Source organism: Caloranaerobacter sp. TR13, from assembly GCF_001316435.1.
Classification (GTDB): domain Bacteria; phylum Bacillota; class Clostridia; order Tissierellales; family Thermohalobacteraceae; genus Caloranaerobacter.
Genome location: NZ_JXLL01000006.1, coordinates 57,672 through 106,107, shown reverse-complemented (window position 1 = coordinate 106,107; position 48,436 = coordinate 57,672). Strand labels below are relative to the sequence as shown.

General features: G+C 29.4%; 47 protein-coding genes and 1 other annotated feature. Of the genes, 35 read left to right on the top strand and 12 right to left on the bottom strand.

Annotated elements, in window-relative coordinates; all coding sequences use genetic code 11:
• Positions 1–64: 64 nt before the first annotated feature.
• Positions 65–1,051 carry an ATP-binding protein gene (locus TR13x_RS06590; protein WP_054871118.1) on the bottom strand — a complete coding sequence of 329 codons (987 nt, stop codon included), beginning with the start codon at positions 1,049–1,051 and terminating at the stop codon, positions 65–67.
• Positions 1,052–1,075: 24 nt separating this feature from the next.
• Positions 1,076–2,146, bottom strand: a complete 1,071-nt coding sequence (locus TR13x_RS06585; protein WP_054871117.1) for a DnaD domain-containing protein — start codon at positions 2,144–2,146, stop codon at positions 1,076–1,078.
• Positions 2,147–2,538: 392 nt separating this feature from the next.
• Here TR13x_RS06585 and TR13x_RS06580 point away from each other — a divergent pair, with 392 nt between their 5' ends.
• Entirely contained in the window at positions 2,539–4,029 is a 1,491-nt protein-coding gene (locus TR13x_RS06580) for a M1 family metallopeptidase (RefSeq protein WP_054871116.1), read from the top strand.
• Positions 4,030–4,171: 142 nt separating this feature from the next.
• Positions 4,172–5,608: a peptidoglycan DD-metalloendopeptidase family protein gene (locus tag TR13x_RS06575; protein ID WP_054871115.1), complete on the top strand. Its 1,437-nt coding sequence runs from the start codon at positions 4,172–4,174 to the stop codon at positions 5,606–5,608.
• A gap of 27 nt (positions 5,609–5,635) precedes the next feature.
• Here TR13x_RS06575 and TR13x_RS06570 read toward each other — a convergent pair whose 3' ends face one another.
• Positions 5,636–6,913: a S8 family peptidase gene (locus tag TR13x_RS06570; protein ID WP_082394818.1), complete on the bottom strand. Its 1,278-nt coding sequence runs from the start codon at positions 6,911–6,913 to the stop codon at positions 5,636–5,638.
• A 168-nt stretch (positions 6,914–7,081) separates the two neighbouring features.
• Between TR13x_RS06570 and TR13x_RS06565 the strand changes: the two genes are divergently transcribed.
• From TR13x_RS06565 to rlmH, 12 genes are all read left to right on the top strand, one after another.
• Positions 7,082–7,903, top strand: coding sequence for a peptidase MA family metallohydrolase (locus TR13x_RS06565; protein ID WP_054871114.1), 822 nt, complete (start codon positions 7,082–7,084; stop codon positions 7,901–7,903).
• Between the two features lie 308 nt (positions 7,904–8,211).
• Positions 8,212–8,904: a response regulator YycF gene (yycF, locus tag TR13x_RS06560; RefSeq protein ID WP_369813267.1), complete on the top strand. Its 693-nt coding sequence runs from the start codon at positions 8,212–8,214 to the stop codon at positions 8,902–8,904.
• 2 nt (positions 8,905–8,906) lie between these two features.
• Complete coding sequence (locus TR13x_RS06555) at positions 8,907–10,703, top strand: ATP-binding protein (protein ID WP_054871112.1); 1,797 nt, start codon at positions 8,907–8,909, stop codon at positions 10,701–10,703.
• A 90-nt stretch (positions 10,704–10,793) separates the two neighbouring features.
• Positions 10,794–11,399, top strand: a complete 606-nt coding sequence (locus TR13x_RS06550) for a hypothetical protein (protein ID WP_054871111.1) — start codon at positions 10,794–10,796, stop codon at positions 11,397–11,399.
• A 6-nt stretch (positions 11,400–11,405) separates the two neighbouring features.
• The gene (gene yycH, locus TR13x_RS06545; RefSeq protein WP_054871110.1) at positions 11,406–12,830 is read left to right on the top strand and encodes a two-component system activity regulator YycH; all 1,425 of its coding nucleotides are present in this window, start codon (positions 11,406–11,408) and stop codon (positions 12,828–12,830) included.
• A gap of 25 nt (positions 12,831–12,855) precedes the next feature.
• A complete protein-coding gene (gene yycI / locus TR13x_RS06540; protein ID WP_054871109.1) occupies positions 12,856–13,692 on the top strand; it encodes a two-component system regulatory protein YycI in 837 nt (278 codons plus the stop codon).
• 221 nt (positions 13,693–13,913) lie between these two features.
• The gene (locus tag TR13x_RS06535) at positions 13,914–15,170 is read left to right on the top strand and encodes a UDP-N-acetylglucosamine 1-carboxyvinyltransferase (RefSeq protein ID WP_054871108.1); all 1,257 of its coding nucleotides are present in this window, start codon (positions 13,914–13,916) and stop codon (positions 15,168–15,170) included.
• 78 nt (positions 15,171–15,248) lie between these two features.
• Positions 15,249–16,043 (top strand): MBL fold metallo-hydrolase, encoded by a 795-nt coding sequence (locus tag TR13x_RS06530; protein WP_082394817.1) that lies wholly within the window; start codon positions 15,249–15,251, stop codon positions 16,041–16,043.
• 17 nt (positions 16,044–16,060) lie between these two features.
• Complete coding sequence (locus tag TR13x_RS06525) at positions 16,061–17,308, top strand: S1C family serine protease (RefSeq protein ID WP_054871107.1); 1,248 nt, start codon at positions 16,061–16,063, stop codon at positions 17,306–17,308.
• A 146-nt stretch (positions 17,309–17,454) separates the two neighbouring features.
• Entirely contained in the window at positions 17,455–17,622 is a 168-nt protein-coding gene (locus TR13x_RS10955; RefSeq protein WP_069650722.1) for a CxxH/CxxC protein, read from the top strand.
• Between the two features lie 95 nt (positions 17,623–17,717).
• Entirely contained in the window at positions 17,718–18,143 is a 426-nt protein-coding gene (locus TR13x_RS06520) for an HNH endonuclease (RefSeq protein WP_054871106.1), read from the top strand.
• Positions 18,140–18,619, top strand: a complete 480-nt coding sequence (gene rlmH, locus TR13x_RS06515) for a 23S rRNA (pseudouridine(1915)-N(3))-methyltransferase RlmH (protein ID WP_054871105.1) — start codon at positions 18,140–18,142, stop codon at positions 18,617–18,619. Before TR13x_RS06520 ends, rlmH begins: the two co-directional genes overlap by 4 nt.
• 28 nt (positions 18,620–18,647) lie before the next feature.
• Here rlmH and TR13x_RS06510 read toward each other — a convergent pair whose 3' ends face one another.
• A complete protein-coding gene (locus tag TR13x_RS06510) occupies positions 18,648–19,382 on the bottom strand; it encodes a sulfite exporter TauE/SafE family protein (RefSeq protein ID WP_054871104.1) in 735 nt (244 codons plus the stop codon).
• A gap of 260 nt (positions 19,383–19,642) precedes the next feature.
• Positions 19,643–20,374 carry a hypothetical protein gene (locus tag TR13x_RS06505; RefSeq protein WP_054871103.1) on the bottom strand — a complete coding sequence of 244 codons (732 nt, stop codon included), beginning with the start codon at positions 20,372–20,374 and terminating at the stop codon, positions 19,643–19,645.
• A gap of 321 nt (positions 20,375–20,695) precedes the next feature.
• Here TR13x_RS06505 and TR13x_RS06500 point away from each other — a divergent pair, with 321 nt between their 5' ends.
• Together TR13x_RS06500 and TR13x_RS06495 are read left to right on the top strand one after the other, a co-directional pair.
• Entirely contained in the window at positions 20,696–21,163 is a 468-nt protein-coding gene (locus TR13x_RS06500) for a sigma-70 family RNA polymerase sigma factor (protein WP_054871102.1), read from the top strand.
• 29 nt (positions 21,164–21,192) lie between these two features.
• Positions 21,193–22,395, top strand: coding sequence for a hypothetical protein (locus tag TR13x_RS06495; protein ID WP_054871101.1), 1,203 nt, complete (start codon positions 21,193–21,195; stop codon positions 22,393–22,395).
• Here the strand turns inward: TR13x_RS06495 and TR13x_RS11165 are convergent.
• From TR13x_RS11165 to TR13x_RS06480, 5 genes are read right to left on the bottom strand one after another with little or no spacing between them, the layout of a single operon-like run.
• Entirely contained in the window at positions 22,390–22,527 is a 138-nt protein-coding gene (locus tag TR13x_RS11165) for a hypothetical protein (protein ID WP_161802935.1), read from the bottom strand. The two genes, TR13x_RS06495 and TR13x_RS11165, sit on opposite strands and share 6 nt — an antisense overlap.
• On the bottom strand, positions 22,524–22,706 hold the full coding sequence (locus tag TR13x_RS11425) for an aminotransferase class III-fold pyridoxal phosphate-dependent enzyme (RefSeq protein WP_152912129.1): 183 nt from the start codon (positions 22,704–22,706) through the stop codon (positions 22,524–22,526). The genes TR13x_RS11165 and TR13x_RS11425 overlap by 4 nt, the downstream gene beginning before the upstream one ends.
• Entirely contained in the window at positions 22,696–23,655 is a 960-nt protein-coding gene (locus TR13x_RS06490) for an ATP-binding cassette domain-containing protein (protein WP_054871100.1), read from the bottom strand. Before TR13x_RS06490 ends, TR13x_RS11425 begins: the two co-directional genes overlap by 11 nt.
• A 54-nt stretch (positions 23,656–23,709) precedes the next feature.
• The gene (locus tag TR13x_RS06485) at positions 23,710–24,486 is read right to left on the bottom strand and encodes an ABC transporter permease (protein WP_054871099.1); all 777 of its coding nucleotides are present in this window, start codon (positions 24,484–24,486) and stop codon (positions 23,710–23,712) included.
• A 1-nt stretch (position 24,487) separates the two neighbouring features.
• Positions 24,488–25,243, bottom strand: coding sequence for an ABC-2 family transporter protein (locus TR13x_RS06480; protein ID WP_054871098.1), 756 nt, complete (start codon positions 25,241–25,243; stop codon positions 24,488–24,490).
• A gap of 238 nt (positions 25,244–25,481) precedes the next feature.
• Between TR13x_RS06480 and TR13x_RS06475 the strand changes: the two genes are divergently transcribed.
• Positions 25,482–26,246 carry a transposase gene (locus tag TR13x_RS06475; RefSeq protein WP_054871097.1) on the top strand — a complete coding sequence of 255 codons (765 nt, stop codon included), beginning with the start codon at positions 25,482–25,484 and terminating at the stop codon, positions 26,244–26,246.
• A 102-nt stretch (positions 26,247–26,348) separates the two neighbouring features.
• Here the strand turns inward: TR13x_RS06475 and TR13x_RS11420 are convergent, their stop codons facing one another.
• Positions 26,349–26,483 carry a DUF1540 domain-containing protein gene (locus TR13x_RS11420; protein ID WP_242851736.1) on the bottom strand — a complete coding sequence of 45 codons (135 nt, stop codon included), beginning with the start codon at positions 26,481–26,483 and terminating at the stop codon, positions 26,349–26,351.
• A 325-nt stretch (positions 26,484–26,808) separates the two neighbouring features.
• Here TR13x_RS11420 and TR13x_RS06470 point away from each other — a divergent pair, with 325 nt between their 5' ends.
• Positions 26,809–28,038, top strand: coding sequence for an aminopeptidase (locus tag TR13x_RS06470; RefSeq protein ID WP_200905830.1), 1,230 nt, complete (start codon positions 26,809–26,811; stop codon positions 28,036–28,038).
• 30 nt (positions 28,039–28,068) lie between these two features.
• Positions 28,069–29,004: a 4Fe-4S binding protein gene (locus TR13x_RS06465; RefSeq protein ID WP_054871096.1), complete on the top strand. Its 936-nt coding sequence runs from the start codon at positions 28,069–28,071 to the stop codon at positions 29,002–29,004.
• A 123-nt stretch (positions 29,005–29,127) separates the two neighbouring features.
• Here the strand turns inward: TR13x_RS06465 and TR13x_RS11415 are convergent, their stop codons facing one another.
• A complete protein-coding gene (locus tag TR13x_RS11415; protein WP_082394813.1) occupies positions 29,128–29,331 on the bottom strand; it encodes a glutaredoxin family protein in 204 nt (67 codons plus the stop codon).
• Between the two features lie 371 nt (positions 29,332–29,702).
• Between TR13x_RS11415 and TR13x_RS06460 the strand changes: the two genes are divergently transcribed.
• The 16 genes from TR13x_RS06460 (at position 29,703) to TR13x_RS06385 (ending at position 48,341) form a co-directional block, all read left to right on the top strand.
• Positions 29,703–30,092: a DUF302 domain-containing protein gene (locus TR13x_RS06460; RefSeq protein WP_054871095.1), complete on the top strand. Its 390-nt coding sequence runs from the start codon at positions 29,703–29,705 to the stop codon at positions 30,090–30,092.
• Positions 30,093–30,294: 202 nt separating this feature from the next.
• Positions 30,295–31,188 carry an ATP-binding protein gene (locus TR13x_RS06455; RefSeq protein ID WP_054871094.1) on the top strand — a complete coding sequence of 298 codons (894 nt, stop codon included), beginning with the start codon at positions 30,295–30,297 and terminating at the stop codon, positions 31,186–31,188.
• A 20-nt stretch (positions 31,189–31,208) separates the two neighbouring features.
• Positions 31,209–32,606: an aspartate ammonia-lyase gene (locus tag TR13x_RS06450; RefSeq protein WP_054871093.1), complete on the top strand. Its 1,398-nt coding sequence runs from the start codon at positions 31,209–31,211 to the stop codon at positions 32,604–32,606.
• Positions 32,607–32,622: 16 nt separating this feature from the next.
• Positions 32,623–33,861, top strand: coding sequence for a [FeFe] hydrogenase H-cluster maturation GTPase HydF (hydF, locus tag TR13x_RS06445; protein ID WP_054871092.1), 1,239 nt, complete (start codon positions 32,623–32,625; stop codon positions 33,859–33,861).
• 83 nt (positions 33,862–33,944) lie between these two features.
• Positions 33,945–34,192 (top strand) — a binding site (T-box leader).
• A gap of 240 nt (positions 34,193–34,432) precedes the next feature.
• Positions 34,433–35,824: an asparagine--tRNA ligase gene (gene asnS / locus TR13x_RS06440; RefSeq protein ID WP_054871091.1), complete on the top strand. Its 1,392-nt coding sequence runs from the start codon at positions 34,433–34,435 to the stop codon at positions 35,822–35,824.
• Positions 35,825–36,025: 201 nt separating this feature from the next.
• Positions 36,026–36,841, top strand: a complete 816-nt coding sequence (gene speD / locus TR13x_RS06435; protein ID WP_152912128.1) for an adenosylmethionine decarboxylase — start codon at positions 36,026–36,028, stop codon at positions 36,839–36,841.
• 114 nt (positions 36,842–36,955) lie between these two features.
• Entirely contained in the window at positions 36,956–37,597 is a 642-nt protein-coding gene (locus tag TR13x_RS06430) for a lactate utilization protein (RefSeq protein WP_054871089.1), read from the top strand.
• Between the two features lie 125 nt (positions 37,598–37,722).
• Entirely contained in the window at positions 37,723–39,378 is a 1,656-nt protein-coding gene (locus TR13x_RS06425; RefSeq protein ID WP_054871088.1) for a glutamine--tRNA ligase/YqeY domain fusion protein, read from the top strand.
• Between the two features lie 325 nt (positions 39,379–39,703).
• Positions 39,704–41,605, top strand: coding sequence for an OPT family oligopeptide transporter (locus TR13x_RS06420; protein ID WP_054871087.1), 1,902 nt, complete (start codon positions 39,704–39,706; stop codon positions 41,603–41,605).
• 72 nt (positions 41,606–41,677) lie between these two features.
• Positions 41,678–42,031 (top strand): PqqD family protein, encoded by a 354-nt coding sequence (locus TR13x_RS06415; RefSeq protein WP_054871086.1) that lies wholly within the window; start codon positions 41,678–41,680, stop codon positions 42,029–42,031.
• 9 nt (positions 42,032–42,040) lie between these two features.
• Positions 42,041–42,385, top strand: a complete 345-nt coding sequence (locus tag TR13x_RS06410) for a hypothetical protein (RefSeq protein ID WP_152912126.1) — start codon at positions 42,041–42,043, stop codon at positions 42,383–42,385.
• Between the two features lie 14 nt (positions 42,386–42,399).
• The gene (locus TR13x_RS06405; RefSeq protein ID WP_054871084.1) at positions 42,400–43,857 is read left to right on the top strand and encodes an aminoacyl-histidine dipeptidase; all 1,458 of its coding nucleotides are present in this window, start codon (positions 42,400–42,402) and stop codon (positions 43,855–43,857) included.
• 326 nt (positions 43,858–44,183) lie between these two features.
• Positions 44,184–45,425 carry an arginine deiminase gene (gene arcA, locus TR13x_RS06400; RefSeq protein WP_054871083.1) on the top strand — a complete coding sequence of 414 codons (1,242 nt, stop codon included), beginning with the start codon at positions 44,184–44,186 and terminating at the stop codon, positions 45,423–45,425.
• 102 nt (positions 45,426–45,527) lie between these two features.
• Positions 45,528–46,523, top strand: a complete 996-nt coding sequence (gene argF / locus TR13x_RS06395) for an ornithine carbamoyltransferase (protein ID WP_054871082.1) — start codon at positions 45,528–45,530, stop codon at positions 46,521–46,523.
• 53 nt (positions 46,524–46,576) lie between these two features.
• Positions 46,577–47,518: a carbamate kinase gene (gene arcC, locus TR13x_RS06390; RefSeq protein ID WP_054871081.1), complete on the top strand. Its 942-nt coding sequence runs from the start codon at positions 46,577–46,579 to the stop codon at positions 47,516–47,518.
• A gap of 25 nt (positions 47,519–47,543) precedes the next feature.
• A complete protein-coding gene (locus TR13x_RS06385; protein ID WP_054871080.1) occupies positions 47,544–48,341 on the top strand; it encodes a TrmB family transcriptional regulator in 798 nt (265 codons plus the stop codon).
• Positions 48,342–48,436 lie beyond the last annotated feature (95 nt).

Here is a 48,436-nt window from a genome sequence, read left to right as displayed (position 1 = left end):
GGTTCGAGTCCCATCGCCAGCTCCATAAAAAAGAAGCTTAAGATATTCTCTTAAGCTTCTTTTTTTATACTTCCCACCTCAAATCAGGACCAAAAAACCTAATTGGAGTAAACTTGTTTAGAATTCTTGAAAAAATCCTATCTGTATAGGTATTAGATATCTCTATAGGTGAAAGGTTTGTAGATATTATAGTTTTATTGCCTTTTATCAATCTTGAATTTACTATGTTAAAAATTTCAGTATTAGTAAAGGTATTTACTAGTTCAGTACCTAAATCATCAATTATCAGCAAATCTGCATCAAATAGAAGTTCATAGTCTAATTTATATTCATCCTTATTTGAATTTCTTCTAAATCTATATTCTTCTATTATTTCAAGTATTTTGAAAGCTGTTTGATATATTACTATTTTTCCTTTATCTAATAGAGCTTTAGCAATACAATTACACATGAAAGTTTTGCCTAATCCAGTCGTTCCATAAAATAGTAGATTTTCTTCGTTATCTTCATCAAAATTAAATACAAATCCTTCACATATACTTAATATGTTTTGCATATTTTCTCTTGGTGTTACTTTTTCATTTTCAAAAGGTTTATTGCTGAAAATGTTAATATTAAAAGTTTGGAAGTTCTCTTTATAGAGAATATGTTCAAGATTAGACATTTTGTAAGCTCTATTGATAAGAGCTTGTTTAAAACAAGAACACTTACTTCCGTTTTTTAGAAACCCTGTGTCATTACATTTGTTACATTCATAATTAATATCCATATATTCTAGAGGGATATTATTTTCAGTAAGTAATATAGCTTTCTCTCGTTTTAATTCTTCTAGTTTGTTTTTTATTTCTTCTATTTTATCGTTATAATTCTGAGGATTGTTTATAATTGCTTTAGAAATCATTAGACCTGTTTTGGATATTAATTTATCTATTTCTTTTAATCTAGGAATTTTTGAATAAACTTCATTTTGTCTTAGTCTTTGTTCATATAATGCTTTATCTCTTTTCTTTTCGTACTCTCTTAAAATTTCATTAATCATACTATTATTCATGAATACCCTCCTCAAATAGGGAAATTAAGTATTTTTCTTATGAGTTTTTTCTTCGAAAATTTTTCTTACGATCTTGTCTAGTTCATCTGAAGTATATTTAGAAGTTCTCTGTTCAAAATTATGGAATTTAGTTTTAACTTTATTTTGATTTGCAGATTTTTGATTAGTTTTTGGCTTGTCCTTTTCTTCAATTTCATTAACATTTTTAATTCCTTTACTGTACCAAGATGAAAGTATGCCATCTATATAATTTATACTTGGATTTGATGTTTTTTTAGTATTTTCACATGCTTTTAATACAATATCTAAATCGAATTTCCATTCATCAAACCATTTGTCTATTACTTTTCTTTCTGCTTCGCTAGGTGGTCTAAAATTAAAGCCTAAAGCTTTCATGACTCTTTCGTAGATTTTGAATCTTTTATCTTTAGTTTCTAAATACTGTTCTAATGCTTTTAAATTAGTAATATTCATATCATACCAGTTTCTTATTATTCCTTCTACGTAATTAACATTTTTTTTGTTTCTTCTTTCTACGGAATAAAAGAAGGCTTTAACAACTATTTGAGGATCCATATTATAGTTATATATCCATTCAAGGATTTTTTTCTTTTCATTAGGTACCAGAGGGCGTCTGATTATTTGATTTATTGAATAGAACATATCTTGAATTGTAGTGTTTTTATTTGCTTCAATTAAATCGTCTACGGAACAAGAATAGTATGTGTTTTCAGTATGCTTAATAGTTTTAGATGTTATTGGTTTGTAGTTGTTATTAATATATAGCTGTTTTAAGTTTAAAAACTCAACAATATAGTTATATTGATCATCTTCTTTAGGATGTTTTTTAATTATACCTTTTTCTTCCCAAAAGTCCCAAGCTTTTAGCACATCTGATAAAGGAATATTCAGATGTTTTGCGATAGTTTCATTAGTAACTTCAATATTAGTGTCTTTATCATTAGCATATTTATATCCTAATAAATACACTTTGACATAGGTTCCATTAGCCATTGGCATAAAGTCGTTGATAAAAATATTTTCAATTGGGGTATCCCCTAAGTCTATATCAGTAATTTCTTTATAGAAAGACAATATACTCACCTACCAAAAAATTAGTTTTATAATCAATAGGAAAGAGTTTAAAGCTATTAGTTATTTACTATTTGATATTTGTCAAATTAAGTTACCAGTTGACAGATAACAGGGCACAGACAGTTTTAATCAATAGTCATTAGTCGTTAGTCTATTATTTTTAACTATTGGCTATTGACTATCAATCATCCGAAAATAAACATCGAGTATTTAGTGACTAGTACCAAATGCCCATTGAATTTATGTCCCATGTCGACTAAAAGACACAAAGTCGTATTTTTATACTATTATAACATAATGTTTATCTAAATTATATTAAGTTATATTTTCCAATTATCAATTAATATATTTTAGTAATAAGTTCAAAAATGAAAGGTGAGTGGGGGGATGAGATGCATAAATTATTATCAAAAATAATGTTTAAAGTTTTACTGCTTTTCATAATAACAATAACACCAATTATAACATATACATTTATTAGAGATGATGTCCAATTTACATTTAATATAAACCAAAATATGTTAAATAGATATTTTATTAAAGCAGAGTTTGATCCCGTAAATAAGATAATTTATATTGATGAAAAAGTAAGCTATATAAATAATACAGGAAAGAAATTAAAAAAAATATACTTTCACATATATCCAAATGCTTTTAGAAAGGCAAAAACAGTACCATATTTTAAAGAAGAAATTAATGAAGCTTATCCAAATGGATTTGATTCAGGATACATTGATATAAAGAAAGTAATGGTAGATGATAAAGAGCAAAAATATAAGATTATAGGACGAGATCATACAATACTTATGATTGAGCTTGAAAGATGGATTAGAGACGGTGCAGAAATGACTGTAGAAATACAAGGGAAAATAAAAATACCAAATTCTAGAGGAAGATTTGGATATGACAAATATACTTTTAATATAACGAATTGGTATCCTATTTTAGCTGTCTATGATGAAACAGGATGGAATTTAGACCCTTATTATAAATTAGGCGATCCATTTTATAGTGATGTTAGTAATTATAGAGTAGAGCTTGTTATACCATCAAATTATTTTCCAGTTAGTACTGGTGTGATTGTTGATAAAGAAGAATTGGATGATAAGGTGAAATATTATATTGAAGCTGATAATGTTAGAGATTTTGCTATTATTTTAAGTGATAAATTTAAGAAAGAAGAGGCTTGGGTTGATAATATCAAAGTAGTTTCTTATTGTTTTAATGATACGTATAAAAAAGAGGCTTTGCAATATGCGGTAGATTCAATAAAAATATTTAATGACTTATTTGGTAAATATCCTTATAAAGAATTTGAAGTTGTAGCGAGTGACTTTTATGTTGGAGGTATGGAATATCCGAATGTGGTTATGATAGATAATGATATATATTCATATAGACAACCAGATATATTAGAATATATTATTGCACATGAAACTGCTCATCAGTGGTGGTATGGTATTGTTGGAAATGATCAAGTTGATGAACCGTGGTTAGATGAGAGTTTAACTGAATATTCAACCATTTTATATTTTGAGAAAAAGTATGGTACCGAAGTTAAGGATAGAGTATTTAATAAAATGGTTATTGCCCGTTTTAGCAAGTATAAAGATTCTGATTTTATAAATCAGTCTATAAATAAGAGCCTGAGTAATTTTAATTCATGGCAAGAGTATTTAGGGTTGGTATATCAAAAAGGAGCAATTAGTTTAAATGAATTTAGGAGAAAAATTGGAGATGAGAAGTTCTTTAATATTTTAAAGCTTTATTTTGAAAGGAATAAGTTTAGAAATGCAAAAACAGAAGATTTTATTGAAATATGTAGAGAGGTTCTAGACTTAAAAAGGAATGATGCTATTATTAGAGAGCTATCGCTTAGATAGAATATATTTTAAATTAAAATAATAAACTAATTATAGACATGCATTAGATTATTCTTTGTAAATTTTGCGATATATGATATAATCTATTTTGAGTTTATATTACAATTGTGTTACAGAAAACTTTTTAGGAAGGAGCTTTAGAATGAATAGCTCGCGTTTAAAAAGAATTAGTGAACTTATCAAAAAATTAAATATAAAGAATAAAGGGAAAAAATTCAATAAAATAATCACGTTTGCTGTTATAATAGGAATTTTAGCAGGTGGTTTTGCATTTGCTGAATATAGAAAGAGTGTAAAACATGAGATATATACAAGGGCTTTTAGGGTTAATTATAATGGTAATTACATAGGTACGGTTAGGAATAAACAAATTGTTAATGATGTTGTAACTACGCTAAAAAAAGAACTAACTACTAATTATGGTATTGAAGTTACTATTGAAGATGAGTTTGAGTATCAAGATACTCATGCTGAAGACAACGAGTTAACAAAAAAAGAAGATATTAAGAATAATTTGAAAGATAATATTGAATTCAATGTATTTGCATATGCTATTGAAGCAGATGGAAAGGTATTAGGAGTTCTTAAGACAGAAGATTTAGCTAAAGAAATATTAGATAAGATTAAAGAACCTTATATAAACTCAGCAGAGCAAGAAAATTCTTCAATAGAAGATATAAAGTTTGTTGAAAACGTTAAAGTAGTAAAAAAAGAAGTACCTATATCTGCAGTACAAGATTTTGATAAGGTGTTAAATTATATTCAAAAAGGAACAGATGAAGTTAAAACTCATGTAGTAAAAAAGGGTGAGAATTTCTGGACTATAGCACATAAGTATAATTTGACTGTAAACGATTTGATTAAAGCTAATCCAGATGTAAATCCTAAACTTATTCATCCAGGAGATGAATTGAGTCTAATAGTGCCTAAGCCATATTTAACAGTAGTTACTTATGAAGAGAAAAAATATACTGAAAATATTGATTTTGATATAAAATATGAATATAGTTCTAAAATGTATAAGGATCAAGCCGTAATAAAAAGAAGAGGAGTATACGGTAAAAAAGAGGTTATAGCTAAAATAGAAAAACATAATGGAATTGAAGTTGCAAAGCAGATTTTAAAGGAAACTATTATTTCTAATCCAATATCTCAGATTATTATTAAAGGAACTAAGGAAATACCACCACTTAAAGCAACAGGTGTTTTTATAACACCTACGAGAGGTACTTTGACTTCAGGCTTCGGCAAGAGATGGGGCAGAATGCATGAGGGTATAGATTTAGCAGCAAGGACTGGAACACCTATTAAAGCAGCAGATGGTGGAGTGGTAACTTTTGCCGGATGGAGAGGTTCATATGGCTACATGGTTGAAATAGATCATGGAGGCGGATTTACAACTAGATATGCTCACTGCAGCAAAATCTATGTAAAAAAAGGTGAGAAAGTCTATAAAGGAAAAGTAATAGCTGCTGTTGGTAATACAGGAAGAAGTACAGGACCTCATGTGCATTTTGAAGTTCGCAAATACGGTAAACCAGTAAATCCATATAAATATTTAGGCAAAAAATATAGATAGCTCAGTCTTTTGACTGAGCTAATTTTTTTAAATTCTTTTACTTAAAAGCAAGAACAGCAATACAATAGCAATGAAATTGTCTCCAAATAAGTTTTCTGTATATGGTTTTTCTTCAGGGACATCTTCAATAGGTTTTTCTTTAAATAGTCTTTCTAGATTAATTACCCCACTGCCTTGATTATTATAGGTATCTTTTAAATCTACACAGGATTTCATAATCATTGCTTTAACTTGACTTGGACTAAGGTTGCCATGTTTGTTGTATAATAGGGCGCAGGCTCCTGATACCATAGGGGTAGCCATAGAGGTACCACTTAATGAAGTATAGCTACTAAGATTGCTACTTGATAGCGACATGATATCCACACCTGGAGCTACAACGTCTGGTTTTTTGAATCCTTCTTTTGTAGGTCCTCTACTTGAAAAAGGTGCAATGAAGTCATCACTTAATTCAGGAGTCTTATTATCGTCTACTGCTCCAACTGTAATTACTTTTTTAGAATTACCTGGAGACAATATTGTTTCTTTAGCTGGTCCACTATTGCCGGCAGCAACAACAACAGTTAAACCAGATTTAACAGCTTCTTCTACTGCTTTTACAAGAGGATCTTCATTGTATGGATTTGTAGGTGGGCTACCTAATGATAGATTTATTATTTTAGTATTGTATACGTTTTTAGTCTTTATTACCCATTCTATTGCTGCAACTATATCTGATGTACTACCGCTTCCTGAGCTGTCTAATGCTTTTACTCCTAAAATATTACATTCTGGTGCTACACCTGCATATTTACCTTTTGATGAATATCCATTTGAAGCTATTATACCTGAAACATGTGTGCCATGACCATTGTCATCATATGGTGAAGTTTTATCGTTTATGAAATCTTTAAAACCTATAATTCTGTTTCTAGGTTTGGTAAGGTCATTATGTGGTGCTACACCTGTATCAATTACAGCAACTGTTACTCCTTTGCCTGTATATCCTAATTCATGAGCGAAATTACTTTTTATAGAAGAAGTTGCGATATCTAATAGGGCAAAAACTTTAGAATCAAAACTTATATATTCGATATTTGGATCTTTTGCTAATTTACTTATAGCTTCAATATTTAAATTACAAGCTATTCCGCCTACTAGAGGAAGAGTACGTTTAACTTTACTTGACATACCTAATACGATATTGCTAAGCATATTGAAATTACCGTTTTTAGCTCTGATAATAACAGGAATTTCTTCTTTAGATTTCGAATTAAGCTTAGCACTTACTATCGGATCAATTTTATACTTTCTTTGCCTCCTCATATATCTCACCTTCCTATGATTTAATTTATGCACGAGGAGGCTAAAAGGTTATACTTTTAGGATTTACATATATACAAAAACAAAAATTACCAATGAAGTTTACATAATAACATGATATAATATGTACGTTCCCCATATACATATTTAAAAGAAAGGGGGAACAATAGAATGAAAAAACATATAAAAGATATTTTAAGATTGTTGATTGTTGTAATACTTGTTCTTATATTTATTTTCATTACTAATGTAAGGGTTGTTGGATATTTAAAGGGTTCTATCAATACTTTGTATAATAATATAGAAAAAAAGAGGATATTAGCAAATATAAAAGATTACGATATATTAGAAACTAAACATTTTATTATAAGATTTGATAAAGAAGATAAGGAAGTTGCATATCTAACAGGAGAAATAGCAGAAAAATATTATAATGTTGTTTGTAAGATGTTTGATTATTATAATAAAGAAAAGAACATTATTATAATATACGATGATGGAAATGAACTATTGAAAAATACACGTTTAAATAAACAAACATATCCAGTTGGTGTTTATTATGGTGGAATGATTAACATATTATCTCCTAAACTATGGATAAAAGATACTGAAAACTTCAATATGGTTTATGAAAAAGATGGTCCTATTGTTCATGAATTTACTCATCTTATAGTTGATAAGATTACTCATGGAAATTACCCAATGTGGCTTACAGAAGGAATAGCACTTTATGCAGAATATAAATTAACGGGTTTTGAGTGGGGAAAAGATATTCAATATTTAGATAAAGTAGATATAAAGAGTTTAGATAAAAATTTTTATCAGTTAGACCAATATATTGCATATAGAAAATCTTTTGAAGTTATAAAAAAGATTTCTGATATTTGGGGATTTGAGAAGTTAAAAGACATTTTAATAACCTTAGGAGAAGGTAATAATTTAAAAAGTTCAACTAAAGCAGTATTAAAGATTAATTTATACGAGTTAAAATAAATGAAGTCAACCGTTTGGTTGACTTCATTTATATAAAAATTATGGGGGATGGAGAATAAAATATTACCATATTTTATATTTTGCATATTTCAATATAAATTATATTATATAATTAGACAAAATTCTACAGGTCTTTTGACCTATTTACAAAAATAAGTCATATTATGTTGACAAAACATACAGATATTAGAAAAAATATTTGAAGGATAAATTAATCATAATATAGAATTATAATAAAGATGATGTGTAAATTCATATACTCTAGAGAATTGACTTTTTTTCACAAACTATAATATTTGAGGTGATAATTGATGAATAAGAAAATCCTAGTTGTAGATGACGAGAAACCTATTGCTGAAATATTGAAATTTAACATAGAGAAGGAAGGGTTTCAAGTTGAATTGGCATATGATGGTGAAGATGCTGTATTTAAAGCTTTTAGCTTAAAACCAGATTTGATTCTATTGGATGTAATGTTACCTAAAAAAGATGGGTTCCAAGTACTTAAAGAAATAAGACATAAACTTAAGACTCCTGTACTAATGTTAACAGCTAAGGAAGAAGAAGTGGACAAGGTATTAGGATTAGAACTTGGAGCTGATGATTACATAACAAAACCTTTTAGTATGAGAGAACTTATAGCTAGAGTTAAAGCTAATTTAAGAAGAGTAGATATGTCAAATGGGGATTCTAATGGAGAAATAATAGTTTGTGAAGATTTAGTTATAGATTTAAATAGATATGAAGTTAAAAAGAACAATAAGATTATAGAGTTGACATTAAGAGAATTTGAATTACTTAAGTTTTTAGCAACAAAATCTGGGCAAGTTTTTTCAAGAGAACAATTACTTGAGGAAGTTTGGGGCTATGAATATTATGGAGATATAAGAACAGTAGACGTTACTGTAAGAAGGTTAAGAGAAAAAGTGGAAGATGATTCTAGTAGTCCTAGGTATGTCCTCACTAAAAGAGGTGTTGGATATTACTTTAGGAGGGCGTAAGAATGTTCAATAGTGTCAGATGGAAATTTATAACTATTTACTTTCTATTAGTATTTATAGCGATGGTTATAGTAGGAGTATTTATTATAGAAAATTTAGAGAAACATCAACTTAATCAGGTTTCTGATGATATGGAGTATCGTATTGAGGAAATAATAAGATCTTCGGCAATACAACAAGATAATTGGGAAAGATCAAAGGAAAGTATACAATCTACTATTTCAAAATGGCCTTTAAAGACTACAGAAACTTTATATATATTAAGTAATTCACAAATACCAGAGATATTAGCAAGCAACAATAGAAAATTTCAGGGTAAAAAAGCTTTTGAGTGCAGATTACTTAATTCAGCTTTGATACTATCTGCTTTAGATGGAGAAAAAGTTGATGCTATCATATCCAATTCAGATAGATCAGATGTAAAAGAGAAACATTTAGCTTATCCTGTATTTAATAAAATTGGAGAAGTTAAGGGAATTATATATCTTATATCAGATTTAAAAGATGTATATGATACTATAGATGAATCTAAAATTATTTTGACCCAGGCAACACTATTAGCCTTATTTATTACAGTTTTTCTGGGTTTTTTTATTGCAAAAAGTATAACAGGACCGATAAATGATGTTACAGTAAAAGCTGAAAAAATGGCTAAAGGTGATTTTGACCAGTTTGTTGATGTTAAATCAGATGATGAAATTGGACAGTTAGCTAGCATGTTTAACTATTTAACTCAAAAACTTAAAGCAACAATATCTGAAGTATATAGTGAAAAGAGTAAAATGGATACCATCTTTACTTATATGGCTGATGGTGTGATAGCAGTGAATAAAGATGGAGAAATCATACATGCAAATCCGATTGTTTTAGATTTATTTGGACTGTCTTATGATGAGTTAAACAAAAAGAAATATGATGATTTAGTAAGATCATTAAATGAAAAGTTGACGTTAGAATATATTCAAAAGATTGATAAATGGGAAGGTAGCGAAGTTTTTGAATATAATTCAGTAATTTACAGAGCTAGATTTGCACCATTTAAAAATGAAAATGGTGACTACGGTGGTCTTATAGTAGTCTTGCAGGATATAACTGAACAACAAAAACTAGAGAATATGAGAAAGGAATTTGTTGCTAATGTATCTCACGAGTTAAAAACTCCGATAACAACTATTAAAAGTTATACAGAAACTCTCCTTGAAGGTGCAATTGACAATACACAATATTCTATGCAATTTTTAAATGTAATAAATAATGAATGTGATAGAATGGCTAGAATTGTAAGAGATTTATTACAACTTTCGAATCTTGATTTTAAACAGACAAAATGGAATATGACAAAAATTTCTGTAAAAGAGCTTATAGAAGAAACTTTAAAAAGAACAGAGATATTTGCAAAGGAGAAAAATCAAAGCATAAATGTTCAAATGGAGGAAAATATTACAGATATTTTTGCTGATAAGGATGGTATATTGCAGGTAATACTAAACATAGTTAGTAATGCTATTAAGTATACTCCTGAAAAGGGCGAAATAAGTATTGTTGTAAAAAGAGAAAATGATAATGTGATTATTACTGTTAAAGATAATGGTATTGGTATTCCAGAAGAAGATTTAGATAGAATATTTGAAAGATTTTATAGAGTAGACAAAGCAAGATCTAGAGCTTTAGGTGGTACAGGCTTAGGGCTTTCAATAGCAAAGCAGATAGTAGAAGCACATAATGGAGATATAAAGATAAGAAGTAAGTATAATGTTGGTACGGAAGTTGATATTATTTTACCTATTGCAGGGGTGTAATTCAATTTTAATAGCGTTGTAATATATCTGTAATAATGTTGTTATATAATTATGCTGAAGTACTATTTGTACCTTTAAGGAGGAATAATTATGCTTAGGAAGGTATTAACGGGAGCATTAGTAATAGTGATAATAGGTACTTACGGAACAGTTGGTTATTCGATTGGAAACGATAGTGAGATAGAAAACAATGATACAAATATCGAAATTGTTAAAAAAGAAAATATTATTGATATAATTTATCCAGAAGATAATTTGATTACTACTGATAACATTGTTTTGCTTTCGGGTAGAGCAAGACAAGGACTTAAGATAATTGTAGAAGTATACTCTTCTGCTAGCTTAACAGATGTTGATTTTAATGTAGATACATTACCAATAAATGATAGCAGTATGGAAAAAATAGAAGAACCAGAAGAAACATATAAACTTGAGTCAAAAGAAGTATTAGAAGTAGGAGAGTTAGGTGTATTTGCTAAGGAGTTAGAGCTTAAACCAGGGAAAAATAAGATAAGCATATATGTTATTGATGATGAAGTAACTGATATTATAACTAAATATGTATTTGTTACTGATATGGAAAAAGTTAAAGAATATATTAATAACATCGGAAACATGAACTTTTCTGAAACTATTAGACAAATGATAGATGTATCAAATAATCAAGATACTAGCATACCACTTTTCTGGAGATGATTCTAAATGCAAAGAGAGAGGGCGAAGGCTTTTTTGCTAGTATCTTTGGTTCTCATTAGTATTTTTTTAACACAACAATTATGGATACAATTTCCATTCACCTTAATTCCTTCTTTTAATGAAGATAAAGACAAAGGTATTGGATATAATTATATTTTGTCAGATGTGATATCTCCTGAAAAGTACTTAATTAATTTTGGGGGTAATTATACTATATTATATTCAGGCGAGAGATATGATTTATGGTTGAAAACTAGGTCCTATTTAAAAGGGATTCTACAAAATGAAGATTTAAGTTATAAGGAGATAGACGAAAGAGAAATTATTAAGAACGATGTTAAAAAATCTATAAATTTATTTTTTACCGAAGATATACCAATATATATGTTAGTAAAGGTACTGAATTGTAAGCCTTCAAGTTCGATTTATAATAGTATAAAAAATGTACGGAATATTTATATTTATTTGGGAAGAAATCCTTACATAGTACTTAGCAATAAAACTAATCATATAAAAATATATAATATTAAGGTTGATACTAGTATCTTAATAGATACATTGAATGAAATAGAAAGAGAAAATGTGCTTAAATATTATTCAATCCGAATGTGGGGTATAGACAAGGATGTTTATATTCCTATTAATACATCAAGTTTAAATTATATAATTCCTTATGTGTATGTAAATAATGAAATGAATACTGAAAGTTATCTGTCTATGGAATCTGTAGCAAAAAGTTTTTTTAGAGAAGATCTAGAGTATGCTAGAAAAATAGTTGAGACTGACGGATCTGTTATTTTTTTATATGGACAAAAAGGTTTGAAGATATCAAAAAATGGGCTAATTGAATATTTTAATACTCTAGATGAAAACGTAACGGAGAGAAATCTTTTTATTAGCTTAAATAAAGCGGTAGACTTTATTACAAATCATTTAGGATGGCCGGAAGAAGCCTATTTGTCTTCTATTGAAGAAATAGAGTATAAAGGGAATAAAGGATATAGATTTAAATTTACATATAGAGTTAATAATTTAACTATTTATACTGATAGAAATAAGTTTAGCAGTCCTATAGAAATAGAAGTATTTAATAAGAATGTAAAAAGCTATAAAAGATATATAAGGACTATAAGTAAGGTTGAATACAAAAAATCTTCTAAGGAGACAGTTTTGCCACCAGAGAAGGTTATAGAAACTAATTTGTCGATGATTAAAGCAGATGTAGCTAAGAAAAACAATTTGAAAATAGAACAAATTGATAATTTTACGATTTTGTCATTGATAGATGATATTGAGTTAGGATATTTTGATTATGGGGATAAAAAGTATAAACAAAAATTAATGGGGGTATGGGTAATTGCTGTAGATGGAATTACTTATATTTTTGATATGCATGATGGTAAGTTTGTCGATGGGGGGCTACCGGAATAGATATTATTTTGGATGGTGAACATAAATGGATTGGTCGAAGGCCATAAATATACTGATAATAGCATTCTTAATTACGAATTTAATTTTGGTATATGTGCTTATTGATAATAAAAGAGATGAAAGTGCTTACCTTACTGTAAAGGAAGAATTTATAAAAGAAGTTGAGAATCTTCTTTCTCAGAAAGGTATAAAGATTGATGCAGATATACCTAGAACTATTCCATCTTTACCTCTATTGACTATAGAATATGAAATACAAGACCCACAAAAATTAGCACAAAAATTACTAGGTGATTATAATAAAGAAGTTGTTGATGGAGAAATATTATATAAAAATGGAAGTGAAACGTTAAAAATAATAGATAATAAAAAAATAGTATATAAAAATGATTCTTCTATTAAAATTTATAATCAACTTAACAAAAATATAGCAATTTCGATTGCAGAGAATTTCATTAAGAGCAAAGGTTTTGATCAAAATGATTATAAATTAACAGATTATAGTTTTAATGGGAATAGACATATTTTAAGATATACTAAAACAAATAAAGATATGTTATTAGAGAAAAGTTATATGATATTTGAAATAGATAATACAGGGATTAAAAGATTTGAGAGGCTTTGGTTTAATTTTGTAAAGACGAGTGAACGTAAGATAACAATAAGTTCTGCACCTGAGTCTCTTCTAAGGCTGCTTACGATGGAAGATGTTTATGGGAAAACTATAGTAGATATAAGATTGTGTTATTATTTTGATCCGATAAAACATGGTGCAAGAGATTGGAAGAAGACATTAAAAGGAGAAGCAGGACCAGCTTGGAGAATAAAGCTTAGTGATGGAACTTTGATATTTGTAGATTGAATAATTTGTATTTAAGGATAGAAGAATATTATTTTTTCTTCTATTTTTTTTTGGACTAGCATATAGATAATAGTAGACAAGGCAATAAAGATTTCATTATTTTTCATAGTATTAAAGATTAGTATTTAAAAAAACTAAATACTTGTATATAATATTATTATGGACTTAATATACCAAAGTGGAAAGTGGGGTGACTATACTGACTTTTGTCAGTTAGATACATGGAAAAGCTTATAGTTGAAGGTGGAATAAAACTTGAAGGTCAAGTTAATATAAGTGGATTTAAGAATGCTGCAGTTGCTATTATACCTGCTTCTATATTATCAGGAGATAAGTGTTATATAGAAAATATTCCTCATATTAGAGATGTATATCTATTTAAAGATATAATGCAGGAGTTAGGTGTAGATGTAGAGCTAGATGAAAATGGGACTATGACAATAGATTCAAGCAAACTTGATAAATGCTGTGCTACATATGATTTGGCAAATAAGATGAGAGCTTCTTACTATTTAATAGGGGCAGGTTTAGGAAGATTTAAGGAAGTTGAAGTAGCTTATCCCGGAGGATGTAATATAGGTACTAGACCAATAGATCAGCATATAAAGGGATTTGAAGCATTAGGAGCAGAAGTAGAGATAGAGCATGGTGTTATTAGATGTAAAGCAGATAAATTAGTAGGCGCAAAGATATATCTTGATGTAGTTAGTGTTGGTGCTACAATTAATATTATGCTTGCAGCTGTATTAGCTGAAGGTACTACAATAATTGAAAATGCTGCTAAAGAACCACATGTTGTTGATGTAGCTAACTTCTTGAACATGATGGGTGCTGATGTAAGAGGAGCAGGAACAGATGTTATAAAAATAAAAGGCGTTGATAAGTTACACGGATGTACTTATAGCGTTATCCCTGACCAGATTGAAGCAGGTACATATATGATAGCTGCTGCTGCTACAGGAGGAGATGTGTTAATTAATAATGTTATTCCTAAGCATTTGGAGTCTATAACAGCTAAATTAAAGGAGATGGGTGTTGAAGTAATAGAGTATGGTGATTCTATAAGAGTTAAAGGGTCTGATAATCTTAAAAGTGTAAATATTAAGACTTTACCATACCCAGGTTTTCCGACAGATTTACAACAACCAATGACGGTATTATTGTCAACAGTAAATGGTACAAGTGTAGTTACTGAAAGTATTTTTGAAGGAAGATTTAAATATGTTGATGAATTAAAGCGTATGGGTGCAAATATAAAAGTGGAAGGTAGAGTTGCGGTAGTAGAAGGAGTAAAGCGTTTAAGTGGAGCTAGGATATCAGTAACAGACTTAAGAGCTGGAGCAGCATTTATAATAGCAGGTCTTATTGCAGAAGGGATAACAGAAATAAACAATATTTATCATATAGATAGAGGTTATGAAAAGATTGAAGAGAAGTTTAGGAACTTAGGAGCAAAAATTAAGAGAGTTGAAATTTAGCCGGGAAATCACTCGGCTTTTTTCATTATTTTTTTTGTGTTATAATATAACTGCGAAAAAATTGTTTGGAGGACAAGGATGACTATTAGATTTTGTTCATTAGCTAGTGGAAGTAGTGGTAACTGCCAGTACATTGAAACAGATAGAATTAAGCTACTGATAGATGCAGGATTAAGTGGAAGAAAAATTGAAAATTCATTAAAATCAATAGGTATTTCACCTGAAGATATAAATGGTATATTAGTTACTCATGAACATAAAGATCATATAAAAGGTGTAGGGATTCTTTCTAGACGATATAATTTACCTATATATGCTAATGAGAGTACTTGGAAGGTAATGGAGAATGAGATAGGAGAAATAAGCATAAATAATATTAGGATATTTAATACAGAAAAAGAATTTGAATTAAAAGATTTAGGAATATTGCCGTTTAGAACTTCACATGACTCAATTGAATCTGTTGGTTTTTGCTTTTATCATAAAAATGTAAAATTAAGTTTAGTAACAGATACAGGATATGTTAGTGAAGATATTAAAAAGAAAATATATAATTCAGATTTATTGCTAATAGAGTCCAATCACGATATAGAGATGTTAAAGATGGGTAGATATCCATGGTTTTTAAAAAAGAGAATATTAGGAGATACAGGGCACTTATCTAATGAATTAGCTGGAGAAATAATATCAGAAGTATTTTCTGGGAAAAGACAAAAGGTACTTCTAGCACATTTGAGTAAAGAAAATAATTTTCCAGAATTAGCTTATCAAACAGTTGTTAATATTTTAAGAGAAAAGGGTATAAAAATAGGAGATGATGTTATTCTTGAGCTTACCCAAAGAGATAGGCCAACAAAAATATATGATTTGTAGCAGGAGGTGTTTTTAAAATGGATTGGGAAGAAAAAAGAGAAAGTGAAAATGAAAACAATAATGTTGGGGAAGTTTATGAAAAGGAAATTGCTAATACCAGCGACTATTACGTTAAAGGCCCTATAACTCCTAATAAATCTTATAGGAAAAGAAGGGGAGTATTTTCATATTTTATAGTGGCTTTGATAGCAGCATTAATTGGTGGAATAATTTCTTCATATGTTGCACCAGCCTATTTATACGGAAAGTATTTACCAATTCCAGAGCTATATAAGAAGAATATAGCTGAAAATGCAGAAATAAAAATAATACCAAAGGATGATATTACAACTGTAACTGCTGTGGCCAAGAAGGCTATGAAGTCAGTTGTTGGTATAACTACGATACAGACTGTAGATTACTTTTTCTGGGGGCCTCGTCAACAGCAAGGGGTTGGCTCTGGTGTAATTGTTGACAGCAATGGATATATATTAACAAACTCTCATGTAATTGCAGATGGAAAAGCAGATAAGATAACTGTATTATTTAAGAATGGAGATAAAAAGGAAGGAAAAGTTTTATGGTATGAAAAAGCTTTAGATTTAGCTATTGTTAAGGTTGATGCAACAAATTTACCAGCAGCTGATTTGGGAGATTCTGACAAACTACAAGTTGGAGAATTGGCTGTTGCAATAGGTAATCCTTTGGGCTTGGAATTCCAAAGAACTGTAACTTCTGGAATTATAAGTGGTTTAAATAGATCTATTAGAGTTGATGAAAGTAATGTTATTGAAAATTTAATACAGACAGATGCATCAATAAATCCTGGTAATAGTGGAGGTCCATTACTAAACTCAAAAGGCGAAGTAATAGGTATAAACACTGCTAAAATACAATCAGCAGAGGGATTAGGTTTTGCAATTCCGATTAATACTGCTAAACCTATTATAGAGCAGGTTATTAAACAAGGAACGTTTAAAACTGTATTTATGGGTATATCAGGAGTTGAAGTAGAAAAATATGAAAAAGCTTTAGGTATTGATTTAAAGGCTGACAGTGGTGTGATTGTAATAGAGGTTGCGTCTCAATCACCAGCATTTAAAGCAGGAATAAGAGCAGGAGATGTTATATTGAAAATAGATGGTGAAAATGTAATGTCTATGAATCATTTAAGAAGAATACTTTATAGATATAAGCCTGGAGATAAAGCTAATATTCAAATTATGAGAAATGGAGAAACTATTAATCTAGAATTAACATTTGCAACTAGACCAGACAATTACTAGAAGATTACAAGGCTTGGCTTTAAATATAGTCAAGCCTTTTGTATATAATTTGATATTTAAATGAGAATACTATAATTGGGTACTTGGTACTAGGTACTGGTTTATAGGAAAGGATTACTATATTAAAAATAAATGGAGTGATTTGTATGTATGTTGTTTGCAACGAACATTTAGACATTGCAATTGAGGAGTTTATTGATGTGTATGAGCAACCACCTGACATCTATGAATTAGATAAAATATCTTTTACTGATTGGACAAGTCCGCATACTTGTGATTTTTGTGATAAAACGCCTAAATATTTAATAGTATAGGCTGATTACGTATGCAATTAGAATGTAAAATTGAGAATTTAAAATGAAAGTTTAGAGTAAAAAATACGGAAAGGTATAAAGCAAGGTGTGATTTTGTGAAGCCTGGTAATAAGGACAAGCTGTATATTTATCAAAGAGATTTAAAAAGATGTTTTTACTGTGGGAAAAAACTTAAATTCCATCAGATTACATTAGATCATTATTTTCCTGTGAGTAAAGGTGGAACTAATGATATTTTTAATTTAGTAACTTGCTGTAAAAGGTGTAATAAACTAAAAGGAGACTTTTTGCCAGATAATTATGAAAGAGTAATTTTACAACTTTTTTTAGTAGCTGTAGAGGATGATAAGATTATAGGAAGTGGTTTGAATATAGATAATAAAAAGCTGAAAGAGGAATTATTAAAAGTTGATAGGATAGAAAGTATTACAGATAAATTTATATTCCAGAGTGATAGTATGCGATTTTATATAAAGAATAATTACGTAATTAAAGTAGTTTATATAGGAGGATTTAAATGAATATAACGATAATTTCAGTAGGGAAAATCAAAGAAAAATATTTAAATGATGGTATAAAAGAGTTTTCAAAAAGGTTATCTAAGTACTGCAAACTAAAATTAATTGAAGTTAGTGATGAGAAAGCACCAGAAAATTTAAGTGAAGCTGAAATGGAAATTGTGAAGAAAAAAGAAGGTGAAAGAATATTAAGCAAATTGAATGAAAGCTCTTATATTATAACCTTATGTATTGATGGTAAAAGTTTATCTTCAGAGGAATTTTCAAAGAAACTTGATAGTTTGGCCTTATCAGGAAACAGTAATATAACTTTTATAATAGGTGGTTCTTTAGGATTATCACAGGAAGTTATAAATAAAAGTCACTTCAAATTATCTTTTTCAAAAATGACATTCCCTCATCAACTGATGAAATTAATTTTATTAGAGCAAGTTTATAGAGCTTTTAGAATAAGTAGGGGCCAGCCGTATCATAAATAAGACAAGGAGACAGGCACTTTGCCTGGCTCTATCTAATTCCAGAAATAATTGATAATATTCCCATTAAAATTATTAAAATCGTAGTTAATTTTTTAAACATCTTTTCTTTAACTTTATTTCCTAACTTAATACCTATCGTGACACCAATAATTAGTGTAGGCAATAGATAACCTGTAAGTTTTAAAACCTCATATGTAATAAGTTTTTTATATAAAAAGGTTATTATAGTCATTATATTAAGTATCCAGAAATATGCTGTTAAGGTAGCTCTAAAATTTTGCTTGGAAACGCCTTGGTTAGTTAAAAAGAGTATTACTGGAGGACCACTTAAGCTGACACTGCCATTTAATAATCCACTCAAGATACCTACTAGTATATATGCAAGCTTTTCGTTATTAATATTAATTTTATATCCAAAGTGAAAAGAAACGGCAGATATAGAAACAATTATACCTACTATTAGCTTTAATATGTTTTCATTTAAGTTTATTAATAAGTTAGCTCCTATTGGAGTAGCTATGACTGCAGATATAATTAATAAATATATTTTCTTTATATTTACATGCTTTCTTATTTTATAAAGAATCATAGAATTCATTATTAGGCTATATATTACCATCATCGGAACAATTGTTTTAAGAGGTATAAATGTACCTAGAATAGGTAAAGTGAGTAGAGAAAATCCAAAACTAGTTATTCCCTGTATAAACCCTGCTGAAAATATTACTATAAGTCCAATAATAATATAAAATCCATTTATCATGATATATAGCCTCCTATTTTTCTATATTAAATATAATAATACCAAATTGAAAAATTAACATATCTATTGAAAGATTTTTTTACATATTATTATGATATATTCAAAATCTATATATTTCTATATATTATTTTTAAAAATATAGAACTTAGTTAAAAAATATCAAATAATCAAGAACAAAATCTCCGATTTAAATAAGTTAAGGAAGATTTTGATGAAGTCCATTATGGGAGTTATAAAAATATACTAGGATAGAATTCATTCTATCCTAGTATTCCTACAGTTTGGAAGAATGGAACAAAATCATTGCCATTCCATTCTAATGAAGTTTGTACATATCCTAGTGCATCAGCATTATACCTACCTGCTATTCGTTGGGTCGCATATAATTCATAAGTCCCATCTCTTTGAAAATCTATAGGATATAATCCTCCAAGAGGATTTACCCATCCTTCAATAGGCTTTTTAAGTTTACCATTAGCATCATATATCTCAGATAGATATTCTTTACCTTTATATTTAATGTCTATAATATATTTTTTTGCATTGTTACCTTTAACTTCAACTTGATAATAATCTTTATATATTACTTTATAGGTATATTTCTGGTTGAATTTTTCATGGTCAAAGATCTTTATTGGAGTATTATTCATAAAGGAATAGATATAATAAAAAGCATATCCACCGCTTCCTCCTGAATCGATACTAATTAGAATTTCGCTTACTTTATTTCCAGTGAAATCTCCTAAAAAGATTGTTGGATTATATCCAGCATTTTCTTTTGGTACAATCTTGTAAAAAATATTTGTCCTTCCGTCTTGAATTAATAGAGTTATATTATCAACAAAGGGACTTGTTATTCCGTATGGTTTTTTTCCTACTAAATAGACATTATCTATTATTAAATCACCATTAACATCTCCTTGCTTAAAATCCAGTATAAATATTTTACTCACATTCATTTGATTTAAAGGATAAAATGGACATAAATACATATAATCATCTCCTTGGAGATACTTACTAACATAATATGACTATTGTTAGATATAGTTACGAAATAGAATATAATATATATGAAAATTGATTTTACTAAAAAGCAATTTAAATTAAGCAGCTTTTATAATGGTTCATTTTTATTTAGTGTAATAGTTCTTGATATTAATACTATATGGTTGAGTAATGCATGAGTTTTAGCTTTCTTAATATTTTTAGATTTAATATTGATTAAGTTAAGATGAATATTCAAAAAATAATATGGACACTTTTATATTTTCATGCGTTATATATGTAGAAGCACCAATCGAGGAAGTGATAAAGTGAATATTTATTTAGTTTATCAAAAATATAACAAGGAGTTTATTGCATATGCAAAATCTATAACAAGAAATAGCGATATAGCTTTTGATTTTGTACAAGAAGCATATGTAAGTGCACTAGAAAGAGAAGAAATGTTTAATGATATGAATGAATATCAAATAAAGGGATGGTTTTTTACTACAATAAAAAACAAAAACATTGATTTTATACGGAAACAAAACAAGATACTACTGTATGAAAATTGTATATTAAACAATGTATTATCTAAGGAGAGTCAAGATCTTGAGTCTCAAATTGTTTTTGATAATTTAATTCAAAAATTACCTCAAAAGAATAAAGAAGTTTTAGTGCTTAAGTACAAGATGTTATTAAATAGTAGTGAAATAGGAGAGATACTCGGAATATCGTCTTCTACTGTGAGATCTCGATTAAGTGCTTCGTTAAAAATGCTAAAAAGCAAAATTTAAAATAAAAGATTATAGAGGGAGGTTATAAAATGTCTATAATTGAGAATATAGGCTTACTAGACACTAGAAATATTAAAGAAGATTTAGCAAAGAATATTACTAAAATATGTAATATAGGGATACTCATTGAAAGTGATGAGTCACAATTACTGCTTAAAAATTGTGAAAAAGTAAATATAGGATGTATTGTAAAAATCCCAAAGAATATACAACTGGTTACTTGTTCAGGGAACTTGAAAATAGACAGAAGTTATTTAGAAGGACTTTTAAATCCAGTAGCTATTTTAGTAAATGGGATAACTATTTTCAAAGAAGATGTTGACATTAATCTTATAAATGAAAAAATATACTGTATGATAGTAAATGGACGAATAGTATGTCCAGAAAAATTAAGTGGGGTTATACAATCAAAATCTACAATAAATGGGCGAATTTCTAGTTATAAGGATGGTTATATACTATTTAAGGATGCTGTTGTATTAAACAACCAATTTTTATATGGGCTGAAGCCACATTCAAAATTAGCTATTGATAAAGTTATCATTATTGAAGATGTTGATATGAATTTATTTGAAGAAAAAGTATCTAATATTCAAATATTGAACAAATTAGTAATAGCAGATGAGCTTGAAAAAGAATTTGTTCAATATATTGATGAGTATTATTCATTAGATAAAACTGTAGTGCCAAAGGGTTCAAAATATATAGAGCAAGATATAAACTTGGATGATAATACAATAAAAAGATATAATGATAGTATTTTATTTGTAGATGGGGAAGTAGAAATATGTCTTGAGGATGATAGTAAACTCAAAGAACATATTAAATCTTTAATATGCGATAGTGTAGTTTGTAGTGCAAAAAACTATGATGCTGTTAAAAGTATTTTAGGGAATGAAGATATAGAAATAGAAACAATTAAAGGAAAATTGCTTAAGAATACAGGGAAAATGGTCTTATCAGGAATTGTACAAAATGTTGATGAAGGAGTAACGGTAAAAAATCTGGGGAAATTAGTCATTGATGAAAATATTGATCTTGATATGTTTAATAAAAAAGTAAAATCAATTTTAAATTTTGGCCTTATTGTTGCGCCAGAAAAAGCAATTAATATTGTAAGAAGTAAGATAAAAGAAAATTATGGCAATATAAAAATGTCTAGCAGCCAAAAAGATGAAATAGTGGAAAAAGAAAATATTTTATATTCTAATACAGGAGAGTTGAGATTATAAATCAATAGATAAATCTCTAATAAGTAAAAAGGCAAATGATTTGTTATTTACAATCATTTTGCCTTTTTCACATTTTCCTCTAACATCCTTTATAATTGGGCTATTACTTTGAATTTCTCTTAACTGGTTCATAAAAATTCTCCAATATCTCTACCGAAATTTTTCATTTCAACTAGATTAGCTATTTCTTTACTTATAACTACAGCACTGATTGGATAGCCATTGCCGAGAGATTTGCCTAATGTGATGATATCTGGCTTAATATCATAATGATTATTCCTCCATGTTTTTTTATGAGCTTTAGTTTGTATATATTATTTTTATTATTTCCTCTATGCTAGGTTCTTCGACTTTAAAATCTTTAATATCAAAGTTGTTGAAAAGTACCTTTGCTATTTCAGAAACTTCTTTTTTACTCTTTAAGTTAAATATAAGTTGTTTTTTTACAGTATCATAATCGCCATGATATTGAGATAATAACTGATTTAGTAGTGTACTTCTATCGTTGAGTTCAAGTTCTGTTATAACTCTTATAGGCAAATCTGTTATTGTCTTCAATTCTTCTACTTTACCTTTATATACAATTTTTCCATGATTAAGAACTAACATTTCATTGCATAATTTTTCTATATCTTTCATATCATGTGTTGTTAAAAATATGGTTTTTCCTCGCCCATTAATTTCTTTAAGAAAATTTACTACTTTATGTTTAGATACCACATCTAAGCCTATAGTCGGTTCATCAAGAAAAAGTATGTCAGGATCATGAATCATACAGGCACCCAATTCAGCTCTCATTCTTTGACCGAGACTAAGCTGTCTTACAGGGTGTTTTAGAATGTCTTTGAGAAATAATTTTTCTACAAGATACTCTAATTGTTTTTTATATTTTTTTTCATCAATTTTGTAAATACCTTTTAGAAGTTCATAAGTATCTATTACAGGCAGATCCCACCACATCTGAGTTTTTTGACCAAATACTACACCAATGTTTTTTACATATTTTTTTCTATCTTTATAGGGTATATATTTTCCTACATTTACTGTTCCTTCACTTGGAGTCATGATTCCTGTAAGTATTTTTATGGTTGTAGATTTACCAGCTCCATTGGGACCGATATAACCTAGAAATTCACCTTTTTTAACAGTGAAGTCAATTCCTTTAAGAGCTTCAATTTTTCTTTTATTTCTTCTAAAAAGGCTTTTCTTTTCATACACGATGTATTCTTTTTTCAAGCCCTTTACTGTAATAAATTCCATAGTTTACCTCCCCAGAAACAGTTGTAACTTGATAATTATTTATATAAAATTTTTCTAAGTTCCTGTACTCGAATATCTTTTAATACCTAAATTCCAGATAAAATATGATATTGGAGTCATTGCTGCTACTCCCAAAAAAGGAGCCAATAAATAAAAGATGTTATTTGACTTTCCTGTGTAATATAAAAGGGGATAATAACTTACTGAAAAGAATGGAATGATAAAGGTTAAAATATAGCTGAATATATTATGGTAAATTGTTGCAGGATACCTAGCTGCTGATCGTGTAGAGTAATGCCCTAGTATTATGATATCTTCATTTTTTCCTGTCCAAAAGGCTGCTGCAGCAAGGACAATGCTTACTTGCATATTAATTAAAACAGAAGCTAGTAACAGCAAAGGTAAATATAAATAAAAGCTGTTGTTTACAAAGGTGCATTTTTGAATACCCCAAATTCCTACCACTGCAGCCTGCATTACCATACCAAGCCTCTTAAAATCGATTTTCTGAAGCATTACTTGTAGGAGTGCAGAAGCAGGTCTGATTAGCAATGTATCAAACTTGCCTGTAAGAATTAATAGTTCAAAATTGTTGAATCCATCGCCGATAAATCTATATATCCCAAAACCAAATTCAATAATCGAATATATTAAAGCAACCTCATGAAGCTGCCAGCCATCAATATTTTTAAAACGCATCAATATAAATGCAACTATAATGAAATCTGCAAGAAGTCCCAAGATATTTCCTATAATACTAACAAAAAAATCAAACTTATATTGTGCTTGACTCTTAAAAGAAGCCTTAAAGAGTGTTAAAAAAAGTCTCATATTAACCTCCTTGAATAGCTATCTTTTTTGATAGTCGATTAGTAAGTGCGTAGGCAAAAATAGATAATGCGATTATCCATGTCCATTGATTCACAAAAGCTTTTAGCAGACTAAATTGTCCTTGGTAAACAGCTGTAGGTACATAGGAAGTGTATGCAAAAGGTAAACTCATAACAATTTTTTTAAAAGCTTGAGGATAATATTTTAGATGAATAAATGCACCACTAAATAATGAGCTAGCAAAATAATAGAGCATCTGAACACCGTTAATTGATAAAAATTTAATACTCCAAAGCCCAATGAAATAGTTTATTAAAAATGCAATTATTATCCCATTAATTAATGTAATTAAATATGGTAAAATCTGATGAATATCTGGAAGAGAAACTTTCATAACCAAAACACTGAAAATGAAAATGGGGACTGATCGAAATAAGAAGTTGTAAAGAATATGACCTACGATTTCAAAAAAACTACCATATAGCAAACCGTAGGGTCTTAGCATTTCGTAGGCGATTGATCCATCATAGACTTTTTTTGGTATGTAACATCCATAGGGAATAAACATTACGAGCCAAAGTCCAGCCTGATTGACCATTAAATAGGTTACTGCCTCCATGCCTTCTTTAGAATTTCCTAATACAGCTAGCCAAATCCTAACATTGATATAACCGAAAACAAGACTTCCAATATTATTAATAATGTGATTCAGTAAATAGACGCGATCTCTTTTAAAGGATTTTTTTGCAAGTTCCAATCCTCTAAAAATGTCAATCACCTCCGATATTAAGTTTTGAATAGATATTGGTGAAATGCGATTGTCATTAGGGCAGATAAAATTCCAATGGTGAGTGAACAATGGCCAGTATATCATATAGTTTTTTCTTATTCAATATGTTTTTTGGAATTTATGTACTTAGAAACAAAAGGAAACAAAGGGACGGTTCTATTGTATCATGAAAAGCTTAATGATATAATAAAATTGAGGTGATATAATGTCAAGAATAAAGAGGCAAAAAAGTAGCACTGGGATATATCATGTTATTTTAAGAGGAATAAACAAGGAAATGATTTTTCAAGATAATGAAGATAAAGAAAAATTTATTGAGTTGCTTAAAAAATATAAAGAAGTGTCTAAATATGAATTATATGCATTTTGTATTATGGACAATCATGTACATATTCTCATAAAAGAAGGGAAAGAACCATTATCTAAAGTAATGAAACGAATAGGAGTAAGTTATGTTTATTGGTATAACTCAAAGTATGAAAGAAAAGGGCATTTATTTCAGGACAGATACAAAAGTGAGCCAGTAGAAGATGATAAATACTTATTAACAGTAATAAGATATATTCATCAAAATCCATTAAAAGCAGGAATAGTAGATAAAATAGACCAATATCAATGGAGCAGTTATCATGAATATATAAAAAATACAAGTAAAGTAGTAGATACGCAGTTAATACTTGGGATGTTTGCAAATAAAAAGGAACAAGCTATACAGAGATACAAAGAATTAATGAATGAGAGAAGCAATGAAGAATGCTTAGAAATAAAACAGATAAAAAAATTAAATGATAAAGAGGGACTAAAGGTCATAAAACAATATTTATATATTCAATCGATAGAGGAATTAAAAAAGTTGAATAAGGAAGAAAGAGACGCTTGTTTAAGAAAAATAAAAGCGATTGAGGGATTATCAATAAGACAAATAGCAAGAATAACAGGATTTACAGTAAATATTGTTGCAAAAGCATGAGGAAACAAAAGAACCGTCCCTTTGTATTATTAAAAAGCTTGCAAAATAAGCCATTAATTTATTTAGCTTATTTTGCAAGCTACACTAACAATTGTCTACCTATTAGTATTTTTTAGGTTTAAAAGTACTGCAGCAAGTTCCTGCCGATGAAGTTACACGATTATCACCATTAGACTTAATCTGAACGCCATCTGCATGGCACTCATGATTTTTATTGTAATGACATTCTTCACACATACATTGCATAATTTTAGACATAATAATTTTCCTCCTTTCTATCGATTATTATATCCTGTCAGCGATGATTGTATTCAATTAAATAAAAGATATGTAATTTTTCATGAGAAATATAAAGAGAAAGATTAAAAAAATATATGCTTATTTAAAGTGATACAGAACTTTATTATGAAGTTATAGAATTTTAAGTTGATTATTTTAGTGAAAATATATTAAAGTCGAAATTTACTGATAGTATGTTATACTTAATTTATAGATGTTATGTTTCGATTTGTAACGTGTAATAATAATCGTGTAATAATAATTAAGAGAAAGGAGTTTGATTATGGATAATATTTTACTTGAAAAATATGCTCGTCTTGTAGTTAAAACTGGAATTAACATTCAAAAAGGTCAGATTCTTGTTATAACGTCTCCTATAGAATGTGATTCTTTTACAAGAATGGTAGCAAAGGTTGCTTACCAAGAGGGAGCGAAGGATGTTGTTATAAATTGGATAGATGAGTTGTTTTCAAAAATTAGGTATATGCATGCTCCTGAAGAGGTTTTTGAAGAGTTTCCTCAATGGAAGAAAGAATTTTATATGTATTATATAAAGCAAGGAGCAGCTTTTTTAAGAATATCTGCATCAGATCCAGAGCTTATGAAGGATGTAAATCCTGAAAGAATAGCAAAAGAACGTAAGGTTAGTAATGCCTCATTAAAAGAATATAGAGAAAGTTTGATGAGTAATAAAAATGTATGGTGTATTGTATCAGTTCCTACAAAGGCTTGGGCAAAGAAAGTTTTCCCTAAACTTTCAGATGATGATGCAGTTGAAAAACTATGGGAGGCTATTTTAAAAGCTGTAAGAGTAGACACACAAGATCCTGTAGCTTCTTGGGAAAAACATAAAGCTAATCTTACAAAAAGTTTGGAATTTTTAAATAGTAATAAATTTAAATTACTTCACTTTAAAAATTCTTTAGGAACTGATTTGAAAATTGAACTTCCTGAAAAACATATATGGCTTGGAGGTTCCGATTATACTCCTGAAGGAGTAGAATTTGTTGCGAATATGCCTACAGAAGAAGTATTTACTTTACCAAAAAAGACAGGAGTAAATGGTATTGTAGTAAGTTCAAAGCCTTTAAATTATAACGGGAATTTAATTGAAGATTTTTCTTTAACATTTAAAGAGGGAAAGATTATTGATTTTAAAGCAGAAAAAGGTTATGAGACTTTAAAACAGCTTATTGAAACAGATAAAGGTTCTTGCTACCTTGGCGAAGTAGCTTTAGTTCCTTATGATTCTCCTATTTCAAAATCAAATATATTGTTTTATAATACTCTTTTTGATGAAAATGCATCGTGCCATTTAGCAATAGGAAAAGCATACCCAGTATGCATAAAAAATAGTGAAAATATGAGTAAAGAAGAATTGGAAAAACTAGGAGTAAATGACTCGCTCGTACATGAAGATTTTATGATAGGTACAGAGGATCTTGAAATAATAGGAATTACACAAGAAGGAAAAGAGATACCTGTATTCAAAAATGGCAACTTTACATATTAAGTTAATAAGTGTTAAAGGGGGGACCCCTTTATGAATGAAAAATTGATACAAATAATTCAATCAATTCAAAATCTAAAAAAATATGTATCTGAAAATGAACCAATCATTTATTCAGGTAAAAATGCAAAGGAAGGATTAAGTGTACCAGAAATAATTATGAAATACGGTGGTAACTCTAAAAAATCCTTTAAAGAAATTAAGGCAATTATGCCAACAATGATTAGAACATTATTTAATGTTAAAAAGAGTTACTCTTCAGTAAAAAGAAATCCTAAAGAAAATAATAAAATCGCTTCAGAAAAATTTATTTCTGAACTAATTGAATATGCAAAACGTTTAGGTGTATCTGATATTGGATTTACAAAAGTTGATAGCGATTTAATTTTTAAAAACCGTGCAATCTTATATGATAATGCAATTGTGATAACTATGGAAATGGAAAAAGAACCCATAGATAAAGCACCTGGAATAGAAACAGGTAAAGAAGTATTCAGAACTTATTTAGAATTAGGAATAATAGTAAACAAAATAGCTAATTATTTAAGAGAAAATGGATTTAAGGCTCAAGCAGGACCAGCTTTAGGGGGAGATGTTATATACCCATTATTGGCACAAAAAGCAGGTTTAGGCGCTATAGGAAGACACGGGCTTTTAATTTCACCAAATTATGGACCAAGGCAAAGAATAGCAGCTATATATACTAACATTGAGAATTTACCATTTTCAACAGAAAATAAGCATATGTGGATTAAAGAATTTTGTGCTAAGTGTGGAAAGTGCATAAGAAAATGTCCTGGAGATGCAATATATGAAAATCCAATAGTTCATGAGGATGGCTCATTAACATTCATTGATTATAGAAAATGTGCAATTCCTTTTGCAAATACTTCAGGATGTACAGTTTGTATTAAGGAGTGTGTATTTAATCAGCTTGATTATTATGAGATAATGCAAAATAAATTTTAACTTATACGAGTAGCAGAGAATTCATTCTCTGCTACTCCATTTTATATCAAATTTCAATCATTATAGTTTTATTTTATCTACAGTCTGAAAGTAGATGAATTAAGTTTACTTTGAACTCAATTTTTAGCTTATTTTTAGTAATTTTTTTATTAATTCTTTATTATCTTCAAATCCGATTATTGTTTTACCATTTATTAAAATAGTAGGAGTCATAATTCGGTTAAATTTTTTCTTCATCTCTTTTTGAACTTGTGGATCTTCGATATTTTTAATTTTTACTTCAATATTATGAGAGGCAAAGAAACTCTTTGCTTTTTGACAATCAATTCATAATGAATCTGAATACATGACAATATTGTTGCCAAACAACCTTTTAAATAATCCCATATTTTCACCCCATTTAATCATTTATAGGCAAGTTACTCTAAAATTTACTTTCAATATATTATAAAATACCCAGCTTTAAATAAAAAAATCAGAAATTCTTAACCTATCTGAAGCGTTTTAACTATTATCAATTGGGTATCTAATCTATACAAGGTTAAATTAAATAAGCAAAAAGTTTATTTAAACATATTGATACCAATAGGGGGTGAGATATCTTAAATATAAAGTGCTGAGATAAGTAATTACTGTAAATGTTTATAACATTATAAATACAATGTTGATTAAATAAAAAAGTATTAGGGGGAAAAAGAATGGATTTGAAATATGAAGTAAAGACTAATAAAACTTTTGATCAAGCAATTAATAGCTTAAAAAATAGCTTGAGTAGAGTTGGGTTTGGTGTTTTATGGGAGTTAAATTTTAAGGATAAGTTAAAAGAAAAAGGTCTTGATTTAGCACATAATTTTAAAATTTTTGAAGTATGTAATCCCAAAAAAGCAAAAGAAGTACTCGAAACATATTTAGAAGTTGGCTATTTTTTACCATGTAAAGTAGTTGTATACGAAAAAGAAGATTCAATATTTATTGGAATGCTAAAACCTACAATGTTAATGGATATGATAGGTAAAGCAGATTTAACAAATATAGCTAAGGAAGTTGAAGAAGAACTTAAAAAAGCTATTGATATGGCTGCTAATTAAAAAAATTTTCAACTTAAATTTTAAAATTCCCTAGGTACATCTAGGGAATTTTTTTAATGATTTTTACATAAATCAAGCGATAAAGAGAGATTTTAGTAATAAATAGTTTAAAGCACTAAATTTTGATGTTTAGATTAATTTTTCAAAGACAAAATGGTTAAAATGGTGATATAATATTTTCGGAAAAAAGAGAGGTGGTATAATGAGTAATAATGAAATTAATAATCGAGAAAATAGTATAGCAGGAAGTGGTTGTGAAATATTAATTCCTTTCAATGAAAGGAAACCTCTTAGAGAGATAGAACGTAGTATTATTAAGAAATATAGAAAACATTTATGGTCAAAGTTTATTAAAGCCATAAGAGAGTTTAATTTAGTAGAAGATGGAGACAAGGTTGCTGTAGCAATTTCTGGTGGCAAAGATAGCATGCTTATGGCAAAGTTGTTTCAAGAGCTAAAACGTCAAGGACAAGTTAAAATTGAACTTGAGTTTATTGCGATGGACCCAGGGTATCATGAAAGCATAAAAGAGCTATTGATTGACAACTGCCAATATCTGAACATACCAATTCATATTTTTGAATCAAGAATTTTTGAAATAGTTGATAATATTGCACAGGATTATCCTTGTTATATGTGTGCTAGAATGCGACGTGGAGCATTATATAATAAAGCTCAAGAACTTGGGTGCAATAAGCTAGCTCTTGGGCATCATTTCAATGATGTTATTGAAACTACTTTATTAAATATTTTATATGCTGGGTGTTTCAAAACAATGCTTCCTAAATTAAAATCAACAAATTTTAGAGGTGTAGAATTAATCAGACCAATGTATTATATACGTGAAAAACATATTGAGAATTTTACTCAAAATAGTGGGATTTGGCCATTAAATTGTGCATGCATGGTTGCTGCAAAGAAAACATCAAGTAAAAGAAGTGAAATTAAAGAACTTATAAAAGATTTAAAGCAAAACTTTGAGAATATAGATAAATCGATTTTCAAAGCAGCTCAGAATGTAAATATGGATGCAATATTAGGGTGGCAAAAAGATGGAAAGAAGTATTCATATTTGGATTTTTATGATGAAGAATAGTAGGAAAGGAGGGGTGAAGTTTGGACTACAGAGTAGAAAAGGATTTTTTAGGAGAGTGTACGATTGAAAATATTAGATATTATGGAATTAATACAAAAAGAGCATTAGAAAATTTTAAATTAGAATCGAAAACAGTAAATTTAAAACTAATAAGAGAAATTGCTCTTATTAAAAAAGCTGCAGCTATAGTAAATAAAAGATTAAACAAATTACCAGAAGATAAGGCTAATGCTATAATTCAAGCAAGTGAAGAGGTTATTGAAGGTAAATTTGATGAAGAGTTTAAATTGAGTGCATTTCAAGGTGGAGCCGGCACTTCTACTAATATGAATGTTAATGAAGTTATTGCAAATAGAGCAATAGAGATTTTAGGAGGGAAAAAGGGAGACTATAGCATTATCCATCCACTTAATCATGTGAATATGTCTCAGTCTACTAATGATGTATATCCTACTGCTCTTAGAATCGCTGCTATTCATATGCTTAGAAAATTGAGCGATTCTCTTGCAGATTTGCAAGAAGCACTTCAGATAAAAGAAAATGAATTTAGTGAAATGATCAAATTAGGTAGAACTCAGCTTATGGATGCTCTTCCTATGATGGTAGGTCAAGGTTTTGGAGCTTATGCAAAAGCAATTGCTAGAGATAGATGGAGAGTTTATAAAGTTGAGGAAAGACTTAGACAAATAAATCTTGGTGGGACTGCAATTGGAACTGGGATGAATGCTCCATTAAAATTCATTTTTATGATAACAGATGTTATTCAAGATTTAACAAAGCTTGGTCTTGCTAGGTCTGAATTTCCTATGGATATAACACAAAATACAGACGTATTTGTAGAAGTTTCTGGATTGTTAAAGGCTTGTAGCGTGAATTTACTTAAAATTTCAAATGATTTAAGATTGTTAAATTCTGGTCCAAAGGGTGGGTTAGGAGAAATAGAGCTTCCTATGATGCAAGCTGGATCGAGTATTATGCCAGGCAAGGTTAATCCAGTTATACCAGAGATGGTGGCACAGGTAGCAATGAAAGTCATAGCAAACGATTATGCTATTACTATGGCTAGTTCTTCAGGACAGCTTGAACTGAATGCATTTGTCCCACTTATAGCTGAAAGTCTTCTAGAATCTTTAGAACTATTAAATGATGCTGTTATTCTATTTAGAGAAAAATGTATCGAAGGAATAAAAGTTAATGAAAAAAGGTGTATGGAAAACCTTGAAAAGTCTACTGCATTAGTAACAGCTCTTGTTCATCATATAGGTTATGATAAGGCTAGTGAAATAGCAAAGAAGGCACTTAAAAATGATAAAACAATAAGAGAAGTTCTAAGAGAAGAAAATATTTTGACTGAAGAAGAAATAGATAAAATATTAAATCCTTATCAGGTAACGAAACCAGGAATACCGGGTAAATGATTTTGGAGGGATATAAATGAGTTTAAATGATACACCACGCTCTAACAGAGTCCATATAGCTTTGTTTGGTAAGAGAAATTCAGGAAAATCCAGTATTATAAACGCAATTACTAACCAGGAAATAGCTATAGTATCAGACGTTAAAGGAACTACTACAGACCCAGTTTATAAGTCAATAGAGATTTTACCTATTGGACCTTGTGTTATTATTGATACTGCTGGATTAGATGATGTTGGTGATTTGGGAGAACTTAGAATTAAAAAATCTATGGAAGTTTTAAATAAAACAGATGTAGCACTGTTTGTAATTGATACAACTGTTGGGATAACTGATGAAGATAGAATGATAATTAATAGAATTAAGGAAAAGAAGATACCACTAATTATAGTATTAAACAAAGCTGATATTTCTGAGGTATCTAATGAAGAGATTATTAGCTTGAAAAAGGAGTTTAAAGTACCAGTTTTAGCAATTTCAGCATTGAAAAAACAGGGAATAAATGAATTGAAAAAGAAAATTATTAGTGTTTTACCAGAAGATGAGGATAAATTTAAGATAGTTGGCGATTTGATAAATCCAGGGGACTTTGTGATTCTTGTTACTCCAATTGACAAAGCAGCACCAAAAGGAAGGCTGATTCTTCCTCAACAGCAGACTATTAGAGATATTTTAGAAAGTGATGCAATTGCTATTGTTACAAAAGAATATGAATTAAAGGAAACTTTAGAAAATATCTCTAAAAAACCTAAACTTGTAATAACAGATTCACAAGCTTTTTTGAAAGTAGCTGCTGATACTCCAAAGGATATTTTAATGACGTCTTTTTCAATACTATTTGCTAGATTTAAAGGAGATTTAGTCGAGCTAGTAAAAGGAGTTAAAGCAATTGAAAAGCTTAAAGATGGAGATAAAATTTTGGTTTCAGAAGGATGCACTCATCATAGACAAGCTGATGATATTGGTAGAGTAAAAATTCCAAGATGGATAAGACAAATTACAGGTAAAAAATTAGAATTTGAATTCAGTTCTGGAAATTCATTTCCAGATGATATACAAAAATATTCCTTAATAGTACATTGTGGAGGATGTATGCTAAATAGAAGAGGCATGCTTTATAGAATTAATAATGCAAAATCTTTAAATATACCGATTGTTAACTATGGAATGTTGATTGCTTATGTTCAAGGTATTCTTGATCGAGCGTTAGAACCATTTCCTCTTGCAAAAATGGTTTGGGATGAAAAGGTAGAATAAATTGTATAAATGTTGGGCAAGATTATATAAATTGTTTTGACATATTTTATAAAAAATATTATAATAAGTTAAAAATTAATATGGAAAAGACTATGAAGAGAAGAGTAGATATGGAACGTAGTTCAAGCGAGTCGGTGATGGTGGGAGACCGATACGAAGTCCATATTGAAGAACATCTCGGAGTCTCTAACCGAAATCATTTAGAGAGTAGGCTTAGACGGGACCAAACCGTTATTATTTGGACAGTATAGAAATATTTTCTGTACTGGTAAAGTTGGCTGCATGTGCAGCAATTAGGGTGGCACCGCGAAAGTAACCTTTCGTCCCTTGTTTTGGGATGAAAGGTTTTTATATTTTGGTACTAGGTACTGGATACTGGGTGCTGGGTACTAGGATTAGAGAACAGGTAACAGGGGACAGAGAACAGGGCATAGAAATGTAAAATTGAAAATTAAAAATGTAAAATTAGTTAACAGTTAACAGTAGACAGGGATAAGGAGTTTTGCATTTTTATTTCCTCTACTCTGTTAACTGTCAACTGGTAACTAAATAAAAAAAGGGAGGTATAAGGATGAAAAACATACTAGTAAAAGATATTTATAGAAATATGGAAAAGTATATAGATAACAATGTAGCTGTTTCAGGATGGGTAAGAACTATTAGAAGTTCGAAATCTTTTGGTTTTATTGAGTTAAATGATGGTAGCTTTTTCAAAAATATTCAGATTGTATTCGAGGATAATTTAGATAATTTTAAAGAAATTTCTAAATTACCTATTAGTACTGCAATTAAAGTTGAGGGACTGCTTGTAGCAACTCCTAATAATAAACAACCATTTGAAATAAAGGCAACAAGTATAACTATTGAAGCTGAATCAGATAAGAATTATCCACTTCAAAAGAAAAGGCATACTTTCGAATTCTTAAGAACTATTGCTCATTTAAGACCAAGAAGTAATACTTTTTCAGCAGTATTTAGAATTCGTTCATTAGTTGCTTATGCAATACACAAGTTCTTTCAAGAAAGAGATTTTGTCTATGTGCATACGCCAATAATTACAGGTAGTGACTGTGAAGGTGCAGGACAAATGTTTAGAGTTACAACGTTAGACTTTGACAATCTACCATTAGATGAAAATGGTAAAATTGATTTTAAAAAAGATTTCTTTGGTAAAGAAACAAATTTAACAGTAAGTGGACAGTTAAATGTGGAAGCATATGCTTTGGCATTTAGAAATGTTTATACATTTGGACCTACTTTTAGGGCTGAAAATTCTAATACTGCAAGACATGCTGCAGAGTTCTGGATGATAGAGCCTGAAATAGCTTTTGCAGACCTTAAGGATGATATGGATTTAGCTGAAGAAATGTTAAAGTATATAATAAGTTTTGTTTTAGAAAATGCGCCAGAAGAGATTGAGTTCTTTAACAAGTTTATAGATAAAGGGTTGTTAGACAGATTGACTAATATAGTTAAGTCAAATTTTGAAAGAATAACTTATACTGAAGCTATAGATATACTAAAAAAATCAAATAGGGATTTCCAATACCCTGTAGAATGGGGTAATGACTTGCAAACTGAACACGAAAGATATATTACAGAGGAAGTGTTTAATAAACCTGTTTTTGTAACAGATTATCCAAAAGATATAAAAGCTTTCTATATGAGATTGAATGATGATAATAAAACTGTTGCAGCTATGGACTTATTAGTACCTGGAGTTGGAGAAATAATAGGTGGAAGTCAAAGAGAAGAAAGATTCGATGTTTTAGTAAAGAGAATGGAAGAAATGGGACTTAAGAAAGAAGACTATTGGTGGTATCTAGAATTAAGAAAATATGGTGGAGTTAAGCATGCTGGTTATGGATTAGGATTTGAGCGAGCTATAATGTATCTAACAGGTATGACTAACATTAGAGATGTTATTCCATATCCAAGAACTCCAAAATCAGCAGAATTTTAAATGATATAAAATATAGTAAAAACCCCTACTTATGTAAAGTAGGGGTAAATTTTTAAGTTATTATTATTTTAATTTTAATTGACTATTATATTCTATTGGTTTATAATTTATAATTAGCTTAAACTTTGGGAAACTAGATTTAACTATATAAAATAGCTTGTTATATAGAGAAGAATTTAGTAGAAAAGGGGAATTAAGTTGATAGAAACTAATGAAAACAAGTTGAAACTATACGGTTTTAATAACTTAACAAAATCACTAAGCTTTAATATTTATGATATATGTTATACTGAGACTGAAGAAGATAGAAAAAAATACATTGAATACATTGATGAACAGTATAATTCTGAAAGATTAACTAGAATATTAACGACTGTTACAGAAATTATAGGGGCAAATGTACTAAATATAGCTAAACAAGATTATGACCCTCAAGGGGCAAGTGTAACACTATTGATTTCTGAAGAGGAAGTACCGTTATATGTGCTAGATCCATCTTGTAATAGGGGGATATTGACTCCTATACGAGAAAATATAGTAGGACATTTAGACAAGAGTCATATAACAGTTCACACTTACCCTGAAACACATCCGGAAAATAATATAAGTACATTTAGAGTTGATATTGATGTTTCTACTTGTGGTAAGATTTCTCCTTTAAAAGCTTTAAATTATCTAATTGATAGTTTTGATTCTGATATTATAACTATAGATTATAGAGTTAGAGGGTTTACTAGAGATGTAAATGGTAGAAAACATTTTATTGACCATGATATTAATTCAATTCAAAATTTTATAGCGAAGGAAACAATAGCTAGGTATAATCTGATAGATATGAATATTTATCAATCTAATATATTCCATACTAAGATGAAAATAAAGGATCTGAAATTAGAAAATTATTTATTTGAAATAAACGAAGAAGATTTAACACAAAAAGAAAGAGAAAAAATTATTCAAAAATTAAATAAAGAAATGACAGAGATATTTTATGGAATAAATGTTCCCAATGTTTAAAAATAAAACTCAGTCGGTTGACTGGGTTTTTAATTTTATTTAAATATTACTCTTAATATAATATTATTATATTAAGAATAATATTGAAGAATAATATTAAAAGGAGTTGAAAGTATGGATAAAAATGTTTCCTTTGTTATTGAGAGAAAGGTTAAAAGAACTATTGAAAATTTAGAAAAAAACAATATGCATGGTTATTTTGTGCAAAGCGAAAGGGAAGCTATTGAGAAAATTAAAGAGTTAATAAAAGAAGGAGATACAGTAACTGTTGGAGGTTCAATGACTTTATTTGAAGTAGGAGTTATAGATTTTTTAAGGAATGGAAAGTATAATTTTCTTGACAGATATAAGGATGGGTTGACTAGCGAAGATATTAAACAACTATACAGAAATAGTTTTTCAGCAGATGTGTATTTTACTGGGAGTAATGCAATAACAGAAGAAGGAGAACTTTACAATGTGGATGGTAGAGGTAACAGAGTAGCAGCAATGATATATGGACCAGATAAAGTAATAGTAGTTGTTGGTGTAAATAAAATAGTAAAAAATATAGATGAAGCAATAGAAAGAAATAGAGAGTTAGCAGCACCTGCTAATGCTAAGAGATTAAATAGAAAAACTCCTTGTGCTGAAGTTGGGTACTGCATGGATTGCATGAGCCCAGATAGGATTTGTAATGAGTATGTAGTGATAAAAAGGCAAATGCAAAAAGGTAGAATTCACGTTATAATAGTAAACAAAGATTTAGGATATTAGTTGCTAGCTAACATTAATTTAATTGTTTATAATAAAATCAATAGAAAGTTTAAGGAATTTATGGTATATTTATATACATATATTAATTTCTCTTGAAAAATACAATAGGAGAAAGGTTTGATAAAATGGATAAGAAAAACACATCATCAAATTTTATAAAAAATATTGTTATTAAGGATTTAGAATCAGGTAATTACAAAGAAATAGTTACTCGATTCCCGCCAGAGCCTAATGGATATTTACATATCGGTCATGCAAAATCAATTTGCTTAAATTTTGATTTAGCTGATGAATTTAATGGTAAGACTTATCTTCGTTTTGATGATACTAATCCATTGAAAGAAGATGTTGAATATGTTGAATCTATCAAAGAAGATGTTAAATGGTTAGGATATGAATGGGATGGATTATATTTTGCATCAGATTATTTTGAAGAAATGTATAGACGTGCAGTATTATTGATTAAGAAAGGTAAGGCTTATGTTTGTGATTTATCACCAGAAGAAATAAAAGAGTATCGTGGAACATTAACAGAACCAGGAAAAGAAAGCCCTTATAGAAACAGATCTATAGAAGAAAATTTAGATTTGTTTGAACGTATGAGAAAAGGCGAATTTAAAGAAGGAGAAAAAGTTTTAAGAGCAAAAATTGATATGGCTTCACCAAATTTAAATATGAGAGATCCCGTTATATATCGTATAGCACATGCTGAGCATCATAATACAGGTGATAAATGGTGTATATATCCTATGTATGATTTTGCACACCCTATTGAAGATGCAATAGAAGGAGTAACACACTCAATTTGCACCTTAGAATTTGAAGATCATAGACCATTATATGAGTGGGTTATAAGAGAATGTGAAATGGAGAATCAGCCTAAGCAGATTGAATTTGCAAGACTTAATTTAACTAATACAGTTATGAGTAAGAGAAAGTTAAAGCAGTTAGTTGATGAGAAATATGTTGATGGCTGGGATGATCCACGTATGCCAACTATTTCAGGGTTGAGAAGAAGAGGATATACACCAGAAGCAATACGTAATTTTGTAAGAGAAGTTGGTGTGGCTAAAAGTAATAGTGTAGTAGACTATAGAATGTTAGAACATTTTATAAGGGAAGACTTGAAATTAAAGGCACCAAGAACTATGGCAGTAGTAAGACCGTTAAAGGTGGTAATTACAAATTATCCAGAAGGCCAGGTAGAAATGTTAGAGGCAGACAATAATCCTGAAAATCCAGAAATGGGTAAAAGACTTATACCATTTTCTAGAGAAATATATATTGAACAAGAAGATTTTATGGAAAATCCACCTAAGAAATATTTTAGATTATTTCCTGGAAATGAAGTTAGATTAAAACATGCTTATTTTATTAAATGCAATGAAGTTATAAAAGATGAGAATGGTAACATAGTTGAATTACGTTGTACTTATGATCCAGAAACAAAAAGTGGAACAGGATTTACAGGAAGAAAAGTTAAAGGTACAATTCATTGGGTAGATGCTAAACATGCTCTAAAAGCAGAATTTAGATTATATGACTATTTAATTTTAGATGATGATCAAGATGAAGGAAAATCATTCCTTGATAAAGTAAATCCAAATTCATTAGAAATTTTACAAGGATTTGTTGAGCCAAACATGAAAGATGTTAAGCCTTATGATAAGTTTCAATTCTTTAGACATGGATATTTTAGTGTAGATCCTAAATATACTACAAAAGATAGATTAGTATTTAATAGAATTGTATCATTAAAAAGTTCTTTTAAAATAAAATAGATAAAAATGATTAACGAAAGGCTGTTGTTTTAAGCAACAGCTTTATTTTTTAACATAACAGATTTAACATTAAAATTGTTAAGAAAACTTAAAATATTTTTAAATTATAGAAAAAAACCCTATTTAATAATTTTGTTATGTAGAAAAATGATGTCAGAATATTGCATAATATGGCGTATATATGTATAATAGTTAACAGGTGTACTGTCGATGTAAATAGACAGGAAATCGTATTCCTAATAAAAACTAGGCATTATCTATACTTATTGTTTGGGAATCGATCTCCTTTCTATTTTACATAAAATAAAAATTAGGAGGGGACTATATGTCAAAAGGAACTAGTTCAGCGCAGGAATTTAAACCGTTTATTTCTGCGGACAAAGTCTTACCAGAATTTACTACAACATCACTTATTCTAGGTATTCTTTTAGCTATAGTGTTTGGTGCAGCAAATGCATACCTAGGATTAAAAGTGGGTATGACTATCAGTGCATCAATTCCTGCAGCCGTAATCTCTATGGGTATCATTAGAGGTATTCTTAAAAAAGAATCAATACTAGAAAATAATATGGTTCAAACTATTGGTTCAGCTGGTGAATCACTTGCAGCTGGTGCAATATTTACTTTACCTGCACTTTATATTTGGACTCAAGAGTGGGGTATGGGAACTCCAAGCTTATTATCTATCACTGCAATAGCTTTATGTGGTGGTATTCTTGGAGTATTATTTATGGTTCCGTTAAGAAAAGCATTAATAGTAAAAGAGCATGGTGTATTACCTTATCCAGAGGGTACAGCTTGTGCAGAAGTATTGTTAGCTGGTGAAGAAGGTGGAGAAAAAGCAAAAATAACTTTTGCTGGTTTAGGTATAGGTGCATTATATAAGTTTATTCAAGGTGGCTTTAAATTATTCCCAGGTGAAATAGAAACAACAATACCTGGATATAAGGGAGCTGCTATTGGTGGAGATGTTATGCCAGCTTTACTTGGTGTTGGTTTCATTATTGGACCAAGAATTTCAGCTTATATGCTAGCTGGTGCTGTTATAGGTTGGTTTGGACTTATTCCACTAATTACAAACATAGGAAGTATGGGCAATGTTATTATGTATCCAGCATCTGTGCCAATTAGCGAATTAGGCTATTGGGGTATTTGGAATTATTATATAAGATATGTTGGTGCTGGAGCAGTTGCATTCGGGGGTATTTTCAGCTTAATTAAATCATTACCTTTAATAGTACAAACATTTAAAGATGCTATGAAAGATTATTCATCAGGTGTTGGTGGAAGTACTAACGTTAGAACTGATCAAGATATGTCAATGAAGATAGTATTAATAGGTTCTTTAGCAGTTGTTTTAGCTATGATGATGTTACCGATAATCCCAGTAGGATTTGCTGGCGCGTTATTAATCGCTATATTCGGTTTCTTCTTTGCAACAGTTTCATCAAGAATTGTTGGTTTAGTTGGTAGTTCATCAAACCCAGTATCAGGGATGACTATAGCTACATTAATCATTACTGCTATAATATTTAAGGCTAGCGGTAATGATGGACAAGCAGGAATGATAGGTACATTAACTGTAGGTGCTGTAATTTGTATAATTGCTGCTATGGCAGGGGATACTTCACAGGACTTAAAAACTGGTTTCTTAGTTGGTGCTACTCCTAAGAAACAACAGTATGGTGAAATAATCGGTGCTATTGCGTCAGCACTTGCTATAGGACTTGTGTTGACTTTATTAAATAAAGCATGGGGATTTGGTTCATCTGAGTTACCAGCACCTCAGGCTACTCTAATGAGACTAGTTATAGAAGGTGTTATGGGTGGTAACTTACCATGGGCATTAGTATTTACTGGAGTAGGTTTAGGTGTTGCAGTTGAATTATTAGGATTACCTGTTCTTCCAATTGCAATAGGTTTATACTTACCAATCCATTTAAGTACTCCTATAATGGTTGGTGGGGTAATTAGAGGTATCTTAGATAAGAAATTAGAGAAGTCAAATGGTGAAGACAAAGGTATCAAAGCAAAAATTGATTCAGGAATATTATTTGCATCAGGATTAATTGCTGGAGAAGGTTTAATAGGTATATTATTAGCAATATTTGCAGTATTCGGAATAAACCTTGCACTTGGCATTGACTTAGGACAAATTGGTGCATTAGCATTCTTTGCTGCATTAACATATACACTTATGAGGAATTCCTTATTGAAGAAAAATTAATTTAGAGGTATGATGTAAAAGAGGATATTTTATATATCCTCTTTTCAACTTATTAAAGATAGAGGTGTAACAATGGTTAAAAAAATCAAAAAAAGTGATAATTTTTTAGAATTAATTCCTAAGAAAAATAATACTTTAGAATGGATAGTTAATGATGAAGGATTGGTTCAGGTTATCATACCACGAAATGGAATATTAGACAGGATAGTAAGAGTTTTTTTTAAAACACCAGAGGTAATGAGAATAGATTTAGACCCGATTGGAAGTTGCGTATGGAAGTCAATAGATGGACAAAGGAATATACAAGATATAGCTAAAATATTAAAAGAAGAATTTGGGGAGAAAGCAGAACCCCTCTATGAAAGACTAGGGACTTATATAAATATTTTAAGAAATAATAAATTTATTACACTAGAGAAGAGGTAAGTGATTAGTATGATAAGTTTTATTCTAAAGGTATTATTATTCGCTGTAACTTTTACATTTTTATATGCATGGGGATATGTTAAACAGCAGAGAAAAACTGAGGAACTATTAAATGCTTTGTATAAAAAAGCAGAAGCAAAAATATTAAAGGAACTTAAAAAACAGGAATCTTTAACTAAAAATGAGATTGAAAAGATTGTTAGAGGAACAAAAGCGTCCTTATTCTGGAGCAAGAATAAAGTTCAAGTTGTTGACCCTAAATTAGTAACTAAAAATTTGATAACAAAAATGATAAATGAAGGGCTTATTGTTGAAATCTATAACAGTAGGCCTAAAAAATATAAATTAAAGTAAAGGGGATGCTTGTAATGGTAAATGTTTTATCAGGGCTTAAGCCTGAGGCTGTATTTAAACATTTTGAAGAGTTAACTAGAATTCCTAGAGGTTCAGGAAATGAAAAACAAGTTAGTGATTATCTAGTTAAATTTGCAAAAGACAATGGACTAGAAGTTATACAAGAAGAATGTTTAAATGTAATTATTAAGAAACCAGCAACAGAAGGGTATGAAAATGCAAAAACAGTTATACTTCAAGGGCACATGGATATGGTTTGTACAAAAAATGAAGATTTAGACTTTGATTTTACAAAAGACCCAATTCCATTGATGGTAGATGGGGATATGATAAGAACAAAAGGAACCACTCTTGGAGCAGATAATGGTATTGCAGTAGCTATGATAATGGCTATTTTAGAGTCAAAAGACTTACCACATCCACCTCTTGTTGCATTAATTACAGTTGCAGAAGAGACTGGAATGGATGGAGTATTGAATTTAAATCCTGAAAACGTTTCTGGAGATATTTTAATAAATATTGATTCAGAAGAAGAAGGTACTATACTTGCATCATGTGCAGGTGGAGTAAACAATATTATTCATCTGCCTATAGAGTGGAATGAAGCTGATGCTAATAAAATAGGTTATAAAATATCTATTAAAGGTTTAATAGGTGGTCATTCAGGTATAGAAATCAATAAAAATAGAGCAAATGCAATAAAACTATTAGGAAGATTATTAGAAAGCCTTGATAAAGAAATAGGTATTGATATAGCAAATATTAGCGGTGGAGAAAAAATGAATGCAATTGCAAAAATGTCTGAAGCAGTTGTAATGATTAATAAAGATGATGAAGAAAAATTTAAGCGTATTGTTGATGAGCATCAAAAAATATTTACAAATGAATTTGTAACATCTGACCCTAATATTAATATTAGCTTAGAAAAAGTTGACGGCATACAAAAAGTATTTAGCTTAAAAACTAAAAAAGGCTTGATAAGTATTTTAAGGTTAATACCTAATGGAGTTCAAACAATGAGTGCTGACATAGAAGGTTTAGTTGAAAGCTCTAATAATATTGGAGTTATTACAACTAGCGAAGAAGAAATTAGATTCGATAGTGCAGTAAGAAGCTCAGTTAAAAGCTTGAAAAAGGAAATTAATGATAGAATTCAAAATATATGTGATTTAGTCGGTGCAAAAATGGAATTAGTAGCTGATTATCCTGAATGGGAGTTTAAAGTAGAGTCTCCTATTAGAGATCTAATGGCTGAAGTTTATAAAGATATGTTTGGAAAAGAAGTAAAAGTAGATGCTATACATGCTGGATTAGAATGTGGATTCTTAAAAGAAAAAATTGGTGACATAGATATGGTTTCTATTGGACCAAATGTTTATGATGTTCATACTCCAAATGAACATATAAGTATTTCTTCAACAAAGAGAGTATTTGAATTTTTATGTGAAGTATTAAAGAGAATAAAAGAATAAAAACCTTTGTTTTTAAGCTTCGGGTATAAAGCCCGAAGTTTTTTGTAGAAAAAAATTTTTTTGAATAAATATTCTTTTTGAAATTTATGGTTAAATTTAGATAAAAATTCAAATTATGAAATACACAGAAAAGTACAATTCAAGCAACAGTATATTGAGTGAATATTAATAATTCAATATAAAATTTATACATTTTTGAATATTGAAATGCAAAAATATAAAAATACGATGAATGACTTGATTTGACAAAAAATTCTTAAAATCATATACTGAAGGTGTGATAGTAACTACCAGTGTAGTGTAGACAATAAACGGGGGGTTATGCAATGGCTAAGGAAAACGTTTTACACGTATATTCAGAAATTGGCAAACTAAAGAAAGTTCTTTTACACAGACCAGGCAAAGAAATAGAAAATTTAACTCCTGACCTAATGGATAGATTGTTGTTTGATGATATACCCTATTTGAAAGTTGCTAGAGAAGAACATGATGTATTTGCACAAACACTTAGAGACAATGGAGTTGAAGTAGTGTATCTTGAGGATTTAACAGCTGAGTCTCTTACAGATGATGATATTAAACAAAAATTTATAGACGAGTTTGTTAAAGAAGCAAGGATTAACAGTAGAAAGAAAAGAGAACTTGTAAAAGAGTATCTCTTGAGCTTTTCTACTAATAGAGAAATGGTAGATAAAATGATGGAAGGTATTAGAAAAGAAGAAATAAAAGATTATAAAAAGGTTTCTTTAGTAGATATGATAGAATCTGATTATCCTTTTATAGTTGATCCAATGCCGAATCTTTACTTTACTAGAGATCCATTCGCAACAATCGGTTCAGGTATATCTTTAAATTATATGAAAACAATAACGAGAAATAGAGAAACATTGTTTTCAAAATATATTTTTAAATATCATCCGATGTTTAAAGATATCGAAATACCATTTTGGTATAACAGAAATGAAGATACTTCTATAGAAGGTGGAGATCAACTTGTCCTTAGTGAAAAAGTACTTGCTATAGGTATATCTGAAAGAACAGAAGCTGCTTCAGTTGAAAAATTAGCAAGAAGAATTTTTAATAATGGGGAGAAATTTGAAGTAATATTAGCGTTCGATATACCAAAGAAAAGAGCTTTTATGCATTTAGATACTGTATTTACTATGGTCGATTATGATAAGTTTACAATACATCCTGAAATAGAAGGACCACTTACTGTATATTCATTAAGAAAAGGGGAAAAGAATCACAACTTGGTAATTGAAAAAGAAACGATGGAGTTAAATGATATATTAAAGAAATACTTAAATTTGGATAAAGTTACATTAATTCGATGTGGAAATGGAAACAAAATAGATGCAGGTAGAGAACAGTGGAATGATGGTTCTAATACTTTAGCCATTGCACCAGGGGAAGTAGTAGTTTATTCAAGAAATCATGTTACAAATAGATTGCTAGAAGAACATGGTATAAAGCTTCATGTTATTCCATCTTCAGAACTTTCTCGTGGACGAGGTGGTCCAAGATGTATGTCAATGCCGCTAATTAGAGAAGATATTAGTCAATAGTTGATAGTCGATGGTCAATAGAGATAATTATTGACTATTTAATTCAAAATATATTTAAAAAGACAAAATATAAAATATATTAAATTTAAAGGAGGAGTTAAAATGCCAGTTAATTTAAGAGGAAGACACTTATTAACATTAAAAGATTTCACTCCACAAGAAATTAAATACTTACTAGATTTATCAATGGATTTAAAGAGAAAGAAAAGAGCAGGTATCAAAGGTAATTTACTTGAAGGTAAAAACATAGTTTTATTATTTGAAAAAACTTCAACAAGAACAAGATGTGCATTTGAAGTTGCAGCATATGATGAAGGAGCAAACGTTACATTTTTATCAAATAGCCAAATGGGTAAAAAAGAATCTATAGAAGATACAGCTAAAGTTTTAGGAAGATACTATGATGGTATAGAATTTAGAGGATTTAAGCAAGAAACTGTAGAGGAATTAGCTAAACATGCAGGAGTACCTGTGTGGAATGGTCTTACTGATTTATATCATCCAACTCAAATTCTTGCAGATTTCTTGACTATTATGGAACATGTAAATAAACCACTTAATAAAGTTAAGCTTGTATTTGTTGGAGATGCAAGAAACAACATGGGTAACTCATTAATGATAGGAGCTGCTAAGATGGGAATGCATTTTGTAGCAGTTGCACCAAAGGAATTATTCCCATCAGAAGAATTAGTAAATGAAATGAGAGAAATAGCTAAGGAAACAGGAGCAGTTATTGAGTTAACAGAAAATATAGACGAAGGAGTTAAAGGCGCAGACGTAATTTATACAGATGTTTGGGTATCAATGGGTGAAGAAGATAAGTTTGAAGAGAGGATCAACTTATTAAAACCATATCAAGTGAATATGGAAATGATTAATAAGACAGAAAATCCAGATGTAATTTTCATGCATTGTTTACCTTCATTCCACGATACAAATACAATTATCGGTAAAGACATATATGAAAAGTTTGGATTAAAAGAAATGGAAGTAACAGATGAAGTTTTCAGAAGCAAGCACTCAGTAGTATTTGATGAAGCAGAAAATAGAATGCATACAATTAAGGCGGTAATGGTTGCAACTATTGGGAATCTTTAAAAACGACAGGGGCTTGTCCCCTGTTAAATTAAACTAAAAGAGGAGGAGTAAACATGAAGAGAAAGATTGTCGTTGCTTTAGGTGGAAATGCTCTTGGTAAGACACCAAAAGAACAATTAGAATTAGTTAAGAATACAGCTAAACCTATAGTTGATTTAATAGAAAGTGGAAATGAAGTTATTATTGCTCACGGAAATGGACCACAAGTTGGTATGATAAATTTAGCTATGGAAATTGCTTCTAAAACAGAAGGTAGTACTACTCCAGAGATGCCATTCCCAGAATGTGGAGCTATGAGTCAAGGTTATATAGGATATCATCTGCAAAATGCAATAAGAGAGGAACTTTTAAATAGAGGATTAAATATTCCAGTAGCTACAATTGTAACACAAGTTATTGTAGACAAGGACGACCCTGCATTTAATAATCCTACAAAACCAATAGGTACATTTTATACTGAAGAAGAAGCTAAGAAATTAGCTGAAGAAAAAGGATATATAATGAAGGAAGACGCAGGTAGGGGCTTTAGAAGAGTAGTACCATCTCCAATTCCAGTAGATGTTGCTGAAAAAGAAGTAGTAAAAACTCTAGTTGATAATGGTCATATTGTAATAACTGTTGGAGGTGGTGGAATACCAGTTGTAAAAGAAGGAAATAGTTTAATTGGTGTTCCAGCAGTTATAGATAAAGATTTTGCGAGTGAAAAAATAGCAGAAATATTAGATGCTGATTATTTAATAATTCTTACAGCAGTAGAAAAGGTTGCGATAAACTTTGGTAAGGAAAATGAAGAATGGCTTGATAAATTAACAGTTAATCAGGCTGAAAAATATATTGAAGAAGGTCATTTTGCTCCTGGTTCAATGTTACCAAAAGTACAAGCTGCAATAAAGTTTGCTAAATCTAAAGAAGGTAGAAAGGCATTAATTACTTCTCTTGAAAAAGCTAAAGAAGGAATAGAAGGAAAGACTGGAACATTAATAGTTAATGATTAAACAATAGGGAAGGGCTTTTAGTTAGATGAATGAAGAAAGAATAATAGAGAAATTAATGGAGATTGGTATAAATAAGTACGAAGCTAAAGCGTATATAGCACTTTTAAATAAACCTGATATAACAGCTTATGAATTAAGTAAACTATCTGGTGTTCCACAGGCTAAAATTTACGAAACTATGTCTAAGCTTTTAGATAAGAATCTCGTAAATATTATTAGTGATAATCCTGTTAAATATGTAGCTGTAGACTTAGAAAGCTTTTTGGATTCATATAAAAAGAAAGTAAATAATACAGTAAAATATTTAAAAGACAGCTTAAAAAGGATGGATTCAACAAATAAAATTTCATATATGCTGCATTTAGAGGGGATAGAGAATATAAGGAATAAGGTCAAAAAAGTTCTAGCTAGAACAAATAAATTTTTATACTTGGAAATGTGGAATGTAGATTATGAATATTTTAAGAACGAATTAAAATTATTAGAGCAAAAAGGGATAGAGATAGTAACTGTACTTTATGGTACTGTTAGTGAAGAAATAGGTGAGATTTATTATCATGAAATGGAAGAAATGGAATCTGATGCTTTTAAATATGGTAGATGGTTCACATTAGTATCGGATGGTGAAGAATCTTTATTTGCTATGTTTAATGAAGATAAATCGCAAGCCATATGGACAGAAAACAAGGCTTTTATGTTGATGGCGGAATCATTTATAGTTCATGATATTTATCTTGCAGAAGTGTATAAAGAATATAAAGAAGAATTAGATAAGAAGTTTGGGCCCAACTTAAAGAAAATTAGACAAAAAATACACATATGATTTCGATTTTAATTATTTAGTTTCTTTTTCTTTTTTTAGAGATGATTGATAAAAAAATAACGATTTTTTTCAAAGAAAAAATTCTTGGTATAAAA

Bases quoted from the DNA above. Each gene is read 5' to 3' on its own strand.
- TR13x_RS06590 (WP_054871118.1), bottom strand. From the start codon at position 1,051: ATGAATAATAGTATGATTAATGAAATTTTAAGAGAGTACGAAAAGAAA.
- TR13x_RS06580 (WP_054871116.1), top strand. From the start codon at position 2,539: ATGCATAAATTATTATCAAAAATAATGTTTAAAGTTTTACTGCTTTTC.
- TR13x_RS06575 (WP_054871115.1), top strand. From the start codon at position 4,172: ATGAATAGCTCGCGTTTAAAAAGAATTAGTGAACTTATCAAAAAATTA.
- TR13x_RS06570 (WP_082394818.1), bottom strand. From the start codon at position 6,913: ATGAGGAGGCAAAGAAAGTATAAAATTGATCCGATAGTAAGTGCTAAG.
- TR13x_RS06565 (WP_054871114.1), top strand. From the start codon at position 7,082: ATGAAAAAACATATAAAAGATATTTTAAGATTGTTGATTGTTGTAATA.
- TR13x_RS06555 (WP_054871112.1), top strand. From the start codon at position 8,907: ATGTTCAATAGTGTCAGATGGAAATTTATAACTATTTACTTTCTATTA.
- TR13x_RS06550 (WP_054871111.1), top strand. From the start codon at position 10,794: ATGCTTAGGAAGGTATTAACGGGAGCATTAGTAATAGTGATAATAGGT.
- yycH (WP_054871110.1), top strand. From the start codon at position 11,406: ATGCAAAGAGAGAGGGCGAAGGCTTTTTTGCTAGTATCTTTGGTTCTC.
- yycI (WP_054871109.1), top strand. From the start codon at position 12,856: ATGGATTGGTCGAAGGCCATAAATATACTGATAATAGCATTCTTAATT.
- TR13x_RS06535 (WP_054871108.1), top strand. From the start codon at position 13,914: ATGGAAAAGCTTATAGTTGAAGGTGGAATAAAACTTGAAGGTCAAGTT.
- TR13x_RS06530 (WP_082394817.1), top strand. From the start codon at position 15,249: ATGACTATTAGATTTTGTTCATTAGCTAGTGGAAGTAGTGGTAACTGC.
- TR13x_RS06525 (WP_054871107.1), top strand. From the start codon at position 16,061: ATGGATTGGGAAGAAAAAAGAGAAAGTGAAAATGAAAACAATAATGTT.
- TR13x_RS10955 (WP_069650722.1), top strand. From the start codon at position 17,455: ATGTATGTTGTTTGCAACGAACATTTAGACATTGCAATTGAGGAGTTT.
- rlmH (WP_054871105.1), top strand. From the start codon at position 18,140: ATGAATATAACGATAATTTCAGTAGGGAAAATCAAAGAAAAATATTTA.
- TR13x_RS06510 (WP_054871104.1), bottom strand. From the start codon at position 19,382: ATGATAAATGGATTTTATATTATTATTGGACTTATAGTAATATTTTCA.
- TR13x_RS06505 (WP_054871103.1), bottom strand. From the start codon at position 20,374: ATGTATTTATGTCCATTTTATCCTTTAAATCAAATGAATGTGAGTAAA.
- TR13x_RS06495 (WP_054871101.1), top strand. From the start codon at position 21,193: ATGTCTATAATTGAGAATATAGGCTTACTAGACACTAGAAATATTAAA.
- TR13x_RS11165 (WP_161802935.1), bottom strand. From the start codon at position 22,527: ATGAACCAGTTAAGAGAAATTCAAAGTAATAGCCCAATTATAAAGGAT.
- TR13x_RS06490 (WP_054871100.1), bottom strand. From the start codon at position 23,655: ATGGAATTTATTACAGTAAAGGGCTTGAAAAAAGAATACATCGTGTAT.
- TR13x_RS06485 (WP_054871099.1), bottom strand. From the start codon at position 24,486: ATGAGACTTTTTTTAACACTCTTTAAGGCTTCTTTTAAGAGTCAAGCA.
- TR13x_RS06475 (WP_054871097.1), top strand. From the start codon at position 25,482: ATGTCAAGAATAAAGAGGCAAAAAAGTAGCACTGGGATATATCATGTT.
- TR13x_RS11420 (WP_242851736.1), bottom strand. From the start codon at position 26,483: ATGTGTGAAGAATGTCATTACAATAAAAATCATGAGTGCCATGCAGAT.
- TR13x_RS06470 (WP_200905830.1), top strand. From the start codon at position 26,809: ATGGATAATATTTTACTTGAAAAATATGCTCGTCTTGTAGTTAAAACT.
- TR13x_RS06465 (WP_054871096.1), top strand. From the start codon at position 28,069: ATGAATGAAAAATTGATACAAATAATTCAATCAATTCAAAATCTAAAA.
- TR13x_RS06460 (WP_054871095.1), top strand. From the start codon at position 29,703: ATGGATTTGAAATATGAAGTAAAGACTAATAAAACTTTTGATCAAGCA.
- TR13x_RS06455 (WP_054871094.1), top strand. From the start codon at position 30,295: ATGAGTAATAATGAAATTAATAATCGAGAAAATAGTATAGCAGGAAGT.
- hydF (WP_054871092.1), top strand. From the start codon at position 32,623: ATGAGTTTAAATGATACACCACGCTCTAACAGAGTCCATATAGCTTTG.
- asnS (WP_054871091.1), top strand. From the start codon at position 34,433: ATGAAAAACATACTAGTAAAAGATATTTATAGAAATATGGAAAAGTAT.
- TR13x_RS06430 (WP_054871089.1), top strand. From the start codon at position 36,956: ATGGATAAAAATGTTTCCTTTGTTATTGAGAGAAAGGTTAAAAGAACT.
- TR13x_RS06425 (WP_054871088.1), top strand. From the start codon at position 37,723: ATGGATAAGAAAAACACATCATCAAATTTTATAAAAAATATTGTTATT.
- TR13x_RS06420 (WP_054871087.1), top strand. From the start codon at position 39,704: ATGTCAAAAGGAACTAGTTCAGCGCAGGAATTTAAACCGTTTATTTCT.
- TR13x_RS06415 (WP_054871086.1), top strand. From the start codon at position 41,678: ATGGTTAAAAAAATCAAAAAAAGTGATAATTTTTTAGAATTAATTCCT.
- TR13x_RS06410 (WP_152912126.1), top strand. From the start codon at position 42,041: ATGATAAGTTTTATTCTAAAGGTATTATTATTCGCTGTAACTTTTACA.
- TR13x_RS06405 (WP_054871084.1), top strand. From the start codon at position 42,400: ATGGTAAATGTTTTATCAGGGCTTAAGCCTGAGGCTGTATTTAAACAT.
- arcA (WP_054871083.1), top strand. From the start codon at position 44,184: ATGGCTAAGGAAAACGTTTTACACGTATATTCAGAAATTGGCAAACTA.
- argF (WP_054871082.1), top strand. From the start codon at position 45,528: ATGCCAGTTAATTTAAGAGGAAGACACTTATTAACATTAAAAGATTTC.
- arcC (WP_054871081.1), top strand. From the start codon at position 46,577: ATGAAGAGAAAGATTGTCGTTGCTTTAGGTGGAAATGCTCTTGGTAAG.
- TR13x_RS06385 (WP_054871080.1), top strand. From the start codon at position 47,544: ATGAATGAAGAAAGAATAATAGAGAAATTAATGGAGATTGGTATAAAT.